This is a genomic window from Actinomadura formosensis (assembly GCF_050948385.1).
GTDB lineage: Bacteria > Actinomycetota > Actinomycetes > Streptosporangiales > Streptosporangiaceae > Spirillospora > Spirillospora formosensis.
Map to the genome: position 1 here is coordinate 2486710 of NZ_CP192011.1, position 56343 is coordinate 2543052.

Genomic DNA, 56343 nt, shown 5'->3' on the forward strand with positions numbered 1-56343 from the left:
TTGCCTCCGCCGGACGCGTCGCCGAGGCGAAGCGCGTCGCGGCCGGTGCCGGTCCCGTCCGGCTCGACTACTTCTTCGACCTCACCATGTCGATCCGGGCGCTGTGCGCGATGGCCCTCGACGACCGCGACCTGGCCGAGCGGGCCTACACGGCCCTCCTGCCCTACGCAGACCATGTGACCGGCGGCGCCACCGCCGCCGCCACCATCGGCCCGGTGGCCCACATCCTCGGCGACCTGGCCGTGTACTTGGAACGTCCCACCCGGACGGCCGCCGCCCACTACCGCAGGGCGGCCGAGGTCGCCGACCGCCTGGGCGCCGCCCAGTGGTCGGAGAAGGCCGGCGCGGCCATCGCCCGCCTCGGCACCCCGGCGGCGTGAGGGGACGTGCCGTCCGCCCGGCCGGGTGGGCGACAATTGGGGGATGACCAGTCTGGGGAACGGGACGGCCGAGGGGCATCGAGCGGGGTTCGCGTGCTTCATCGGGCGGCCCAATGTGGGGAAGTCGACCCTGATGAACGCCCTGGTCGGGACCAAAGTGGCGATCACCAGCAGCCGGCCGCAGACGACGCGGCGGGCCATCCGGGGTATCGTGCACCGGCCGGACGCCCAGCTCGTCGTCGTCGACACGCCGGGCCTGCACAAGCCGCGAACGCTGCTCGGGGAACGGCTCGACAGCCTCGCCCGGTCCACGCTGACCGAGGTCGACGTGATCGGGTTCTGCGTGCCCGCCGACCAGCCCGTCGGACCCGGCGACAAGTACATCGCGCGTGAGCTGGCGGCGGTGAAGAAGACGCCCGTGGTCGCGATCGTGACGAAGACGGACCTGGCCGCGCCCGAGCAGGTCGCCGAGCAACTGCTCGCGGTCGGGCGGCTGGGAGAGTTCGCCGACATCGTGCCGTGCTCGGCCGCGAACGGATTCCAGGTCGGCCTCGTCGGCGACCTGCTGATCTCGCATCTGCCGGAGGGCATGCCGCTCTACCCGGAGGGCGACCTCACCGACGAGCCCGAGCAGGTCCTGATCAGCGAGCTGATCCGCGAGGCGGCGCTGGAGGGCGTCCGCGACGAGCTGCCCCACTCGATCGCCGTGGTGGTGGACGAGATGGCGCCGCGCGAGGGACGCGACGACCTCGTCGACGTCTACGCGCACCTGTACGTCGAGCGGTCCAGCCAGAAGGGCATCATCATCGGGCACAAGGGCTCGCGGCTCCGCGAGGTCGGCGCGGCGGCGCGGCGGCAGATCGAGGCGCTGCTCGGCACCAAGGTCTTCCTCGACCTGCGCGTCAGCGTCCTCAAGGACTGGCAGCGCGACCCCAAGCAGCTCCGCCGGCTCGGCTTCTACGACTGATCTTTCTTCGCCTCGTCTTCCGCGGGGTCCTGCGGGCGGCCCCAGACCTGCTCCTCCCGGGGCCAGGCGGCGTATTCGCCCGGCTGGTCCGGGGAGGCGAACTGCCGCTGGTACACGTCCTGCTGCTGGTAGGCGTCCGGCCGCCCGGTTCTGGACACCCGTTCCCCGATGGGGCGGGCGAGGCTGAAGCCGATCACGAACAGGGACGCGATGACCGCGAGGTACCAGCCGTAGCGGACGGTGATCTGGTAGCCGAGGTCCAGCCCGGTCTCGGGCAGGTCGTCGCGGACGTCGCCGAGGCGCAGCACGAAGATGCCGCAGACCAGCAGGGCGAGCGTGCCGGGGACGGCGGCGAGCCCGCCGATCCGCGCGTCGCGGCCGAGGAGGTCCCAGCAGGCGAGCGCGATCGCGATCACGGCCAGGACGGGGACGGCGAGGATCATGTCGTCGGCGTCGATGCCGGCGACGCTGCCGAGGTCGCGGCTGAGCGTCCGGCCGAACAGGTCGACGGCGACCTGGGCGTGCGCCCACGGCAGGAACGCCGAGACGAGCAGCGCCGACGCGGCGGCGATCAGGGCGAGGATGACGGCGGTGCCGCGCCGCCGCGGGGGCTCGCCGGAGGGGGCGGGGACGGCCTCGGCCGGGGTGCCGGCGGGCGGCGGGTAGCCGTCCACGGGCGGCAGGAAGGACGGGCGCGAATGCGCGCGTCCCGCGTCGGAACCCAGGTCACCGGTCATGAACCCAGCGTAAAGGCAGGAACGGCATTGGCCGGGACGGCCACGTCGGCGCCGCTGGGTCGGTACTTTGGACCAAGTCCGTTATGGGAGGAGAACCCCGGTGTTGCTCGTTTTCGGACTGACGGCGGTGTTCCGTACGGTCAGCGAGGGGACGTTCCACTGCCCGCAGTGCGGGGGTGACCGTGCCTACCGCAGGCGCGCCGGGCGCCGCTGGCTCTCGGTGTTCTTCGTCCCGACCGTGCCGCTGTGGCGGCTCGGGAACGCGGTGGAGTGCCGCACGTGCCGGGGCCGGTTCCCCGGCTCGGCGCTGCGGACGCCGACCGCGCAGCAGATGGCCGAGACGCTGGCCGCCGGGATGCGGGCGGCGGCCGCGCTGGTGCTGCGGGCCGGCGACCCGGCCGACCCGGCGGCGCGCGCCCGCGCGATCGCGACGGTCACCGGGTACGGCGAGCCCGATTACGACGCGGCCGCCGTGAACGCCGACCTCGCGCTGCGCCGCACGTTCCTGGAGCGGGAGGTCGTCCGGGCCGGGGCCCAGCTCGCGGTGGAGGCCAAGGAGTGGTTCCTCGCGCAGGCCGTCCGGATCGGGCTGGCGGACGGGTCGCTCGGCGAGGGCGAGCGGCAGGCCCTGCACGGCATCGCGGACCTGCTCGGCATGTCCCCCGCGTACGCGCTGGGCGTGATCGTGACCACCGAGGGGGCGGCACGCTGACATGACCGCCGCCACGGACACGAACCGGGCCGGGAGGGCGCTGGTCCGGCCCCCCGGGCCGCGGATTGCCGAGGGAATCGTCACCTATGCCGCCCGCCGTCCCGTGGACGCCGCACTCGCGGCGCGCCAGCACGAGGCGTACGTGGCGGCGCTGCGGTCGGCGGGCTGGCGGGTCCGCGCGGTCGCGCCGGCCGACGATCAGCCCGACGCCGTGTTCATCGAGGACGCCCTGGTCGTCGCCGACGATCTCGCGATCCTGTGCCGGCCGGGGGACGCGCGCCGCCGGGGCGAGGCGCAGGGCGCCGAGCGGGCCGCGCGGGAGCTGGGCCTGCGGATCGAGCGGATCGAGGAGCCGGGCACCCTTGACGGCGGCGACGTGCTGAGCGTCGGTGACACCGTCTATGTGGGACGCGGCGCCCGCACTAACGAGGAGGGCGTCTGCCGGCTCGCGCGCCTGCTGGGCGGGCGGAGGGTCGTCCCGGTGGAGACCCGCGGCTGCCTGCACCTGAAGTCGGCGGTCACCGCGCTGCCGGACGGCGGCCTGATCGGCGTGCCCGGCATGGTGGACACGTCGGTGCTGCCGTGCATGCGCGTCGCCCCCGAGCCGTCGGGCGCCCACGTGGTGGTGCTCGGGCCCGACCACGTCCTGATGGCCGCGTCGGCGCCGCGCACGGCGGCCCTGCTGGCGGCGGACGGGCTGCGCGTCACGAGCGTCGACATCAGCGAGTACGAGGCCCTCGACGGCTGCGTGACCTGCCTGTCGGTACTCGTCCGCTGACCGGGCCGGGGGGAATGCCGCGGGCGCCGCGGGGCGTTCGGTGAGACGGAGGAGAGTCCTGTCGTCTCATCATGCGGACGCCGGTTTCCGTAACCCGGATGGCATCTGTTAACTTGGCGGACGTGTTGCGTGAGCTGCTCCTCCTTAGCGGCCGCAGCGGGGGCCTGTAAGACCAGGTCGGCTCCCTCGCTGCGGGACTTTGACGTGGACGTCGGCCGCGAGGTTCGAGCAGAGAGATCCCAACGGATGTATCCGCAACAGCAGTCTTCCGGTATGCCCTTCCAGCGCTACCGCCCGTTCGCCCCGATCAAGCCGGCGGACCGGACCTGGCCCGACAAGGTGATCACCGAGGCGCCGCGCTGGTGCGCGGTCGACCTGCGGGACGGCAACCAGGCACTGATCGACCCGATGGACGCGCACCGCAAGCTCAAGATGTTCGAGCTGCTGGTACGGATGGGCTACAAGGAGATCGAGGTCGGTTTCCCGGCGGCCAGCCAGACCGACTACGACTTCGTCCGGCAGATCATCGAGGAGGACCGGATCCCCGGCGACGTGGTGATCCAGGTCCTGACGCAGGCCCGTCCCGAGCTGATCGAGCGGACGTTCGAGGCGGTGCGCGGCGCCGAGCAGGCGATCGTCCACCTGTACAACTCGACCAGCACGCTGCAGCGCCGTGTCGTGTTCGGCCAGGACAAGGACGGCATCACCGCGATCGCCGTCGAGGGCGCCAAGCTGTGCGCCAAGCTCGCCGAGGACATGGGCGACACCGAGATCTTCTTCGAGTACTCGCCGGAGTCGTTCACCGGCACCGAGCTGGAGTACGCGGTCGAGGTCTGCAACGCCGTCAACGACGTGTGGAAGCCGACCCCGGACAAGAAGGTCATCGTCAACCTGCCGGCGACCGTCGAGATGGCGACGCCGAACGTGTACGCCGACCAGATCGAGTGGATGAACCGGAACCTGGCCTACCGGGACTCGGTCGTCCTGTCGCTGCACCCGCACAACGACCGCGGGACGGCCGTCGCCGCCGCCGAGCTGGGCTACCTGGCGGGCGCCGACCGCATCGAGGGCTGCCTGTTCGGCAACGGTGAGCGCACCGGCAACGTCTGCCTGGTCACCCTGGGCCTGAACCTGTTCACCCAGGGCGTCGACCCGCAGATCGACTTCTCCGACATCGACGAGATCCGCCGGACCGTCGAGTACTGCAACCAGCTGCCCGTCCACGAGCGGCACCCCTACGGCGGCGACCTGGTCTACACCGCGTTCTCCGGCTCCCACCAGGACGCCATCAACAAGGGCTTCGAGCACCTGAAGCGGGACGCCGAGGCCGCCGGCGTGCCGGTGGAGGACTACCGCTGGGAGGTCCCGTACCTGCCGATCGACCCGCACGACGTCGGCCGGACCTACGAGGCCGTGATCCGGGTCAACAGCCAGTCCGGCAAGGGCGGCGTCGCCTACATCATGAAGACCGAGCACGCGCTGGAGCTGCCGCGTCGGCTGCAGATCGAGTTCTCGCGGGTCGTGCAGGCGCACACCGACAGCGAGGGCGGCGAGGTCACGCCCGAGCGCATGTGGGAGATCTTCCAGGCCGAGTTCCTCACGGGCGGGCCGCGTGCCGGTCTGCTGGCGCACCGCACCACCTCCCGGGTGGATGAGAAGGACGCGCTCAGCTGCGACGTCCGCATCGACGGCGAGATCCGCGAGATCGAGGGCGTCGGCAACGGCCCCGTCTCGGCGTTCGAGGACGCGCTCGCCACGGTCGGTGTCGACGTCCGGGTCCTGGACTACGCCGAACACGCGATGAGCGCGGGCGGCGATGCGCGCGCCGCCGCCTACGTGGAGTGCGACGTGGACGGCACGACGGTGTGGGGCGTCGGCATCGACGGCAACATCGTGACCGCGTCCCTCAAGGCGATCCTGTCCGCGGTGAACCGGGTGGCCCGCACGCGCGGGATGTGACCGTGCCCGGCCCTGGTCTCAGGCGGCCCCATGCACCTGAGACCAGGGCACTGCGATTGGCGTCAGTGGACGCGGCTCAGGACGTGGTGGACCAGCTCACGGAGGGGGCCGTGGAGCTGCGCCTCACCGACGGTGGCCCGGTCGCCGTCGATGTCGATCTCGTACAGGAACTGGTCGGGGATGCGGCCCGGCGGCGGGACGTTCTTCAGGTCCACCCGGCCGACGAGCCTGGTCAGCATGGGGTCGCTGGCACTGTCGGACTGGGCGCGCCGCTCGATCCCGGCGAATCCGCCGCTGCGGACGACTGTCACTTTCACTGCGTTATCCGTTCGCCTTTGGGGGGACACCTACCCCCGTCCAGGCGCGATTCACCGCCTTCGTTTCGACGGAGTCGGCGCCGTACAGCCGGGTCGCGGTCTGGACGGTCGCGGCGGCGAATCCGGCGAAGTCGATGTCGGCGGCCAGGGAGCCGCCGGTGAGCGTGTCGTACCAGACGCGACCGGCCTTCTCCCAGGCGTTGCCGCCGATGCCGGTGGCCGCGAGGTAGAAGGCGTGGTTGGGGATGCCCGAGTTGATGTGGACGCCGCCGTTGTCGCGGTAGGTCTCGACGTAGTGGTCCATGTGGGCGGGCTGCGGGTCCTTGCCGAGCCGCGGGTCGTCGTAGGCGGTGCCGGGTTCCTTCATCGAGCGGAGCGCGACGCCGCCGACGCCGGAGGCGAGAAGGCCCTGCCCGATGAGCCAGTCGGCCCGGTCGGCGGTCTGCCCGAGATGCCACTGCTTGATGAGCGAGCCGAACACGTCCGACATGGACTCGTTGAGGGCGCCCGCCTGCCCGTAGTACTCCAGGTTCGCGGTGTGCTGGGTGACGCCGTGGGTGAGTTCGTGGCCGGTGACGTCGAGCGGCCCGGTGAACGCGGTGAACAGGACGCCGTCGCCGTCCCCGTACACCATCTGCTCGCCGTTCCAGAAGGCGTTGTCGTACCGGTCGCCGTAGTGGACGGTCGAGACCATCCGCAGTCCGGCGCCGTCGATCGAGTTGCGCCGGTACGCGGCCTCGAAGAAGTCGAACGTCGCGCCGAGCCAGTCGTAGGCCCGGTCGGCGGTCTCGTCGCCGCAGGCGGGGGCGCCCTCCGCGCGGACGGTGCGGCCGGGCAGCTCCTCGCGGTTTCCGGCGTCGCGGATCGTCCGGTCGGGGACGAAGTCCTCCGACGGGGCGGGCGCGCCGGCCGCGGTCAGCCTGCGGTCGGCGAAGTGCGCGGAGGTGAGCGCCAGCGTACGGCGGGCGCGGTCGCGGAGGGCCGGGTCATCGGCGTGGCGGGCGATCCGCTCCAGCATGTGCGGGGGCACGATGTGGCATCTCATGCCCTAACGCTGCCAGCTCCGAGTGATTCAAGCCACAACTTTCGGTACGCCGCCGCGGCCGATTCCGGTCTCGGTGCGTGTTCGGATCGTAGCGCAGCGGCACCGGCCGGGGTGACTTGTGGTGATCCGGGGAAGATGTACCGGCACCGCACCGAGGCATCGGGCGGCGTGCGCCAGAATGAACAGGTGACCCTCTACCGCGACGAAGGCATCGTCCTGCGCACCCAGAAGCTGGGCGAGGCCGACCGCATCGTGACGGTGCTGACCCGGCGGACCGGCCGGATCCGCGCCGCGGCCAAGGGGGTTCGCAAGACCAGGTCCCGTTTCGGCGCCCGGCTGGAGCCGTTCACGCACGTCGACCTCCAGTTGTACGAGCGGCGCTCCCTCGACCTCATCACGCAGGCCGAGACGATCCGCCCGTACGGGGAGGCCCTCGTCACCGACTACCCCCGCTACACGGCGGGCACGGCGATGCTGGAGACCGCGGAGAAGCTGACGAGCGAGGAGGGCGAGCCCGCGCTGCGGCAGTTCCTGCTGCTGGTCGGCGGGCTGCGCACCCTGGCCGAGCGCTGCCACGACCCGCGGCTCGTCCTGGACGCCTTCCTGCTGCGTTCGCTGTCGGTCGCCGGCTGGGCCCCCGCGCTGGACGAGTGCTGCCGCTGCGGCACCCGCGGCGGGCTGCGCGGGTTCGCCATCGCGGCGGGCGGCGCGGTCTGCGCGAACTGCCGGCAGCCGGGCGCCGCGACCCCCGCGCCGCCGACGTTCGCGCTGATGCTGGCGCTGCTGCGCGGCGACTGGGAGTACGCCGACGGCAGTGAGCAGCGCCACCGGACGGAGACCAGCGGGCTGGTCGCCGCCTACCTCCAGTGGCATCTGGAGCACGGAATCCGTTCCCTCCGCCACGTGGAACGGGACGAACACACCGACGACATCGACAGGGAGCGAGTTTGAGAAGGGCCGTATCGCCGCCGGAGCCGCACCGCGACGGAGCCGCACCGCCCGCGATCCCCGCGGACCTGGTGCCGCGGCACATCGCCATCGTCATGGACGGCAACGGCCGCTGGGCGAAGGAACGCGGGCTGCCGCGCACCGAAGGGCACAAGCGCGGCGAGGACTCGCTCTTCGACGTGATCATGGGGGCGATCGAACTGGGCGTCCCCTACCTGTCGGCGTACGCGTTCTCCACCGAGAACTGGAAGCGCACGCCTGACGAGGTGCGCTTCCTCATGGGCTTCAACCGGGACGTGATCCGCCGCCGCCGCGACCAGCTCCACTCGATGGGGGTGCGGGTCCGCTGGGCGGGCCGGCGGCCCAGGCTGTGGCGCAGCGTCATCAGGGAGCTGGAGACGGCCGAGGAGATGACGCGCGACAACGACGTCCTCACCCTGCAGTTCTGCGTGAACTACGGCGGCCGGGCGGAGATCGCGGACGCGGCGGCGGCGATCGCCCGCGACGTCCGGGACGGCCGGCTCGACCCCGGCAAGATCACCGAAAAGGTCTTCGCGCGTTACCTGGACGAGCCCGGCATTCCGGACGTCGATCTGTTCCTGCGCTCGTCGGGGGAGCAGCGCACGTCCAACTTCCTGCTGTGGCAGTCGGCGTACGCGGAGATGGTGTTCCTCGACACGCTCTGGCCGGACTTCGACCGGCGGCACCTGTGGCACGCGTGCGAGATCTACGCCTCCCGCGACCGCCGGTACGGCGGCGCGGTCCCCAACAAGGTGGAACCGGCCGCCGCCGGCTGACCGCTCACACGAGAGCGGCGTCCAGGGTGATCGTGGTGCCCGCGAGGGCCTTGCTGACCGGGCAGCCCGCCTTGGCGTCCTGCGCGGCCTTCTCGAAGTCGGCCGCGGACAGGCCGGGCACGCTCGCCCGGACGGTCAGGTGGATGCCGGTGATGCCCTCACCCGGCTGGAAGGTGACCTCGGCCTTGGTGTCCACCTTCTCCGGCGGCGTCCCGGCGCCGGCGAGGGCGTGCGAGAGCGCCATCGAGTAGCAGGTGGAGTGCGCGGCGGCGATGAGCTCCTCCGGGCTCGTCCGCCCGCCCGGCTCCTCGGCCCGCGATGCCCAGGTCACGTCGTAGGTGCCGAGCTTGGAGGAGTCCAGCGAGACGGTTCCCCGGCCCTCCAGGAGCGAGCCTTCCCAGTGTGCGTTTGCGGTGCGTGTCGTAGCCATGTCCCTGATTCTTCACCATCGCCCCGCCCCGAGGATCATCAACGCGCGATCCCCCTGGAAGGTGATTCGCGGGAAGGCCCCGCGTCCGCGCGGCACATCGGGCGCGGACGCGGGGCCGGCTCCCCGGCGAAGGGGACTTAGTTGACGTTCACCGCCGACCAGGCGGCGGCCACGGTGTTGTACTGGGTGCTGCCCGAGCCGTAGAGGTCCCTGGCCGCGTTCAGGGTCGCGGTGCGCGCGCCCTTGTAGTCGGTCGAGGACGTCATGTACGTGGTCAGCGCCCGGTACCAGATCTTCGTGGCGGCGTCCCGGCCGATGCCGGTGATCGTGGAGCCGTTGGACGTGGGGCTGTCGTAGGAGACGCCGTTGATCGTCTTCGCGCCGCTGCCCTCGGACAGCAGGTAGTAGAAGTGGTTGGCGACGCCCGAGGAGTAGTGCACGTCGAGGTTCTTGGTGCCGGTCGACCAGGAGTCGGCGGAGTTGCCGTCCCTGCTGGGCCGGTCCATGAAGCGCAGCGCGGGGCGGCCGAAGCCGGGCAGGACGATCTTCTCGCCGACCAGGTAGTCGCCGACGTCGTTGGAGTTGCCGGCGTAGAACTCGACGGCGGCGGCCATGATGTCCGACGTCGCCTCGTTCAGCCCGCCGGACTCCCCGGAGTAGGTGAGGTTCGCGGTGGAACTGGTGACACCGTGGCTCATCTCGTGCGCCGCCACGTCCAGGGACGTCAGCGGGCCGAGCTGGGTGCCGTCACCGTCGCCGTAGGTCATGCAGAAGCACGAGTCGTCCCAGAACGCGTTGGCGTAGCCGTTGTCGTAGTGGACGCGGTTGAACGAGCCCTTGCCGTCGCCGGCGATGCCGGTGCGGCCGAAGACGTTCTTGTAGAAGTCCCACGTCATGCCGGTGCCGAACTGGGCGTCGACGGCGACGGTCGCGCGGTCGGCCGTGGTGCCGCTGCCCCAGTGGTTGTCGGCGTCGGTGAACACCGTGGCGGGGGCGCGCATGAAGCACCAGATGAGGAAGCAGAGGTCGGCCTGGTTCCCGGCGTCGCCGGTGTAGGTGTTCCCGCGCGTCGGGTCCTTCAGCTGGTACGTGCCGCCCGACTTGGTCGTCTCCAGCGGGACCGTTCCGGTGTAGAGCGACTTGCCGTCGCCCGCCTCGGTGCGGATCGTCTCCTCGCGCAGCAGGACCTTGCCGGTCGCGGCGTCCACGGAGGTGAAGATGCGGCTCGGCGTCCCGTCCGCCTGCTTGCCGATGGTCTGGACGCGCCAGGCGAGGCGGGGCCGGTGGTCGGCCGTGCGGGCCTCGACCACGAGCGCGGGGGAGCCGTCGGCCTTGCGGTGCCTGGTGACGGCGCGCTTCTCGGCCGTCCTGGCGGAGACCTCCGGGCGGGAGCCGGCCGGCGCCTTGGCGAGGGTGCCGCTGCTGCCGCGCCACGCGCCGGACGCCGACTGGTGGACGACGATGTCCCCGCCCAGCACCGGCAGGCCGGCGTAGGTGCGGGTCATCCGGGTGTGCGAGGTGCCGTCCCGGTCCATGGCGACCCGGACGACCTGGAACGCCTGCCCGTCCCCGGTGCGTACCTGCGCGGCGTGCGTGCCGAGCGCGTGGAGCGCGCGCTCCGCCGCCTTCTGCGGGGTGGGTGGGGACGGCGCCTGCCGTGCGGACGCGGGCAGCGCGGTGCCGGCCGCCGCGAGCAGGGTCGCCGAGGTCAGGAGCACGATCCTTCGGCTGGTGAACGCCCGTCTTGTCATGAACGCCCTCTCGTGCGGGCGCCACGCACCCCCCGGGGGCCCGCCGCGGGCCTGCGGTGGCGATGGGACATTTATGACATAGGCGTACTCACAAGTAGATGTAGCAATCTGCCAAGGATTGCCTACAGTGCGTGTGAAGTGCGCGCCTTGCTACCGCTTGGTAAACATCGAGCGCGAGGTCAGCGCTGTTTCGCGGCGCACCCGGCGCAGGTGCCGAACACCTCGACGGTGTGGGTGATGCCGGTGAACCCGTGCTCGGCGGCGATCGCGTCCGCCCAGCGCTCCACGGCCGGGCCCTCGACCTCGACCGTCCGGCCGCAGTCGCGGCAGACCAGATGATGGTGGTGCTGCTCGGTGCTGCAGGCCCGGTAGACGGCCTCGCCCTCGTCGGTGCGCAGGACGTCGACCTCACCGGCGTCGCTGAGCGCCTGCAGCGCCCGGTACACCGTGGTGAGGCCGATCTTGGAGCCGCCGGCCCGCAGATCGGCGTAGATGTCCTGCGCGCTGCGGAAGCCCTCGCAGCCGGCCAGCACCTGCCGTACCGCGTCCCGGCGGGCCGTCGTCATCCAAGCACCTCCGCCTCGGCATCAACGCGCGCCTCCACGCCGGGCCCGGCCGCGACCCCGTCGAGCGCGGCGCGGGCGCGCCTGCGGCGCACCACCGAGCCCCCGGTGACCGCGGCCACGAACGCGGCGAGCGCGAGCAGCACGATCGAGGGGCCCGGAGGCAGATCGTACTCGAAGGACCCGGCGAGGCCCGAAACGGCCGACAGCACGCCGATCCCCATCGCGGTCAGCATCGTCCCCCAAAAGCCCCGGGTGAGCTGCTGCGCCGCCGCCACCGGGACCACCATCAGCGCGCTGACCAGCAGCAGCCCGATCGCGCGCATGGAGATCACGACCGTGACGGCCGCGGTCGCGGCGATCAGCACGCTGAGGAACCGGACGGGCAGGCCCGCCGCCCGCGCGACCTCCTCGTCCAGGCAGAGGAGGAACAGCTCGCGGCCGAACAGCGCGATGATCGCCAGGACGGTGGCGGCGAGCCCCGCGACCACGTACAGATCGGACACCGTCACGCTGCTGATCGAGCCGAACAGGTAGGACTGGAGGGTCGCCGAGCCGCCGCCGTTGGCGTTGGTCAGGATCACGCCGCCCGCGAGCCCGCCGTAGAACAGCAGGGCGAGCGCGACGTCCCCGCCGCTGCGGCTGCGGGCCCGCAGGACCTCGATCGCCACCGCGCCGAGCACCGACACCACCAGCGCGCCGAGCACGGGGGAGGTGCCGGTGAGCAGCCCCAGCCCGATGCCGGTCAGCGCGATGTGCCCGATGCCGTCGCCCAGCAGCGACAGCCTGCGCTGGACGATGAACGTGCCGACGGCCGGGGCGGTCAGCCCGATCAGCACCGCCATCACCAGGGCGACGCGCATGAAGTCGTACTGCAGCATCTCGCTCATGCCGGCCTTTCGAGGGTGTCCAGTGCGGTCTCGCGGACGATCCGGCCGTGGTCCAGCTCGATCGTGCGGGTGATGAGCGGTTCCATCGGGCCCAGCCCGTGCGCGACGAGCACCACCGTGCGCCCGGCCGTGGTCAGCTCGTGGAGGGTGGAGGCGAGGGCCGCCTGGCTGCGCGCGTCCACGCCCGCGGTCGGCTCGTCCAGCACGAACACGTCCGGCTCGCCGGCGAGGGCGCGGGCGATCAGCATCCGCTGCTGCTGGCCGCCCGACAGCAGATGCGCCGAGTCGCGGGCCCGGTCGGTGAGCCCGACCGTCCGCAGCGCGCGCTCGACGGCGGCGCGGTCGGCCGCCCGGTCGGTGAACGGCGCGGGACGCCGGCGGGACCGCCGGGCCACCCGGCCGGACGCCACGACCTCCCGGACGGTCGCCGGCACGCCGCCGCCCGCCGGCAGCCGCTGCGGGACGTACCCGATCCGGTTCCAGTCCCGGAACCGGGCGGGCGGCACACCGTAGATCTCGGTCCGGCCGCCGGCCAGCGGGACGAGCCCGAGCAGCGCCTTGACCAGCGTGGACTTGCCCGCGCCGTTCGGGCCGAGGACCGCGAGCACGTCGCCGGCCCCGACCCGCAGGTCGATGCCCGCGAGGACCTCGCGGCCGTCCCGCCGGACGAGCCCGCCCGTCATGGCGAACGGCGGGGCCGGGTCCTTGGCCGGTGGGTTCATGAGCACTCCAGGGCGGGACGCAGGGTCCGCAGGTTCCGTTGCATGATCGTCATGTAGTCGTCGGACGAGCCCGCCTCGACGCCCTCGACCGGGTCCAGCACGGCCGTCCGCACGCCCGCCTCGCGGGCCAGCGCCTCGGCGACCTTCGGGCTGGTCAGCGTCTCGGTGAAGACCGTCGTCGCGCCGGTGGCGGACACCAGCCGGGTCAGCTCGGCGAGCCGCTTCGGGGAGGGCCCGCCGGACGGGTCGACCCCGGCGACCGGGATCTGCCGCAGCCCGTAGCGGTCCGCGAGGTAGCCGAACGCGGCGTGCGCGGTGACGATGTCCCTGCGCGCGCAGGTCTTCAGGCCGTCGTGGAACGCGTGGTCGAGCCCGGTCAGCTCGGCGGCGGTGGCCGCGGCGCGCCGCCGGTGGCCGGCCGCGTGGCCGGGGTCGGCGGCGGCCAGCCGCTCGCCGAGCGCGGTCGCGACGGCCGCCATGCGGCTCGGGTCGAGCCACAGGTGCGGGTCGTAGGACGCCTCCCGGTGGTGGACGCCGTCGTGCGCCTCTTCGTCGTCGGTCTCGCCCGGCGGCGGCAGCGTCCGCACCAGGGCGGCGGCGTCCAGCGACCTGCCCTTCGCGTGCTCGCGGACGGCCTCGTCCACGGCCGGCTGGACGCCCCCGACGTAGACGGCGAGACCGGCGTCCTCGATGTTCGCGACCTGCCGGGCGGTCAGCTCCAGGTCGTGCGGCTCGGTGCCGGGCCTGGTGAGCGTCCGCACGAGGACGTCGTCCCCGCCGACCTTCTCCGCGAGCCACGCCATCGGGTAGAACGACGCGACCACGGCGGTCTTGCCGGCCGGGACATCGGCGTCCGCGTCGGCGCAGGCAGTCAGCCCCGCGGCGAGCCCGGCCAGGGCGAGGGCGGCGCCCGGCAGGAGGCGCAGGGGGTGACGGAGGCGGAGCATGCACCGATTATGGACGAAGATGAAAATGATTGTCAAAACCGTCCGATGCCGCGTCCCAGGGCGAAGCCCACCAGGACCGCCAGCGCGGCGATCCGCAGGACCCTTCCCGAGCCGTCCAGCGCGGGCCAGTTGAGATAGGCGAACCAGCCCAGCGCGGCGGCGAGGACCAGCAGCCCGGCCGCGGCGACCCATCCCGTCCCGGCCATGCCGATCACCAGCAGCACGAACACCGCGGCGAGCAGCACCCACCGCGGCAACCGGTGCAGGAACACCACCGGCGCCGCGCTCCGCCGCTCGACGGCCGCCCGCAGGCCGGCCCCGCGCTCACCCTTCGTCTCCACGTTCCCCAACGTACTGCCAGGATGGAGGGATGATCGCGATAACCCGGTACCGGGTGCCGGGCGAGGACGCCGACGGTTTCGCCGAGCGGATGACCGCGGTGCTGACGGTGCTGTCGGCGAGCCCCGGCTTCCGCTCCGGCCGCCTCGCCCGCACCGTCGACGACCCCGGCCTGTGGGCCCTCGTCACCGAATGGGACGGCGCGGGGCACTACCGCCGCGCCCTCGGCGCGTACGAGGTGCGGGTCCAGTTCATCCCCCTCGCCGCCATGGCGGTGGACGAGCCGGGCGCCTACGAGGTCGTCAGCTCCGCCTGACCCGGGAGCGCCTGGGGCGACGTCCCCGGCATCGTGGCCGGACGCGCGTTTTATCAGTCCTGGTCGGCCGCCCGGGTGCCCTAAGCTGGGGAATGCTCTCCGGCGCCGGCGATGACCGCGCCGGGGCGACCACCGGGGATCACACTCGCCACCGCCCGCCGTTCCGCGGGACCGGGGCGCACACACTGTCCCGCCGACCGCCAGCCGGATGGAGAAAACTCTCATGGCACGCCGTTCCGATGTGCTGGAAACGATCGTCAACCTCGCCAAGCGGCGGGGCCTGGTCTACCCGTCGAGCGAGATCTACGGCGGGCTCCGCGCCTCCTGGGACTACGGGCCGCTCGGCGTCGAACTGAAGAACAACGTCAAACGCCAGTGGTGGAAGTCCATGGTGCAGGGCCGCGACGACATCGTCGGCCTCGACTCGTGCGTCATCCTGGCGCGCGAGGTCTGGGAGGCCAGCGGCCACGTCCAGGCGTTCGTCGACCCGCTCACCGAATGCCAGTCCTGCCACAAGCGCTTCCGGGCCGACCACCTGGAGGAGGCCTACGAGGAGAAGCACGGCCGCCCGCCCGCGAACGGCCTCGCCGACATCGGCTGCCCGAACTGCGGCGTCAAGGGCTCCTTCACCGAGCCGAAGATGTTCAACGGCCTGCTCAAGACCTACCTCGGCGCCGTCGAGGACGAGTCCGGCCTCGCCTACCTGCGCCCCGAGACCGCGCAGGGCATCTTCATCAACTACCTGAACGTCCAGCAGTCCGCGCGCCGCAAGGTGCCGTTCGGCATCGGGCAGATCGGCAAGTCGTTCCGCAACGAGATCACGCCCGGCAACTTCATCTTCCGGACCCGCGAGTTCGAGCAGATGGAGATGGAGTTCTTCGTCAAGCCCGGCACCGACGAGGAATGGCACCAGTACTGGATCGACGAGCGCATGCAGTGGTATGTCGACCTCGGCATCCGCAAGGAGAACCTGCGGCTGTACGAGCACCCGCAGGAGAAGCTGTCGCACTACTCCAAGCGCACCGTGGACGTCGAGTACCGGTTCGACTTCGTCGGCGGCGAGTGGGGCGAGCTCGAAGGCATCGCCAACCGCACCGACTACGACCTGACGACGCACTCCAAGGCGTCCGGCGCCGACCTGTCGTTCTTCGACCAGGAGGCGGGTGACAGGTTCGTCCCGTACGTGATCGAGCCCGCGGCCGGCGTCGACCGCTGCACGCTCACGTTCATGATGGACGCCTATGCCGAGGACGAGGCGCCCAACGCCAAGGGCAAGATGGAGAAGCGCACCGTCATGCGGCTCGACCGCCGGCTCGCCCCGATCAAGGTCGCGGTGCTGCCGCTGTCGCGCAACGCCGACCTGTCCCCGAAGGCACGCGACCTGGCCGCGCGGCTCCGCAAGAACTGGAACGTCGAGTTCGACGACGCCGGCGCCATCGGCCGCCGCTACCGCCGCCAGGACGAGATCGGCACGCCGTTCTGTGTCACCGTCGACTTCGACACGCTGGAGGACGACGCGGTGACCGTCCGGGAACGCGACTCGATGAGCCAGGAGCGCATCGCGATCAGCCAGGTCGAGGCGTTCCTCGCCGCGCAGCTGGTCGGCTGCTGACCGGAGACCGCTGCGGGCCGCCCCCCGTCTTGGGGGGCGGCCCGTTCTCTCGTGGAAGCGCGTCCTGGGAGCGTTTCCTTGCTGGGAGCGATGGTGCGGGGAGCGTCCGATCAGCTCGTGACGTACAGGGTCTGGTCGAAGGTGCCGGATCCGGCGGTGGTCTCGCCGCGCAGCGCGTAGGTGGCGGTGACGGTGGCGGTGCCCGGGCACAGGAAGCTGCCGCCGGTCTTGGTGACCTTGGCGTTCTGGACGCTCACCTGCGCGTCGGTGTTGCTCTTGTCCGGACGTGAGGCGTTGTCGCCGTTGAAGCCGTCGGCGGTCAGGTTGCCGCCGAAGTCGCAGGTGATGCCGCCGAACATGTCCACAACGGCCCGGACGCTGAAGTTCGCGATCGTCACCGTGGCGTCGCGCCCGTTCGTGTGGCCGGCGTCGTAGGTGACGTTGCCGCCCGTCCAGGGCAGGTTCCGCGCGGTGATCGTCGAGGTGCTGCTGCCTGAGCAGGGGCCGCCGCCGTTGCTGCTGAAGGTGGCGCTGGTGACGGTGAGGCTGCTTCCGTCGGAGTTGATGGAGCCGGTCATCGTCGACTCGTTGCAGGATCCGCTGCCGATCGACGTCGAGACCGTGGCGGTGCCGAGCAGCGAGGCCTGGACGTTGCCGGCGTAGGCGCCGGCCGTGGCCGAGCCCTTGCGGATGGTCGTGCCCGTGGCGGCCGTCGCGGGCGTGATGCCCGCGGCGAGGAGGGCCAGCGCGGCGGTTCCGACGAGCATGGTCTGTCTTGTACGTGCCACCGGATGCTCCTTTGTCCGGTTCGGGGTGGGCATACGCGAAAGTAATTCACGTTGAATCTCCGGGCAATGGATGCGGGCCGATCGCGGCTTGGCCGCATTGGGACACCAGACGGTGTCTGCTGGTGAGGCGCACGGGACGGGACGGGTGACGGCAATGTCACGCGAAGTCACCTTGACGGGAATCGGCTTGCGTGTTCAGCCGACGGAGAACGAAGACGTCTCCGGCCCGGAGAACCTGGGCTAGGTTGGCTGGGACGGCCGGACGGGCCGCACGGCGACAGGGAGGCGGAATGCGCGACATGCGACGCGCCGCCCTGCCCTTGACGCGCGTTCCCGCCGCCAGGGCGCTCGTCGTTCTGCTGGGCCTGCTCGGCTTCGTCGTCGGGCCGGTCGGCGCCGCGAACCACGGCGGGACGTCCGCCACCGGGGCGATCTCCGGTGTCCGGACGGTACCGGCGCAGAAGGCCCCCACCCGCACCCGGACGTCCACCAAGCCGCGGGTGGCCCGGCACGGCCAGGCCGTCATCGCGGCCGTCGCACGGCACGCCGCCGGGGCCGCGCCGGCCGCGCAGCCGGGGCACGCCGCGCTCCCGGCCGCCGGCACCGACGTCCCGCCGCCGGCGGGGCGCCCGAGCCCGCCCGCCGCCGCGCCCGCCGCGCCCGACCTCGCGCCGCGCGCCGTCCCGCGCGGGCGCGCCCCGCCCTCCACCGGACGAGTCTGAGTCACCCGTCCGCGGTGCCGCATGCTGAGGTGCGGCGCCGAAGCCCCCGTGTGGAGGTTCCCTCTTGACTCGCGCCACCCTGGTGCGGGCGGTACTGGCGTTCGCCGTGCTCGCCACATCGTTCTACTTCGCCTGGTCCAAACCCGCCCGCCTCGGCCTCGACCTCCGCGGCGGCACCCAGATCGTCCTCGAAACCCAGGACTCACCGACCGTCAAGGCGGACCGCGAGTCCACCGACCGCGCCCGGGAGGTCCTGCACCGGCGCATCGACGCGCTCGGCGTCGCCGAGTCGTCGATCACCCGGTCCGGCGACCGGCGGCTGATCGTCGAGCTGCCCGACGTCCAGGACCCGACCCGCGCGGCCGCGGCCATCGGCAAGACCGCGCAGCTCACCGCGCACCCCGTGCTGCCCAACGACGGCAAGGCCGACAAGGGGCAGCAGCTGATCGCCGACGAGAGCGGGCAGCAGATCATCATCGGCCCGGCCGCGCTCACCGGTGCCGGCATCGGCTCGGCGGGCGCCACCTACGACTCGCAGAACCTCGGCGGGTGGGCCGTCAACGTCGACTTCAAGGGCAGCGGCGGCAAGGCGTGGGAGCAGCTGACCGCCAAGGCCGCGTGCGCGGTCGGTGACGAGCGGCGCGCGGCGATCGTCCTGGACGGCAAGGTCATCTCGTCCCCGCAGGTCACCGAGAGCGTGCCGTGCGGGGTCGGCATCACCGGCGGCTCCACCCAGATCACCGGCGATTTCACCGCCGAGGAGGCCAAGGACCTCGCGGCGCTCATCCAGGGCGGCTCGCTGCCCGTCCCCGTGAAGACCATCGAGCAGCGGGTGGTCGGCCCGACGCTCGGCGACGAGGCGATCGACGCCAGCGCCCGCGCCGCCGTCATCGGCATCATCCTCACCGGCCTGTTCATCGTGGCCGTCTACCGGCTCGTCGGCCTCCTCGCCACGGTCGCCCTCGCCGGCTACGCGCTGATCTCCTACGGTGCGCTCGTCGCGGTCGGTGCCACGCTGACGCTGCCGGGACTCGCCGGATTCGTCCTCGCGATCGGCATGGCGATCGACGCGAACGTGCTGGCGTTCGAACGCGCCAGGGAGGAACGGGCGGCGGCACCGGGCCGCAGCGCGCGGGCGGCGCTGGCGACCGGGTTCACCAAGGCGTGGTCGGCGATCGCGGACTCGGCCGTCACCACGCTGCTGGCCGGTGGCCTGCTGTTCTTCCTCGCCTCCGGGCCGGTCAAGGGGTTCGGTGTCACGCTGACCATCGGTGTGCTCGGCTCCCTGGTCTCGGCGATGCTGCTGAGCCGCGTCCTCACCGACGCCGCCGCCGCGCGGATGCCGAAGATCACCAGGGGCCGGGCCGGCGGGCTCAGCGGCGCCGGGCGGATCCGGCGCTGGCTGGAGACCAGCGGCCCCGACATCATGAAGCGCAGCCGGATGTGGATCGGGATCTCCGCGCTCGCGGTCGTCGTGGCCGTGACCGGGATCTTCGTCCGCGGGCTGAACTTCGGTGTGGAGTTCACCGGCGGGCGCCTCGTCGAGTACTCCACCAGCCGGCACATCGAGATCGACAAGGCCCGCGCGGCCGTCGCCGACGCCGGGTTCCCGCGCGCCGTCGTCCAGACGTCCGGGAAGGACGACATCTCCGTCCGCACGACCGACCTGACCAACGAGGAGGAGAAGCGGATCCAGGACGCCCTGGCGAAGGAGGGCGGCGGCGCCGCCAAGCAGCGCGACGAGCTGATCGGGCCGAGCCTCGGCGACGAACTGCGGAAGAAGGCGCTGATCGCGCTCGGCGTCGCCCTGCTGGTGCAGCTGGCCTACCTGACGATCCGGTTCCGCTGGACGTTCGCGGCCGGCTCGGTGATCGCCATGTTCCACGACATCACGATCGTGACCGGCGTTTTCGCCTGGCTCGGCAAACCGATCGACGGCGTCTACCTCGCCGCGCTGCTCACCATCATCGGGTACTCGGTGAACGACTCCGTCGTCGTGTTCGACCGCGTCCGGGAGATGTGGACGGCGAACCCCAAGGGCCGCTTCGCCGACATCGCGAACCGGGGCACGCTGCAGACCGTCCCGCGGACGATCAACACCGGTATGGGCGCGCTGTTCATCCTGGCGGCACTGGCGTTCCTCGGCGGCGACTCGCTGACCGACTTCGCCATCGCCCTGCTGATCGGCATCGTCGTCGGGACATACTCCAGCGTGTTCACCGCGACACCGCTGGCGGTCGTCCTGGAGCGCTACGCGAAGACCCCGCCGCCGCAGGGCAAGAGCAAGCCCAAGCCCGTCCACCGCACCGCCGACAGCTCCGGCGCCGTCCTCTGACACCCGTGGCCGCCGGTGCCCTCCCGGCACCGGCGGCCACGGCATCGGCGGCCACGGGAACGTCGGCTATGCGAGGGGTGGCTGGGGCTCGTTGTTCTCCGCGCTGATCACCTGCATCACCGCGTTGATCAGGGCCAGGTGGGTGAACGCCTGCGGGAAGTTGCCGAGGTGCCGGCCGGTGTGCGGGTCGATCTCCTCGGCGTACAGCTGCAGCGGGCTCGCGTACGACAGCAGCTTCTCGCACAGTGCCCGTCCCCGGTCCAGTTCACCGATCATCACCAGTGCGCTGACCAGCCAGAACGAGCAGATCGTGAAGGTGCCCTCCTCCGAGTCGAACCCGTCGTCGGTCTCCGCCGCCCGGTAGCGCAGGACGAGGTCGTCCTCCGACAGCTCGTCGGCGATGGCGAGGACGGTCTCGCGCACCCGCTTGTCGTCGGCGGGCAGGAAGCCGAGCAGCGGGATCAGCAGCGCCGAGGCGTCCAGCGCCGTCGCGCCGTAGTGGGCGGTGAAGACGCCGCGCTCGTCCAGCGCGTTCGCCAGCACGTCCGCGTGGATCTCGTCGGCGGCGGCCTGCCAGCGGCGCGCCCGGTCCTGGTCGCCGCGGATCCGGGCGAGCCGGGCGCCGCGCTCCGCCGCCACCCAGCAGAAGAGCTTGGAGGAGGTGAAGTGCTGCGGCTCGCCGCGCACCTCCCACATGCCGCAGTCGGGGGTGCGCCAGGTGGCGAGCGCGTCCTCCACCTGCTTGATGATGATCTTCCAGAGCCGGTCGTCGAGCCGGTCCCGTTTGCGCACGAACAGGTAGATGGAGCCGATGATCGCGCCCCACACGTCGTGCTGCGCCTGCATGTACGCCTCGTTGCCGATCCGCACGGGGCGGGCGTTGTCGTAGCCGGTGAGATGCTCCAGCGTGGACTCGGGCAGTTCCTCCCGCCCGTCCAGCCCGTACATGATCTGCAGCTTGCCCTCGGCCGCCTCGGCGACGTCGGTGATGAAGTAGAAGAAGTCGTTGGCCTCCCAGTCGTAGCCGAGCGTGTAGAACGCCCACAGCGCCATCGTGGAGTCGCGGATCCAGGTGTAGCGGTAGTCCCAGTTCCGGTCGCCGCCCGGCGCCTCCGGCAGCGACGTCGTCGCGGCGGCCGCGACCGCGCCGGACGGCGCGAACGTCAGGCCCTTCAGCGTGAGCGCGCTGCGCTGCAGGTGGCTGCGCCACGGATGGTCGGGGAAGCGGCCGCGGTCCAGCCAGTGCTGCCAGTGGTGGACGGTCCAGACGAGCCGCTCCTGCGCGTCCTCGTAGGACGAGGGCGCCGCGTGCTCGCTCCACGACAGCGCCACGAACCGCGACTCGCCCTGCTTCAGCAGCGTCCGGGACGTGGCGAGCGACCCCTCGAACCCGACGTTCATGTCGGTGCTGAGCCGCAGCCCGATGCCGTTGCCGCGCGCGATGGCCTCGTGGTAGCCGGCGCCGGTGTGCTCCCAGCGCGCGGGCGTCTGGCCGTAGTCGAACACCGGCATGCAGTCGAGCCGGACCTGGACCTGACCGTTCACGCACCGCACCATCCGCAGCAGGACGTGATCGGCGTCGTAGTCGGTCGGGGCCCTGCGGTGCGTGTGGGACCGCTCCGTCTCGTGGTGCCACGGCCCTATGAGCAGCGCGTCCGTCACCACCAGCCAGCCGCCGTGCACCCACCAGGTGGTCTCCATCACCATGGTGCCAGGGATGTAGCGCTGCGCGGCGGGCACCTCCACCCCCGCGGGGCCGACCCGGAAGTAGCCCGCGTCACGGTCCAGGATCGACCCGAACACGCTCGGCGAATCCATTCGCGGCAGGCACATCCACTCGATGTTGCCGCTCGGTGCGACCAGCGCGGTCGTCTCGCAGTCGGACAGGAACCCGAAATCGGCTATAGGGGCGAACGGATCTCCCGCCCGGCCGCCGGCGACCTTCGGCCTCACAACAACCTCACCTCCTTGATCCATCATTCCTTCCCCACCGCGGTGAGTACGTCCGCAGTGGGTACGTCATAGAGACGAGAACCGTTCCCCCCGACGGGCTCACGGGTCTCGGTGTGGCGTTGGTCTCCCCAGTGGAATAGACCATTATCTGGGGTCTGAGCTGGGAGAACTCCCTCCGGCGCACCGGGCGCCGAGCAAGCGCGGAGTTCGCGGGTACAGTCCCCGCAAACAGGACAGCGGACCCGCCGCCGCCTGGGGGAACGCGACGCTGCGCCCTCCCGAGCGGGCGGGCCCGGAACTGTCACTGGGTGGAACCGGAGCGAGAAGGAGCTCCCCGTGCCGAAGTTCGTGTACGACTTCACTGAGGGAAACAAGGACCTCAAAGATCTGCTGGGCGGCAAGGGCGCCAACCTGGCCGAGATGACCAACCTCGGACTGCCCGTGCCCCCCGGGTTCACGATCACCACGGAGGCCTGCCGCCACTACCTCGAGCACGGGAAGCTGCCCGAGGGACTGGCGGACGAGGTAGGCGCCCATCTCGCCGATCTTGAGTCCGCGATGGGCAAGAAGCTCGGCCAGAGCGACGACCCGCTGCTGGTCAGCGTACGGTCCGGGGCCAAGTTCAGCATGCCCGGGATGATGGAGACCGTCCTCAACGTGGGCCTGAACGACGAGTCCGTGCACGGGCTCGCGACACAGGCGGGGGACGAGCGGTTCGCGTGGGACTCCTACCGGCGGCTGATCCAGATGTTCGGCAGGACCGTGCTGGACATCGACGGCGACCTGTTCGAGGACGCCATCGAGGACGTCAAGCGCGACCGCGGCAGCGACCACGACGGCGACCTGACCGCCGAGGACTTCAAGGACCTCGTCGGCCGGTTCAAGGCCATCGTGCGCGAACAGGCGGGGCGGGACTTCCCGACCGATCCGCGCGAGCAGATGGATCTCGCCGTCAAGGCCGTGTTCGACTCCTGGAACGCGCCCCGCGCGATCCTCTACCGGCGGCAGGAGCGCATCCCCGTCGATCTTGGAACCGCGGTCAACATCTGCTCGATGGTCTTCGGCAACATGGGTCTCGACTCCGGCACGGGCGTCGCCTTCACCCGCGACCCCGCGTCCGGGCAGCAGGGCGTCTACGGCGACTACCTGCAGAACGCGCAGGGTGAGGACGTCGTCGCCGGCATCCGCAACACCGTCCCGCTGACGGAGCTGGAGCGCATCGACAAGGCCTCCTACGACCGGCTTCTCGCAATCATGGAGACGCTGGAGAACCACTACCGCGACATGTGCGACATCGAGTTCACGATCGAGCGCGGGAAGCTGTGGATGCTGCAGACCCGGGTCGGCAAGCGGACCGCGGCGGCGGCGTTCCGCATCGCCTGCCAGCTGCTCGACCAGGGGCTCATCGACATCGACGAGGCCGCCCGCCGCGTCACCGGCGACCAGCTCGCGCAGCTCATGTTCCCCCGGTTCGCCAGCAGGGTGGACGGCGTCCAGAAGCTCACCACGGGCATGAACGCCTCGCCGGGCGCGGCCGTCGGCAAGGCCGTGTTCAGCTCCGGCCGGGCGGTGGAGCTCGCCGATCGGGGGGAGGAGGTGATCCTCGTCCGCCGCGAGACCAACCCCGACGACCTCGCCGGGATGGTCGCGGCGAAAGGCGTGCTGACGTCCCGGGGAGGCAAGACCTCCCACGCCGCCGTCGTCGCGCGCGGCATGGGCAAGACCTGCGTCTGCGGCGCCGAGGAGCTGGACGTCGACGTCAAGAGCGGGTTTTTCACCGCCCCCGGCGGCGTGACGGTGACCGAGGGCGACCTCATCTCCATCGACGGGTCGTCCGGCGACGTCTTCCTCGGCGAGGTCCCCGTCGAGGACTCGCCCGTCGTCCGGTACTTCGAGGGGGAGCTCTCCCCGGATGCCGCCGACGACCTCGTCAAGGCCGTCGACCGCCTCATGAGGCACGCCGACACGCGCGCCATGCTGAAGGTCCGCGCGAACGCCGACAACCCCGAGGACTCCGCGCGCGCCCGCCGCTTCGGCGCCGCCGGCATCGGGCTGTGCCGCACCGAGCACATGTTCCTCGGCGACCGGCGGCAGCTCGTGGAGAAGCTCATCCTCGCCGAGGACGGCGCCGAACGGCAGGCCGCGCTGGACGCCCTGGAGCCGCTGCAGAAGAGCGACTTCGAGGGCATCTTCGCGGCCATGGACGGACTGCCCGTCACGATCCGGCTCATCGACCCGCCGCTGCACGAATTCCTCCCCGACATCACCGAGCTGTCGGTCAGGGTCGCGCTCGCGGGCGGCGACGCGGACGCCAAGGACCGGAGACTGCTCGAAGCAGTCAACCGACTGCACGAGCAGAACCCTATGCTCGGACTGCGCGGCGTGCGGCTCGGTTTGGTGATTCCGGGCCTGTTCGCCATGCAGGTGCGCGCGATCGCCGAGGCCGCGGCGGCGCGCAGGAAGGCGGGCGGCGACCCGCGTCCGGAGATCATGATCCCGCTCGTCGGCGCCGTGCAGGAGCTGGAGGCCGTCCGCGACGAGGCCCGCGGCATCCTGGAGGGGGTCAGGCAGGCCACCGGGGTCGACGTCCCGGCGCTGATCGGCACCATGATCGAGCTGCCGCGGGCGGCGCTGACCGCCGGGCAGATCGCCGAGGCCGCCGAGTTCTTCTCCTTCGGCACCAACGACCTCACCCAGACGACGTGGGGCTTCTCCCGCGACGACGTCGAGGCGGCGTTCTTCTCCCGCTACCTGGAGCTCGGCATCTTCGGGGTTTCGCCGTTCGAGACGCTGGACCGGGAGGGCGTCGGGCGGCTCGTCCGCATCGCCGCCGAGGAGGGCCGCAAGGCGCGTCCGGACCTGCACCTCGGCATCTGCGGTGAGCACGGCGGCGACCCGGACTCGGTGCACTTCTGCCACGAGGTCGGCCTCGACTACGTGTCCTGCTCGCCGTTCCGCATCCCCGTCGCCCGGCTGGAGGCCGGTCGCGCGGCGATCGAGGCGGCGGACGCGGCGTCCGGCATGTCCGGCGGCAGCGACAGCCGCTGACGCCGCCGGCCGGCGGCCGGTTCCCGCACGCGGGCGACCGGCCGCCGGAAGGCCGCGGGTTCTTCGCCACACGCCGTCCTCGCGAACTTCGGGCACGTGCCGCACGATCTCAATAGTGTGTCCGATGCGATGACGTTGGAAGTTGAAATGCCGGAGCCCCAGCCCGAAGAGCCCGCCGCCGAGGAGCCGGAGGCCCGCCCGCGCCGCCGCCGGTCGCCCTGGTTCACGATTTCGCTGAGCATCGTCCTCGGGCTGCTCGCGACCGTCGTGCTGACACCGCTGACCGTCGGCGCGCGGGTCTGGTACCAGGGCCGGCAGGACGAGCGGCCCCGTTCCGACGCGATCATCGTGCTGGGCGCCGCGCAGTACAACGGGGTGCCGTCCCCGACGCTGAAGTGGCGCCTGCAGCACGCTCTCGACCTCTACCGCCACGGTGTCGCGCCCGCCATCGTCACGGTCGGCGGCAAGGCGCCCGGCGACAACTACACCGAGGCCGGCTCCGGCCGCACCTGGCTGATCGAGAAGGGCGGGGTGCCGGCGGCCAAGGTCTTCGCGGTGCCCGTCGGACGGGACACGCTGGAGAGCCTCCAGGCCGTCGGCCGGGAGTTCGACCGGCACCACTGGAAGTCCGCGGTGATCGTCACCGACCCGTGGCACGGGCTGCGGTCGAAGAAGATGGCCGCGGACCAGGGCATCGAGGCCGCCGCGTCGCCGACCCGCAGCGGACCCAGCGTGCAGACGCGCGACACCCAGTTCAACTACATCGTCCGCGAGACCGGCGGGTACCTGTCGTACGTGCTGCTGGGCAAGAGCGTCCAGGTGCCGGACGAGACCGCCAAGCGCATCCGCACCGACCCGTCCGGTACGCCCGCGGCCCCGTCGTCGTCCGTGTCGCCGAGCCGCTGAACCTGATCGTGCCCCGTACCCTGGAGGGACATGACGAGCGACATCACCGAAGGCTATGCCGCCCGCGACCGGCGGCGGTGGGCGCCCGAGCCCGCCAAGCGCCGCGACCGGACGGCGTTCGAACGCGACCGCGCCCGTGTCCTGCACAGTGCGGCGCTGCGCCGGCTGGCGGCCAAGACCCAGGTCGCCTCGCCCGGCGCGGACGCGGCGGCCGACACCGTGCAGAGCCTGCGCACCCGGCTGACCCATTCCCTCGAATGCGCCCAGGTCGGCCGCGAGCTGGGCAAGTCGCTCGGCTGCGATCCCGATCTGGTGGAGACGGCGTGCCTGTCCCACGACATCGGGCATCCGCCGTTCGGCCACAACGGCGAGCACGCGCTCGACATCGTCGCGCGCGACTGCGGCGGCTTCGAGGGCAACGCGCAGAGCCTGCGCGTCCTGACCCGGCTGGAGCCGAAGTCGTTCGCCGCGGACGGCCCGCCCCTGCACGGGCGCAGCGTCGGCCTCAACCTGACCCGCGCCGCGCTGGACGCCGCCATGAAGTACCCGTGGCCGCAGGCCGACGCGGTCAACGGGAAGTTCGGCGTGTACGACGACGACATGGACGTCGCGCGCTGGGTCCGGGAGGGGGCGCCCGCGGGCCGGACGTGCTTCGAGGCCCAGGTCATGGACTGGAGCGACGACGTCGCCTACTCCGTCCACGACCTGGAGGACGCGCTGGTCGCCGGGCACGTCGACTTCGCCCGCCTCGCCGACCCCACCGAGCGCCGTCTCGTCGCCGCCACCGCGGTCAAGCTGTACTGCCCGGACGCCGCCCTCGCCGAACTGGAGACGCGCTTCACCGCGCTGCTCGCCGAGCCGTACTGGCCGGACCGCTACGACGGCACGCCGCGCAGCCTCGCCGCGCTGAAGAACCTGACCAGCACGCTCATCGGGCGGTTCTGCCTGGCCGCCGAGACCGCGACCCGCGCGGCCTACGGTGACCGGCCGCTGACCCGGTACGCGGCGGAGCTGATCGTCCCCCGGGCGCAGCGGCTGGAGAACGCGCTGCTCAAGGGCATCACGGCGCACTACGTGTGGATCAGCCACGAGGAGGTCAGGGCCCGGCAGCGGACGCTGATCACCGAGCTGGCCGAGATGATGCTCGCCGGCGCGCCCGGCACGCTCGATCCCGGGTTCCGCGCCGCGTTCGTGGACGCCGCCGACGACGCGGCCCGGCTGCGCGCCGTCATCGACCAGATCGCCTCGCTCACCGACCTCTCCGCGATCGCCCGGCATCGGCTGCTGGGCGGCCGGCCCGGCTGATCAGCGCGTTTCCGGCGGGCGTGGTGCGGAATATGCCTCTGGACGCGCCCGGCGCCCCTTGTTTCGGCAGAGGGGCCGCTGTAGGGATGGCTAAAGGTCAACTACAGGAGGTCGCCATGCCCGAGGAGACGTTCGTCATCGCCGGAGCGAGCCTGGCCGGAGCCAAGGCGGCGGAGACGCTCCGCGAGGAGGGCTTCGCGGGCAGAGTCCTGCTGATCGGGGACGAGATCGAACGGCCCTACGAACGGCCGCCGCTGTCCAAGGGCTTCCTGCTGGACAAGGAGCCTCGCGAGAAGGCCCACGTCCACGAGGCGGACTGGTACGACGAGCACGGCGTGGAACTGCGGCTCGGCACGTCCGTGGCGTCGATCGACCGGGGCGCGCACCAGGTGCGGCTGTCCACCGGGGAGCCGGTCTCCTACGACAGGCTGCTGCTGGCGACGGGCGCGTCGGTGCGGCGCCTGGAGGTGCCCGGTTCCAAGCTGCAGGGCATCCACTACCTGCGCACGATGGCCGACTCGGCGGCGCTGAAGCAGGCGCTCGCGCACGGCGGCCGGCGCGTCGTGGTGGCGGGCGCGGGCTGGATCGGGCTGGAGACGGCCGCCGCCGCCCGTTCCTACGGCAACGACGTGACGATCATCGACCCGGAGCCGACGCCGCTGCACGCCGTCATGGGGCCCGAGCTCGGCGGGATGTTCGGCGACCTGCACCGGGAGCACGGTGCCGACCTGCGGCTCGACCAGGGGGTCGCCGGGTTCTGGGGCGCCGGGCAGGTGTCGGCCGTCGTCACCTCCGGCGGCGCCGAGGTGCCCGCGGACGTCGTGATCGTCGGCATCGGGGTGCGGCCCAACACCGGGCTGGCGGAGGAGGCCGGCCTGGAGGTCTCGGACGGCGTTCTCGTCGACCAGTCGCTGCGCACGTCCGACCCCGACATCTTCGCGGCCGGCGACGTCGCCAACGCCTACAACCCGCTGCTCGGCCGGCGCATCCGCGTGGAGCACTGGGCGAACGCGCTGAACGGCGGGCCCGCCGCCGCCCGCGCCATGCTCGGCCAGGACGTCGTCTACGACCGGATCCCGTACTTCTTCAGCGACCAGTACGACCTCGGCATGGAGATGTCGGGCGTCGCGGCGCCGGGGGAGTACGACGAGGTCGTGTACCGCGGCGAGGTGCCCTCCCGGGAGTTCATCGCGTTCTGGCTGTCGGGCGGCCGGGTCGTCGCCGGGATGAACGTCAACGTGTGGGACGTCACCGGGGACGTCCAGGCGCTGATCCGCTCCGGGCGCCCGGTGGACACCACCCGCCTCGCCGACCCGGCGGTGCCGCTGGCCGGCCTCGCCTGAGCCGCGCCGCCGGGCACACCGCGGGAAAACCGCACTGGGAGGTCCGGCAGGCCACGTACAGTCTTCCGGATGGCCTCGGAGCAGTTCGCGGCGCTCGGCCGGGCACGTGTCGCGGTGACGCTGGCGTTCACCGCGCATGGGCTGCTCGCCGCCGCCTGGGTCGCCCGCATCCCGCAGATCAAGGGGCATCTCGGGCTGGGCGAGGGCGCGATGGGCGTCGCGCTGCTCGGCGCGCCGGTCGGCGTCGTGGCCGCCGTCCGGTTCGCGAGCCGGATCGTCGCCCGGTGGGGAAGCCGGGGGACGACCGTCGCCGGCGGGGTCGCCGCCGCGCTGTCGCTGGTCCCGCTCGGCCTCGCCTGGAACCTGGGCGCGCTGGTCTTCTCGCTGCTGCTGCTGGGCGCCTCGCTCGGGCTGATGGACGTGGCGATGAACGCGCAGGGCGTCGCCGTCGAACGCGGCTACGGGCGCCCGCTGATGTCCGGCCTGCACGGCGCGTACAGCATCGGGACGCTGATGTCCGCGCTGGCCGGGGCGGGCGCCGCACACGCGGGCGTCCCCGTCGCGCCGCATCTTTCCGCCGCGGCCGTGCTGCTGGGCGCCCTCGTGGTGATCGGCTGCCGCGGGCTCCTGGGCCGTTCGGCCGACGTCCGCCCCGGGCCGGCGGACGGCCGGGCGGGTCCCGCGCGGTCGTCGTCGCGGTGGCCGCTGACCATGCTCGGGATCATCGGGCTGTGCTCGTTCGTCGGCGAGGGGGCCATGGCCGACTGGAGCGCCGTCCACCTGCGGGAGGACCTCGGCGCCGGCCCCGGTACCGCGGGCCTCGGCTACGCCGGATGCGCGGTGGCGATGACCGCCGGGCGGCTCGGCGGGGACCGGATCGTCGCGCGGTTCGGTCCCGTCCCGGTGCTGCGCGCCGGGTCGCTGGTCGCCGCGCTCGGCCTCGCGGGCGGGCTCGCCGCCGGTGACCCGGTCGCGGCCGTGGCCGGATTCACGCTGTTCGGCCTCGGTGTCGCGGTCGTGGCGCCGGTCACCTTCAGCGCGGCCGGGAACCTCCCCGGGGTGCCCGCCGCGGCCGGGATCTCCCGGGTCACCGCGGTCGGCTACGCCGGGCTGCTCGGCGGCCCTCCCGTCATCGGGTTCGTCGCGCAGGGCGTGGGGCTGGCATGGGCGCTGGCCATTCCCGTGGTGCTGGCCGGGCTGATCGTCCTGCTGGCGCCGGCGGCCGCCACGGCGGAAGGCTGACGGCGGCGCTCGTTGATCTTTTCTCCGGGTGGACACATTCGCATAAGTCCCCCTCGGGTAAGGTCTGGACGAGTGAGTACCACGCAGCGGTCAAGACCGATGGAAACGGTCTCGTCCGCCCCGGCGTACCGGACATTTCTCCGCGAACTGCTGAGCTTCGGCTTCGTGGGGTGCGTCGGCACGCTGATCATGATCTTCGGCGCCAACCTGATGCGCGCGTGGCTCGGCGGCAGCCCGGTCACCAGCGTCGTCGTGCCGACCGTCGTCTCGACGCTGACGTCCTACCTGCTCAACCGGCACTGGACGTTCCGGCACCGGGACAGCGACGGCTCCGGCCGGGAGGTCGCGATCTTCTTCGCGCTGAACGGCGTCGGGCTGCTCATCCAGGTGCTGTGCACCGGCTTCACCTACTACACCCTCGGCCTGCACGGCGGTATCGCCTACAATCTCGGGCTGCTCGCCGGCCTCGGCCTCGGCTCGGTGTTCCGCTACTGGTCGTACAAGAAATGGGTGTTCACCCCGGCCACCGTATGAACCGGGGGCGTGGGGGACGAGGCCCGCGACCTGCACGCCTGGCCGGTCACGGTGGCGGCGCGCCTGCGCCGTGCTCGGCTCCCCGGTGTCAGCGGCCCGCCGGGACGATCTTCTCGGTCCGGGTCTGCGCCTCGCCGAGGACGCCCGCGAGGTCCTGACCGGTGCCCTGGGAGAAGATCACCTGGTCGATGCCGTGTTCGGCGAGCCGCCCGACGGCGTCCACGACCTGGTCCACCGACGGATCGCCGGTGAAGCGGCCCAGCGACGTCTTCTCGATCTCGGCGTAGTCGCGTCCCTCACGCTCGCAGTGCTCCCGCAGGACGTCCAGCTTCCGCGGCAGTTCGTCGCCGTCGAAGAGGTTGCACGCGTCGGCGTACCTGGCGACCAGCCGGAGCGTCTTCTTCTCGCCGCCGCCGCCGATCAGGATCGGCGGGTGCGGGGTGCGCAGTGCGGGCGGCGAGTTCAGCGGCCGCTCCAGCGTGAAGTGCCCGCCCTCGAACGCCGACTCGTCGCCCTTCCACATCCGGTGGGCGATCTGCAGCGTCTCCTCCAGCCGTTCGAACCGCTCGGCGGTCGGCGGGAACGGGACGCCGAGGCCGCGCGCCTCCTGATCGTTCCACGCCGCGCCGATGCCCAGCCACGCGCGCCCGCCCGACAGGACGTCCAGCGTCGTCACCGTCTTCACCAGGATGCCGGGATGGCGGTAGACGGCGCCGGTGACCATGGTGCCGAGCGTGATCCGCTCGGTCAGCGCCGCCGCGTACGCGAGCGCGGAGTAGCCCTCCAGCATGGGCTCCTCCGGCGGGCCCACCATGTCGATCTGGAAGAGGTGGTCCATCACCCAGAACGAGTGCAGCCCCGCCTGGTCGGCCGCGCGGGCCATCCGGCCGAACGCCGGGCCGATCTGCTCCGGCCCGCCGGGAAAGGTGAAGCTGGGGATCTGGATTCCGATGCGCATTGCGGTCCTCGGCATTCCTCGTGGTCGGCTGTCCCTCACGCTCCATCCTGGAGGACGCGAGCTCCGGCCTCCAGCGGAGAACGCCGGCCGGTTCGGGTGCGGGCGCACCGGATGTCGGGCCTCCACCGTAGACTCCTTCGTCGTGGCAGGCCGGATTCGCAACGAGGACATCGCGCTCGTCCGCGAGCGCGCCTCCATCGCCGACGTCATCGGTGAGTATCTGCAGCTTCGCAGCGCGGGCGGCGGCAACCTCAAGGGCCTCTGCCCGTTCCACGACGAGAAGTCGCCGTCGTTCAACGTGACGCCCTCGCGCGGCCTGTACTTCTGCTTCGGCTGCGAGGCGGGCGGCGACGTCATCAAGTTCGTCCAGGAGATCGAGCACCTGTCGTTCTCCGAGGCGGTGGAGCGGCTCGCCGCCCAGGCCGGGATCCAGCTTCGCTACGAGGACACCGGCGGGCACGGCCCCCGGCGGGACGGCGGGCAGCGCGCGCGCCTGATCGAGGCGCACCGGGCCGCCGCCGAGTACTACACCGGGCAGTTGAACTCCCCCGAGGGGGCGATCGGCCGCAAGTTCCTGTCCGAGCGCGGCTTCGAGGCCGCCGACGCCGCCCGCTTCGGCGTGGGGTTCGCGCCCCGCGAGTGGGAGGGGCTCGTCCGGCACCTGCGCGGACGCGGGTTCGCCGACCGCGACATCGTCGCCGGAGGGCTGGCCAAGGAGGGGCGGCGCGGCCCGATGGACCGGTTCCGCGGCCGGCTGATGTGGCCGATCCGCGACCTGTCCGGCGATGTCATCGGGTTCGGCGCGCGCCGGCTCTACGAGGACGACGACGGCCCGAAATACCTGAACACCCCCGAGTCGCCGCTCTTCCACAAGGGCTCGGTGCTGTACGGGGCGGACCTGGCGAAGAAGGAGATCGCGCGGCGCAGGCAGGCGGTGGTCGTCGAGGGCTACACCGACGTGATGGCCTGCCACCTCGCGGGCGTCCCGACGGCGATCGCCACGTGCGGGACGGCGTTCGGCGACGACCACATCAAGGTGCTGCGCCGGCTGCTGATGGACCAGGACGAGTTCCGCGGCGAGGTGATCTTCACCTTCGACGGCGACTCGGCCGGCCGCAAGGCGGCGCTGCGCGCGTTCGACGACGAGCAGAAGTTCGTCTCGCAGACGTTCGTGGCCGTCCAGCCGGACGGTCTCGACCCGTGCGACCTGCGCATCCGGCACGGCGACGCGGCGGTGCGCGACCTGGTCGCCTCCCGGCTGCCGCTGTTCGAGTTCGCGGTGCGCAGCGCGATCGAGCAGCACGACCTCGACACCGTGGAGGGGCGGCTGGCCGCGCTGGACGCGGCGGCCCCGGTCGTCGCCGCCATCAAGGACCGGTCGCGCCGGCACATGTACACCGTCAACCTGGACCGCTGGCTCGGCATCATGGACGAGCAGTTCGTGCTGCGCCGCGTCCGCGAGCTGGCGAACCGCCGGCACGGGCGCGCTCAGGCCGCAAACGGCCACCCCGGCCGGCGCGCGGAGCACGGGCGGGGCGAGCACGGGCGGGGCGGTGAGCCGCAGGCGCCGAAGCGGCCCGCGTTCGACCTCGCCGACCCCGAGGTGCAGCGGGAGCGGGAGCTGCTGAAGCTGGCCGTGCAGCGTCCGGCGCTGCTCGGGCCGGGGTTCGACGAGGTTCCGGCGGAGGCGTTCATCGCGCCGCCGCACGCCGCGGTCCGCGCGGTGATCGTCGCGGCGGGCGGCGTGACGGCGGCCCGGAACGTCGCGGAATGGGTGTCGCTGCTGCTGGAGAGCGCGCCGGACGACCAGGTCAGAGACCTGATCACCAAGCTCGGAGTGGAACCGGTACGGTCCGCGCAGGAATCGGATGACCGTTATGCCGCGGACCTGCTCGCCCGTATAAAGGAACGCCAGCTCACCCGCATGATCGCGGATGTGAAATCTAAACTCGGACGGCTGAATCCGGTCGAGGCGCAGGAGGAGTACCACCGGCTCTTCGGCGATCTTGTCGCGCTTGAGCAGCAGAGACGGGTGTTGCGGGAGCGAGGGCTTGGATCACAGTAAGTCAAGGGACCGCAAAAATGGGTCCTGTGATCTAGGGCTTCTTTGACGCAGACTGTCTGCGTGGGCCCTTCGGTGCTGCCAAGCGAGGCGCCATCGGTTGATCAGGTGGCGGACCTCGTCGCACGTGGTAGAGAACGCGGCGGTGTGACCGTCGAGGACGTCGCTGCCGCGCTCGATCGCTCGGACTTGCCGGACGACTCCCTGGAGCGGGTCGTCCGGATGCTCGCAGAGCAGGGGGTGGAGGTCCTCGAATCTCAGCATGAGACCGAGGACGTCGCGCGAGCGGATGAGGGAGACCTCGGCAAGCGGGCGCCGACGAGCGACCTGGTTCGGATCTACCTGAGAGAGATCGGTCGCGTACCGCTTCTCACGGCAGAAGATGAAGTAGAACTCGCGAAATCGATCGAGGCGGGGCTGTTCGCCGAGGAGAAGATGGCGCGTACCGCCGTCCTCGCCCGCGGCGAACTGCTGGACCTCGAACTGCTCTCCCGCGAGGGTATGCGGGCGAAGCAACGCCTGATCGAGGCGAACCTGCGGCTGGTGGTCTCGATCGCGAAACGCTACGTCGGCCGGGGAATGCTGTTCCTCGACCTGATCCAGGAGGGAAATCTCGGACTCATCCGCGCGGTCGAGAAATTCGACTACACCAAGGGGTTCAAGTTCTCGACCTACGCCACCTGGTGGATCCGGCAGGCGATCACCCGGGCGATCGCCGACCAGGCCCGGACGATCCGGATCCCGGTCCACATGGTGGAGACGATCAACAAGCTGGTCCGGGTGCAGCGGCAGATGCACCAGGACCTCGGCCGGGAGCCGAGCCCGGAGGAGATCGGCCTGGAGATGGGGCTCCCGCCCGCCCGGGTGGTGGAGATCCAGCGGATCGCCCAGGAACCGGTCTCGCTGCAGTCGCCGATCGGTGAGGAGGACTCCGACCTCGGCGACTTCATCGAGGACGCGGACGCCGTCGTGCCGATCGAGGCCGCGGCGTTCATTCTTCTCCAGGACCAGCTGGAGGACATCCTCGGCACCCTGTCGGAACGGGAGCAGCGCATCATCCAGTTGCGCTTCGGCCTGGCCGACGGCCATCCGCGCACCCTGGAGGAGGTCGGCCGCGAGTTCGGCGTGACGCGGGAGCGCATCCGGCAGATCGAGTCCAAGACGCTGGCGAAGCTGCGCCACCCGTCCCGCGCGCAGATGCTCCGCGAATACCTGGAGTGACGGCCGGCCCGCGAGGGCGCCCCCGGCTCCACCGCCGTCCTCCCGGCCACGCCGCCGGGAGGACGGCCGTTCGGCCACGACTCTGGCGATTCGTCGCATTTCGTCCTGACGGTCCTTTACCGTGGTGCCATGCTGATCGTGACGACCGATGGCGTGGCAGGGTATGAGATCAGGAGCGTCCTCGGGGAGGTTCTCGGGACGTCCCTCCAGGTCGATCAGGGGGCGGGGCCCCAGCCCGGGCAGGGCGGCAGCAGCGCGACGTTCCGGGTGACCGGGGAGCGGCCGGCGGTGAGCCTGGCCGCGGCGCGCCGCGAGGCGGTGGAACGGCTCGGTGAGGAGGCGCGCCGCAAGGGCGCGAACACGGTTGTCGGTATGCGCTTCGACACCGCCGCGGTGGGCGGCGGCTTCGAGGTCTGCGCCTACGGAACGGCCGTCTGGGCGGAGCCGGCGGGGCAGCAGCGCGACCAGGGGCCCCAGTACCGGCAGGCACCGCCCCAGCAGCAGGGGCATCTTCCGCCCTACGGGGACCCGCAGCCGGGCGGTCCGCCGATGGCCGCGCGCAACCTCACGATGGGGCTGCACGACCGCCCCCGCTGAACGGCGCCGCCGCGCCGCGCGACGTGGGATGACTCACTGTCGCGGGGGTCACTTGACGAGCTGAGGTTAGCTTTCGCTAATTTAGGTAAGCCTAACCATTTGCTCGCTCCTGGAGACCCTGATGCGTCCTGTGTCCGTCCTCGCCCTCACCGGTGCCGCCGCCGTGTCGCTGTCCCTGCTCTCGGCGTGCGGCGGTGACGGCGGCAAGGCGGACGCCGCGGGCGCCGTCCCGGTGACGGCGACCGACGACACGTGCGAGGTCGCCAAGACCGACCTCAGCGCGGGCAAGACCACCTTCAAGGTCGCCAACAAGGGCTCGAAGGTCAACGAGTTCGAGGTCCTCAAGTCGGACGGCAAGATCCTCGCCGAGCGGGAGAACATCGGCCCCGGCACCACCGTCGACTTCGTCGTGAACCTGCCCGCCGGCCAGTACAGGCTGCTGTGCAGCGCCGGGCAGACCGGCAAGGGCCCGTCCCAGAACATCACGGTCAGCGGCGGCTCCGCGAGCGGCGACGCGCGGCTGGGCAAGGCCGCCGCCGACTACAGGGCGTTCGTCATCGTCCAGCTCGACGACACGATCGCCAAGACGCGCACGTTCGTCGACGCGGTGAAGGCGAACGACGTCGAGAAGGCCAAGGAGCTGTACGCGCCCTCCCGCGTCGGCTGGGAGACGATCGAGCCGGTCGCGGAGAAGTTCGGCGACATCGACCCCAAGGTCGACGCCCGCGAGGCCGACCTCAAGCCGGAGGAGAAGAAGGACTGGTCCGGCTGGCACCTGCTGGAGAAGGCCCTCTGGAAGGACGGTTCGGTCAAGGGCAAGGAGAAGTACGGCGACCAGCTGCTGAAGGACCTGGACGTCCTGAAGTCGCGGCTGCCCGGCCTCACCCTCGACCCGGTCAACGACATGGCCGGCGGCGCCAAGGAACTGCTGGACGAGGTCGCCACCGGCAAGGTCACCGGCGAGGAGGAGGCGTTCAGCCACACCGACCTGGTCGACTTCAAGGCCAACGTGGACGGTGCCAAGAAGATCTACGAGCTGCTCAAGCCGGTCGTCCAGGAGCGGGACGCCCAGCTCGCCGGGGACCTCGACGACAACTTCGCCAAGGTCGAGGCGCTGCTGAAGAAGCACGAGAAGGGCGACGGCTACGTCTCCTACGACAAGGTCGGCGAGGGCGACCGCAAGGAGCTGGCGGACGCGGTGAACGCGCTGGGCGAGCCGCTGTCGAAGCTCGCCGGGGCCGTGGCGAAGTGATCGGCGAGGACGAGAGGGCGGTGGCACGATGACGCGGACGCGGTCCGGGATGTCCCGGCGCAGGATGCTCGGCTTCTCCGGCGCGAGCCTGCTGGCCGGCGCCGCCGCCGGCGCGGGCCTGGACCGGGTGGCGCTGGCCGAGGGGGACGAGGGCGCCGGCGCCGCCGTCGCGTTCCACGGCGCGCACCAGGCGGGCATCGCCACCCCCGTCCAGGACCGGCTGCACTTCGCCGCGTTCGACGTGACGACCGGCGACCGCGGCCGGCTCGTCCGGATGCTCAGGGAATGGACGGCCGCGGCGGCCGCCATGACCGCCGGCAGGCCCGTCGGGGACGGCGCGGTCGGCGGGCCGCCGGTGGCGCCGCCGGACGACACCGGCGAGGCCCTCGGCCTGCCGCCGTCCCGCCTCACGCTGACGATCGGGTTCGGCCCGACCCTGTTCGAGAAGGACGGCGAGGACCGGTTCGGTCTCAGGGCGCGCCGCCCGGCGGCGCTGGTCGACCTGCCGCACTTCCCCGGCGACAACCTCGACCCCGCCCGCAGCGGCGGCGACATCGCCGTGCAGGCGTGCGCGGACGATCCGCAGGTCGCGGTGCACGCCGTCCGGAACCTGGCGCGCATCGGGTTCGGGACGGTGGCGGTCCGCTGGTCGCAGCTCGGGTTCGGCAAGACGTCCTCGACGACGCCGGACGCGCAGACCCCGCGCAACCTGTTCGGGTTCAAGGACGGCACCCACAACATCGGCTTCGACGACACGGCGTCGCTCGACCAGCACGTGTGGGCGGGCAAGGGCGACGGCGCCGGCTGGATGGCGGGCGGCTCCTACCTCGTCGCCCGCCGCATCCGGATGCACATCGAGACGTGGGACCGGACGTCGCTGCGCGAGCAGGAGGACATCTTCGGCCGCAGCAAGGGCGAGGGCGCGCCGGTGGGGGAGAGGAAGGAGCGCGACAGGCCCGTCCTGGCGCGGATGAAGCCGGACTCGCACGTCCGCCTCGCTCACCCCGACTCCAACCACGGGATGCGCATCCTGCGGCGCGGCTACTCGTTCACCGACGGGACGGACGGCCTGGGCCGGCTGGACGCGGGCCTGTTCTTCGTCGCGTTCCAGCGCGACCCGCGCACCGGGTTCATCCCGATCCAGAAGTCGCTGGCCACCGACGCGCTGAACGAGTACATCCAGCACGTCGGATCGGGCGTCTACGCGTGCCCGCCGGGCGTCCGCGAGGGCGGCTACTGGGGCGACACCCTGTTCGCCTAATGGTTCGCCTAGTGGTTCGCCTAAGGGGTCGTCTAGCGGGTCGCCCGGGGGGTTCGCCTGGGGCCCTAGCCCCGCGCGGCCCGTTCCGCGCGGATGCGGGTCACGACGTCGCCCGCGGCGGTCGTGATGGCCTCCAGTTCCTGGAGGTAGGCCCAGTAGTCGGGGTTGACGCCGGTGAGCCGCTTCGACGCGTTCTCCAGCCGCTCGACGAGCCCGTCGAGCACCCGGACGTGCTGCGGCGCGGGCCCGCCCGGCTGAGCCATGGCGAGGCGCTGCGCGTCCCGCACCGCGAACCGGGCGCCCTCCGCCGGCCCCGCCGGGTCGGCGGCGACCTCCCTGAGCCGGTCGACCCGGCCGGTGACCTGGCCGGCGCGGCGGTCGGCGGCGTTCAGCTCGGTGCGGGCCGCGGTGAGCGCCTGCTGCGCCTGCCTCCACTCGGCCCGGGCGAGGTGCGCGGACGCCTCGTTCAGCCGTTCCCGGGCCCGGGAGACGGCCGCCTCGATGGCATCCGGTGCGCCCCTGAGGTCCTGCCAGCAGGTCTGCGAGTAGCCGCGCACCAGTACCCTCATCGCGTCCTGGACGGGCCCGACGCGATGGGCGACGGCGTCCGCCCGCGTCCTGGCGGACGCGAGCGAGTTGCGCACCTTCTGCGCCATCTGCGGCAGCTCCGCGGCGGCCTCGCGGGCCCGCCCGGCGATCTCGCGGACCTCCTCGGCCTTGCGGATGGCGCCGTCCAGGCCGAGCCCGCCGAGGCCCTGCGAACCGAGCTGCGCGAGGGCCTGCCTGGCGCGGTCCAGCTCCGCCTCCGGGCCGGAGGCGTCCATGCCCGCGTTCTTCGCGGCGGTGACGGCGTCGGCGGCGGCGGCCACCGCGTCGCGGGCGGCGGTCAGCCGGGGCGGGAGCTGGTCGAGCGCCGCCTCCAGCCGGGCCATGCGCGGGGCGAGCCGCTCGGCGAACCCGTTCAGGTTCCGGGTGATCTGCTGCAGCCGCTCGGTGGACGCGGTGAACGCCCGGCGGGCGGCGTCGTACTCGGCCGGGGAGCGGTCCCGGTCATCGAGGTCGTGCGCGTCCAGGACGGAGATGTAGGCGACGGCCGCCGCGTCCGCGGCCTCCGACAGCCCGGCGAACTCCCGCCGGGCGGGTTCGGCCGCCGCCGCGTCCAGATCCTCGAACACCGTCACACGGCCGTCGATGTACTTCTGCGCCTGGTCCATGTCGTAGAAGGCGGTCGCGGCCGCCTCCCTGGCCTCGATGGCCGCGGCAGCCGCCTGCGTCCCCCTGCCACCCCGGCGGCGCTGGTCGCCCGGTCCCCGCAACGCTGCCTCCCTTCGTCCCTGCCCAGTCTGGCGCAGCCGGCCGGTATTCGCCCCCTTCGGGCGGCAGACCAGGACCCAGGAGGTATCGGACAGCATCACAGGTGCACAACGGATGGAACGGATAGCATCGCTGCAGCGTCGATAAGGCTGAGGCGCCAGGTCGGCGCCCGGTCCGGCATGCGATCTTGGAGGCCAATCGTGCCCGTCAGCCTGAGCAAAGGCGGCAATGTCTCGCTCACCAAACAGGCGCCCGGACTGACCGCGGTGACCGTCGGTCTCGGCTGGGACCTGCGCACCACCACCGGCACGGATTTCGACCTCGACGCCTCCGCCCTGGTGCTGGACGCCTCCGGCAAGATCATTACCGACCAGCACTTCGTGTTCTTCAACAACCTGCGCACCCCGGACGGCGCGGTCGAGCACACCGGCGACAACACCACCGGCGCCGGCGAGGGCGACGACGAGCAGCTCAAGATCAACTTCGGTGCGATGCCGGCCACCGCCGAGCGGGTGGCGTTCGCCGTGTCGATCTACGACGCCGACAGCCGCGGGCAGAACTTCGGGCAGGTCCGCAACGCCTACATCCGGGTGATGAACCAGGCCGACGGGTCCGAGATGGCGCGCTACGACCTGTCCGAGGACGCCTCGATGGAAACCGCGATGGTCTTCGGTGAGCTGTACCGCAACGGGACGGAGTGGAAGTTCCGCGCGGTCGGCCAGGGCTACGCGTCCGGGCTGGCCGGCATCGCGATGGACTTCGGCGTCACCCTCTGACCGGACTCCCCGGCCTGAACCGCCTCGTCAGGCCGCACCGCCTCATCAGCCTCATCAGGAAGGGAGTGGCCCGAACATGGGAGTATCACTCGCCAAGGGCGGCAACGTCTCACTGACCAAGGCCGCGCCCAACCTCACCGCGGTCACCGTCGGCCTCGGCTGGGACGTGCGCGCCACCACGGGCGCCGACTTCGACCTGGACGCGTCCGCGCTGATGCTGGGCGCCACCGGCAAGGTCATGTCCGACCACCACTTCGTGTTCTTCAACAACCTGAGGAGCCCGGAGGGCTCGGTCGAGCACACCGGCGACAACCTGACCGGTGAGGGCGAGGGCGACGACGAGTCGATCAACGTCGACCTCACCTCGGTGCCGGCCGAGTGCGAGCGCATCGTGTTCCCGGTGTCGATCTACGACGCAGACAACCGGCTGCAGAGCTTCGGCCAGGTCCGCAACGCCTTCATCCGGATCGTCAACCGGACGGACGGCACCGAGCTCGCCCGCTTCGACCTCACCGAGGACGCCTCCACCGAGACGGCCATGGTGTTCGGCGAGCTGTACCGCTACAACGGCGAGTGGAAGTTCCGGGCCGTCGGGCAGGGGTATGCCTCCGGTCTGGCGGGTATCGCGACGGACTTCGGCGTCAACGTCGGCTGAGGGCCGGCCACCCCGCATCCCGGCCGTCCCGCCCGGCCGCCTCTCTCACGGAAATACGCCCATGATTCTTCGCACCTTCGGTTGGTCCCTCGGCGTCACGGCCCTCGGGCTGCTGGCCGCCCTCCTCTACGATGGGCCGACCGGACTGGCCCTCGTCGCCGTGCTCGCCGTCCTTGAGGTCTCGCTCTCGTTCGACAACGCCGTGGTCAACGCCAAGGTGCTCGACCGGATGAGCCCCTTCTGGCAGAAGATCTTCCTGACCGTCGGCATCGCGATCGCGGTGTTCGGCATGCGGCTGGTCTTCCCCCTGCTGATCGTGGGCATCACGGCCAAGCTGAGCCCCGTCCAGGCGGTCGACCTCGCGCTCAACGACTCCCACCGCTACCACCAGCTCATGAACGACGCGTATCCGATGATCGCGGCGTTCGGCGGCATGTTCCTGATGATGCTGTTCCTGGACTTCGTGTTCGAGGAACGCGCCGACAAGTGGCTGCCGTGGCTGGAGCGCCCGCTCGCCCGCATCGGCAAGCTCGACCAGCTGTCGGTGGTCGTCGCGGGCGGCTCGCTGGCGTTCGTGGCGTGGCTGTCGGCCGCCGACCCGGGCAACGTCATGATCGCGGGCGTGCTCGGCATGGTGACCTACATCCTGGTCAACGGGCTCGGCGAGCTGTTCTCCGAGGCGAGCGAGGAGGACGAGGACGGCGAGGAGGAGGGCGAGGACGAGGCCCGCGAGGTCGCGGCCGGGCGGTCCGGGCCGAGCCGGCTGGCGCTGGCCACCGGCAAGGCCGGGTTCTTCCTGTTCCTCTACCTGGAGGTCCTGGACGCCTCGTTCAGCTTCGACGGCGTCATCGGCGCGTTCGCGATCAGCACCGACCCGATCGTCATCGCGCTGGGGCTCGGCATCGGCGCCATGTACATCCGGTCCCTGACCGTCTTCCTGGTCCGCAAGGGGACATTGCACGAGTACGTCTACCTGGAGCACGGTGCGCACTGGGCGATCGGGGCGCTCGCGGTCTGCATGCTGGTCAGCATCGGCCACCACGTCCCCGAGTGGGTCACCGGCGGGCTCGGCGCCGGCCTGATCATCGCGGCGTTCGTCAGCTCCGTCGTCCGCAACCGGGGCACGCGGGACGAGTCCTCCGGTCCGGCGGCCGGCGAGGAGAAGCGGCTGGACTCCAGCAATGTCTGACCCGCGAACCCCGCCCCGCGACCCGTACTGATCACCGAAGGAGCCGAACGATGTCGATCTCGCTGCAGAAGGGCCAGAAGGTCTCGCTCGCCAAACCCGGCGGCGGGACCCTCACCCGGGTCAGGATGGGGCTCGGCTGGGACGCCGTCGCCAAGAAGGGCCTGTTCGGCAGGGGCAAGGCGCAGTCGATCGACCTGGACGCCTCCTGCCTGCTGTTCGACGCCGCCGGGAACCTCGCCGACCAGGTGTGGTTCCGGCAACTGCGCAGCAAGGACGGGTCCGTCCAGCACACCGGCGACAACCTGACCGGCGAGGGCGAGGGCGACGACGAGGTCATCAACGTCGACCTGCAGAGCGTCCCGGCGAACATCACCCAGCTGGTGTTCACGGTGAACTCCTTCACCGGGCAGGACTTCTCGCAGATCGCGAACGCGTTCTGCCGGCTGGTGGACGAGAGCACCGGCCAGGAGATCGCCCGCTACGACCTGAGCGGCGCCGGCCGGCACAACGCGCAGATCATGGCCAAGGTGTCGCGGGACGGGCAGGGCTGGTCGATGACGGCGATCGGCGCGAGCGCGACCGGGCGCACGTTCCAGCACCTGCTGCCGACCGTGGCGACGCACCTGTGACACGGTGCCCGCGGTGCTGATCCGCCGCGTCTGACGAGGGGTCCATGCGGCATTTCGACCACATCGACGCGGCGCGTCGCAAGCATCTGTTCTACCGGCATCCGCGGTCGTTCGACCGGCACGACGATCCCGCGGTGCTGGCGGTCGCGCTCGGCGCGACCCTGTACACCCCCGCCACCCGGCCGGGTCTCGCCGACGACGTCGAGCGGGCCGCGCGGCGCGGCGTGATGAGCATGGTCGTGTGCCTGGAGGACGCGATCGCCGACGACGAGGTCGAGGCCGGCGAGGCGAACCTCGTGGCGCAGTTGCGGGCCCTGGACGGGCGCGGCACGGACGTGCCGCTGCTGTTCGTCCGGGTCCGCGACCCCCGGCAGATCGGTGACCTGCTCGGCCTGCTCGGCGACGCCGCCGCGCTGATCAGCGGGTTCGTGCTGCCGAAGTTCAGCGCGGTGGCCGGTGGAGCGTTCCTGGACGCGCTGGAGGACGCCGCCGTCCGCACGGGGCTGCCGCTGCTGGCGATGCCGGTGATCGAGAGCCCGGAGGCGGTGTACGCCGAGACGCGGGCGGAGATGCTGCACGACGTGGCGCGTCTGCTGGCCAAGCACCGCTCCCGGATTCTCGCCGTCCGGCTGGGGGCGACGGACATGTCCGCCGCCTACGGGCTGCGCCGGCCGCCGGATCTGACGATCTACGACATCCGGCCGGTGGCGAGCGTGATCTGCGACGTGGTGAACATCCTCGGCCGTGCCGACGGGACCGGGTACGTGGTGACCGGGCCGGTGTGGGAGTACTTCTCGGCGGGGGAGCGGATGTTCAAGCCGCAGCTCCGCCAGTCGCCGTTCGAGGCGCAGCAGGCGGTTCCGCTGCGGCAGCGGCTGATCACCTCGGACCTGGACGGGCTGATCCGCGAGGTGCACCTGGACAAGGCGAACGGCCTCACCGGCAAGACCGTGATCCATCCGAGCCATGTGGCGGCCGTCCACGCCCTGTCGGTGGTGACGCACGAGGAGTACTGCGACGCCGCCGACATCCTGGGCGTCGCCGGGGGCGGGGCGATGGCCAGCTCCTACGCCAACAAGATGAACGAGGCCAAGCCGCACCGCGCCTGGGCGCAGCGGCTGATGCTGCGAGCTCAGGTGTTCGGGGTCGCGGCGGAGGGCGTCACGTTCGTCGAGTTGCTGGAAGCGGCGGGTGGCCAGTGACTTCTTTCTGGGTGGCCTCGCGGCTGGGGGTGCGGCTGGCGGACGGTTCACGCCCGGCCGGGGCGGGGCTGTCGTCGCTGGTGGGGTTGGCGGTGCGGCGTAATCCGCGCCGGGCGCATCTGCTGGTGTCGGCTGTGCTGGGCAAGCACATCCCGACAGACCCGCGGCTCGTGTACGGGTCGGGGTTGCTGCTGGGGGAGCTTGTGCGCGCGCGCCTGCGGGGCGAGGAGGCGGTACATCCCGGTTCGCTTCTCTCCGATGCCCTGGATGGTGTCCCTGGCGCTGCCGCCGGTTTGCGTGACCTCATGCGTGCGCCTCGGGTTCCTGCGGACGCGATCGTCCTGGGCTATGCCGAGACGGCCACGGCCTTGGGGCATTCGGTGGCGGACGCCCTGGACGGGGCCTGCTACCTGCACTCGACACGGCGTCCCGTGCCCGGGTTCGCCGCTTACGGCGGGTTCGAGGAGGAGCACAGCCATGCCACGAGCCATCTGCTGCTGCCCGCCGATGCGGGGATGCTCGATCGGGACGTCCCGGTCGTCCTGGTGGACGACGAGCTCTCGACCGGGCGGACGGTGGTGAACACCATCCAGGCGTTGCATGCCGTCCGGCCCAGGGGGCATTACGTCCTGGCGGCCCTGGTCGACTTGCGCGGCGAGGCCGACCGGGCCCGGATGGACGATCTCGCCGGCCGGCTGGGGACCCGTATCGACGCGGTGGCGCTGGCCGGGGGGCATGTCGAGCTTCCCGAGGGCGTTCTGGAAGCGGGGCGGGCGCTCGTCGCCGGGCTCTCCGGAGGGTCTTCCGGCCCGGGCGAAGGGGCGTCCCTGGGCGAAGGGACGTTCGGCGTGTCGCGGGTCGCGCTGGACTGGCCCGCCGGGGTACCGGACGGAGGACGGCACGGCTTTCTCCCCGCGCATCGGGACCTGCTGGAAAAGGACCTGGCCCGCATGGCGGGCCGTGTCGCCGCGGGGCTCGGAGACGCCTCGCGCGTTCTCGTGCTGGGATTCGAGGAACTGATGTACGCGCCGCTGCGGCTCGCGGAGGCACTCGCCGATGCGCTGCCCGGCGTGGACGTCCGATACTCGACGACCACACGTTCGCCTGTGCTCGCTGTGGACGACCCCGGGTACGCGATAAGGACGCGCCTGGTCTTCCCCTCCCATGACGATCCCGCCGATGGGCAGGGGGAGCGGTACGCCTACAACGTCGCTCCCGGCTTGGGTCAACGCGGGTTCGATCGGATCGTGTTCGTGGTGGACGACGTTGGAGACACTGAGGCACTCGCCGGCGGGCTCTTGGAGCGGCTGCGCGCGCTTGCCCCCGTGCTGGTCGCCACCGTGCCATCCCATAGGAGGGGTTTGTGAAGCCGCTGTACGGGCCGTCTTTCGGCAGCTACCCGGCGGAGGACGTCGCGTGGCTGCTCAAAGACCTCTCGCATGTGCGGCTGGAGGCGCCCACAGAGGATCGTGAGGCGGCGATCCAGGCGGGCCAGGCCCACTACGCCGAGTCGCTGCCCGTCGAATACCAGCCGGGCCCGGAGTACCTGAGGCTGTTCCACCGGGCGCTGGAGGCGTCGGCTGAGCGGCTCGCATACGCGACCGGACTGGTCACCGAGCTGGTCCTCGCCGAACGCGGCCCGGACGCGGTCCTGGTGTCGCTGGCCCGCGCGGGGACGCCCGTGGGAATCCTGATGCGGCGCTGGGCCCGATACGCGCACGGCCTGGACGTCCCGCACTACGCGGTGAGCATCGTCCGGGGCCGGGGCATCGACACGGTGGCGCTGCGGTACCTCGCCGGGCACCACGACCCGGCGTCCGTGATGTTCGTGGACGGCTGGACGGGCAAGGGCGCGATCACGCGGGAGCTGACCGCGGCGCTGGCGTCGCATCCGTTCCCGTCCGATCTCGCCGTCCTCGCCGACCCGGGGCGGTGCACCCCGCTGCACGGCACGCGCGACGACTTCCTGATCCCGTCCGCCTGCCTCAATTCGACGGTGTCGGGCCTGGTCAGCCGGACCGTGCTGAACGCGTCCCTGATCGGCCCGGACGACTTCCACGGTGCGAAGTCCTACCGGGAGCTGGCCGGCGACGACGTGTCCGCCGTGTTCCTCGACGCGGTGTGCGCGCGGTTCCCGGACGTGGCCGAACGCGTCGCCAAGGACCTGCCGGAGGCGCGGGCCGCCGACCGCGCGCCCGACTGGTCCGGGTGGGAGGCCGTCCGGCGTTGCGCCGAGACCGAAGGGATCGACGACCTGAACCTCGTCAAGCCCGGGATCGGGGAGACCACCCGGGTGCTGTTGCGGCGCGTCCCATGGAAGGTGCTCGTGCGGGCCGACGCCGGTCCCGAAGTGACGCACATCCGGTTGCTCGCCGACGAACGGGGGGTGCCCGTCCACGAGGTCGAGCCGGAGCGGTTCCCCTACGCGTGCATGGGCTTCATCCATCCTCGCTTTGGCAAGGGGGCCGTCCAGTGACCGTCCTGGTGTGCTCCGACCTCGACCGTACGCTCATCTACTCCGCCGCCGCGTTCGCTTTGGACGGGCCAGACGAGACCATGCCGCGTCTCCTGTGCGTGGAGTTCTACCAAGGCGCGCCGCTGTCCTACATGACGGAGGCTTCTGCGCGGACGCTCGAAACGCTCGTGACGGCCGCGACATTCGTCCCGACGACCACGCGCACACCGGAGCAGTACCGGCGCGTCCAACTGCTGGAGAAGCCGCCCGCGTACGCCATCTGCGCGAACGGCGGCCATCTCCTTGTGGACGGCGAGGACGACCCGGAGTGGGCGGAGACCGTCCGGAACCGGGTCGCGGAGGGATGCGCGCCGCTCGCGGACGTCCAGCACCACCTCGTCCAGGTGAGCGGTGACTTCGTCTTGAAGCGGCGTAGCGCGTCCGGCCTGTTCGCCTACATGGTCGTGGACCGGGCCTCGCTGCCCTCCGGATGGGTCGAGGACCTGACCGGCTGGTGTGCCGAACGCGGATGGCGGACGTCCCTGCAAGGCCGCAAGGTCTACTGCCTGCCCGCCCGCCTGACCAAGGCCGCCGCCGCCGCGGAGGTCGCCCGCCGCGCCGGCGCGTCCACGACGTTGTCCGCCGGTGACTCGCTCCTCGACGTCGAACTTCTCGAAGCCGCCGACCTGTCGATCCGTCCCGCCCACGGCGAACTGCACGACACCGGCTGGACGGCCCCCACGACCGCCGTCACCGCCGCGCGTGGCGTCGCCGCGGGGCAGGAAATCGCGGACTGGCTCCTGGAACGCGCGGCGGAACCGTAAATAATCACGTTCCGGCCCCTGTCCGCGTTGAGAAAAGACTCTCCCCAAGGGGTCGCCGTGGCCGCCATCTGAGGCGACAATCACGGTGAACCCCTCTCGCTCCGGAGGAGGGCACCTGGACCACATGAGCTCCCGTCTGACCGGCGACGAGACCGCGCTGTGGAAGGCCGCGGCCCGGGTCCTCGACGCGAACTGGACCGGCACGGCCACCGCCGCGTCGCCCGGCCTTTACCCGCACCAGTGGAGCTGGGACTCCGCGTTCATCAGCATGGGGCTTGCCCGCCACCGCCGCGACCGCGCCGAGGCCGAACTGCTGTCCCTGTTCCGCGGCCAGTGGGCCGACGGGATGCTCCCGCACATCGTGTTCAACACGCGGCTCGCCCGGCACGCGTTCTTCCCCGGCCCCGAACTGTGGCGCAGCGAACGGCAGCCGGACGCGCCGCACGGCGTCCACACCTCCGGGCTCACCCAGCCGCCGCTGCACGCCCTCACCGCCCTCCGCCTGCACGAATGCGCCTCCGACGGGGAACGCAGCCGGGCGTTCCTGGCCCGCCTCTACCCCAAGCTGGCCGCCCAGCACCGCTATCTCGCCCGCGCCCGCGACCTCGGCTCCGGCGGGCTCGTCGCGATCTGCCACCCGTGGGAGTCCGGGCTCGACAACAGCCCCGCCTGGGACCGTCCGCTCGGCGAACTCCGGCTCCCGCCGTCCTCCTACGCGCCCGCGCAGCGCCCCTGCCCGCTGCCGAACGGCGAGGACTACGACCGCTACGTCCGGCTCGCCGCCCTCATGCGGGACGCGGACTACCGTCCCGGCTACCTCCGCGACACGCACCCGTTCGCCGTCGAAGACCCCCTCGTCAACGCCGTCTACCTGGCCTCCACCCACGCCCTCGCCGACATCGCCGAGATCATCGGCGCCGATCCCGTCCCGCACCGGGAGGACGCCGACCGCATCCACCGCGCCGTCCTCGACCGGCTCTGGGACGCCGAGGCCGGCTGCTTCCGCGCCCGTGACCTGCGCGACGACCGGCTGCTGCCCGTCATCACCGTCGGCTCGTTCGGGCCCCTCCTCGACCCCGAACTGCCCGCCCCCCTCGTCCGCAACCTCGTCGACCTGCTGCTGTCCGCCCGCTTCGCCGGCGCCGCCGGATACCCCGTCCCCACCTGCGACATCCAGGCTCCCGCGTTCGACCGCGCCGGCTACTGGCGCGGCCCCACCTGGATCAGCACGAACTGGCTCGTCTGGTACGGCGCCCTCGGCCACGGCCTGCCCGTCGTCGCCGACCTGCTCTACGGCTCCACGATGCGGCTCGTCCGGCAGTCCGGCTTCCGCGAGTTCTTCGACCCGTTCGACGGCACCGGGCGCGGCAGCCACGACTACGCCTGGTCCGCCGCGCTCGTCCTCGATCTTCTCGGGGCCCGTCGTGCGTCCCAGGCGGCCTGATCGCTTACCGTTGAGGCATGCGCCCACTCCGGGGTTCCCTGCCCGCCACGGTGCGTGACGCGCTCCCGCTGGAGCGCGGTGAACGCGTCCTCGCCGCCGCCCCCACCCGGGGCGGCTCCCACGTCGCCGCCACCACGACGGCCCTGCACCTGCCCACGCCGTCCGGCGGCTTCACCCGCATCCCCTGGGAACGCGTCGACCACGCCACCTGGAAGGACGGGTGGCTCCACGTCCAGGAGACGGCCGCGGGCCCCGACCACCACGTCCGGCTCACCGCCCCGGGATCGGTGCCCGAAACCGTCCGGGAACGCGTCACCGCCACCATCGCCGTCAGCCACCAGGCGCAACTCCCCGCCGGCAAGGTCCGCATCGTCGGCCGGCGTCCCGCCGCCGGCGGCGAGGTGCGCTGGACGTTCGTCTTCGACAGCGGGCTGGACCCGTCCGACCCGGGCCTGCGGGCCCAGGCCGAACAGGTCCTGGAGGATCTGCGCCGCCAGACCGGGCTCTAGCCGGGATGCACCTGCGGCCGGTCCTCCTCCGCCGTCTTCTGCCGGCCCTGCAACTGCTCGGGCACCCGGCCCTTCGCCGACGAGGCCAGACCACCGGCCTTGTCGCGCGCCGCACCCGCGAACTCCTCGCCCTTCGCCCGCAGCCGGCCCGCCGCCTCCTGCACGTTCGGGTTCTCCGACACCTGCTGCGACAACCGCTTGATCTGCTCGTACCGCTCGCGCCCGGCCTTCGTCCCGAGGACGTAGCCGACCGCGGCGCCCGCCATGAACATCATGCGCGTCTTCATTCGAACTCCCACTACGGCGGAATCGTGCCACCCCCATACCCGCCGGCGCCGCCCCCATCCATAACGCGTGCGCGAACAGCCCCGGACATGCGCTAACCTAGACGCGCCGACAGGGGCCGAGGGCCCCTCCGGCCGAACGATCCCGCGTAGCTCAATCGGCAGAGCAGCCGGCTGTTAACCGGCAGGTTATTGGTTCGAGTCCAATCGCGGGAGCCGAGGCGGGCAGTCCTGCTCGCCGAGCTTTGCTCGGCTTCGCCGGAGGCCCGCAGTGTTGACCCGGGGGGCGACCCCCCGGACCCCCGATGGGGAGCTTCGCTCCCCCTGCCGGTTGCGGCTCGGGGTTGCGTTCAGGTGTTCTCGGGAGAGCCGAGACGGTTCACTCCGTTCACCGAATTTCGCTCGGCTTCGCCATGGCTCCGCACTCCCCGAAGCGGGGAACTGCGCTCTCAGGCTTTATGGGGGCTCGGTGTCCTCTCAGAAACTGCGGGGCGTCCTTTCTGTTCATCGAGCTTCGCTCGGTTTCGCCGAGGGGCTGCCGGCCGGGGTTGTCCTAGGTTTCTCCGGGTGTCCGTTGGGCTTCGCTCGCCTCGCTGCGGCTCGCCGTGCCTGCTCTGGGCGGGATGCCGCGCTTTCTCTGCCGCCCGGCGTCGTGGACGAATTCCTGGTGAAGTCTTCCCTGTTTCGCCGAGCTTTGCTCTCCGGCCGTGCCTGCGCCGTGGCGTTTCGAAGTCCTCGGGTGTCTCCCGATGTTTTTCCCGAGGAGCCATGTGCCGGACCCGGAGCCGGGGATTTCCAGTGGCGCGGGGTTCGCGGCGCCTATTCGGATGAGCGATCGGGGGCTGCGGGGGCCGGAACGGGCATCGGGCGGTGGCCGGTGGGGCGACGGGTCTCTTCTCGTGCAGTTTTGGGGGCGCTCCTCGGGTAGATCGCTTGCGATGGCGGGGAGGGGGCTGCGGCGGCATGGGGATGTTGGTCGTCGGCTATGCCGTCGTGGCGGTTGTCGTGCCGTGGGTGCTGGGGCGGTATCGGCGGGGGATGGCGTGTGCCGCGGCTCTGCTGCCCGCGGCGACGGCCGTGTGGGCGGCCAGCCGGGTGGGACGGGGGGAACTGTCCGCGCGGCTTGCCTGGGCGTCCGATCTTGGGCTGGTGTTCGACTTTCGGCTGGACGCGCTGTCCAGCGTGATGCTTTTGCTGGTCGGCGGGGTGGGGGCCGTCGTCCTGTGTTACGCGGGCTGGTATTTCGAGCGCCCCGAGCCCCTGATGATCGGGACGCTGGTGGCGTTCGCGGGGGCGATGACGGGGCTGGTGCTCGCCGACAACCTGCTCACCCTCTATGTGTTCTGGGAGCTCACGACGCTGAGCTCGTTCATCCTCATCGGGCACCCGCGGCCGGATCGGGCGGCGGACCGGCGGGCGGCCACGCAGGCGCTTTTGACGACCACGGCGTTCGGCCTGGTCATGCTCGCCGGGTTCGTCGTGCTCGGCCAGGCCGGGGGGACGTACCGCATCTCGGCGCTGGTCGCGGACCCGCCGGGCGGTGCCTCGGCGCGGGCCGGTGTCGTCCTGGTGCTGCTGGGGGCGTTCGCGAAGTCGGCGCAGGTGCCGCTGCACGCCTGGCTGCCGGCCGCGATGGTGGCGCCGACGCCGGTCAGCGCCTACCTGCACGCGGCGGCGATGGTGAAGGCGGGCGTCTATCTCGTGGCGCGGCTGGCGCCCGCGTTCGCCGAGGTGGATCCCTGGCGGCCGATGGTGCTGTCCGTGGGGTTGCTGAGCATGCTCGTGGGCGGCGCCGTCGCCCTGCGGCAGGACGATCTGAAGAGGCTCCTCGCCTACGGGACGGTGAGCCAGCTCGGCCTCCTCATGGTGCTGCTGGGGAACGGGACGCGGGTGGCGGCGCTGGCGGGGGTCGCGCTGCTGCTCGCGCATGGCCTGTTCAAGGCGCCGCTGTTCCTGGCCGCCGGCGTCATCGAGCACCGGATGGGGACGCGTCGCGCGGACCGGCTGTCGGGGGTGGGGCGGCGGCTGCCCGTGCTGGCGATCGCCGCCACCGCGGCGGTCGCCTCCATGATCGGCCTTCCGCCGTTCCTCGGGTTCGTGGCGAAAGAGGCCGCCCTTGAGGCGTTCGCCCACGGCGGCCTGGACATCGCTGTTCTCGCCGGGGTGGTGGCGGGATCGGCGCTGACCGTGGCCTACGGGGTGCGGTTCCTGCACGGCGCCTTCGCGGGCGGGACGGGCGAGGAGCGGCCGGCGGACCCGTGGGGGCTGGTCGTGCCGGTCGTGGTGCTGGCCGCCGCGGGCCTGGCGGGCGGGCTCGTTCCGGGGGCGGTGCAAAGAGCGATCGGGCCCTATGCCGGGACTCTGCCCGGAGCGGCCGGCTACGAACTCGCGGCGTGGCACGGGCTCGGGCTGCCGCTCGGGCTGTCCGCGGCCGCCCTCGCCGCGGGCGCCGGGCTGTACGCCGCGTTCGGGCGGTCGTTCCCCGGCAGGTCCACGCGGTGGCGGCTCCCGGATGCGCAGCGCGCCTACGACGCCGTGATCGAGGGGACGCTGGCCGGCGCGCACGCGGTGACACGGCGGCTGCAGATCGGCTCCCTGCCGGTGTACCTCGGCGTGATCGCGCTGATGGTCACGGCGGTGCCGGGCACGGCGCTGGTGGCGGGCCTGATCCGCGGCACCGGGCCGGATCCGCCGGCGGGCGGGCCGCGGGCCTGGGACGATCCGGCGCAGCTCGTCCTGGCGGCGGTCGTGGTCGCCTGCGCGCTGGCGGCGCTGCGGACCGGCGGCCGGCTGTCGGCGGCCGTCCTGCTGTCCGGGGCGGGGTACGGGGTGGCCGGCCTGTTCGTCGTGCAGGGCGGGCCCGATCTCGCGCTGACCCTCGTGGTCGTGGAGACGCTGTCGCTGATCATGCTCGTGCTGGTGCTCCGGCGGCTGCCGGAGCGGTTCCCGCCGCGGCGCCGGACGGTCTCCGCGCGGGCCGCCGCCGCGGTGATCAGCGTCTGCCTCGGCGGGTTCGTCGCGACCTTCCTGGTGGTGGCGGTGCTGAGCCGCAGCGCCGACCCGGTCGGCCCCGGCTACACCCGGCTCGCCGCGCACGAGCGCACGAAGAACGTGGTGAACGCGATCCTGGTCGATCTGCGCGCGCTCGACACGCTCGGTGAGATCGTGGTGCTGGCCGCGGCCGCGATGGGCGTCGTGAGCCTGGTGCTGACCGGGCCGGGGGCGCGCCGACGGTCCCGGGAGGCCCGGGGCGGGACGGGCGGGCGGGCGCAGAGCCGCTGGCTCGCCACGCCGGGCCGTCCGCCGCTCGGCGGTTCGTCGGTCGTGCTGGAGGCGGCGGCGCGCATGCTGACCCCGACGATCCTGGTGTTCTCGGCGTACCTGTTCTTCGCCGGGCACGGCCGTCCGGGCGGCGGTTTCGTCGGCGGGCTCGTGGCGGGCATGGCGTTCGTCCTGCGGTACCTGCCGGGCGGGCGGCGGGAACTCGCCACCGCGCTGCCCGTCCGTCCCGGCGTGCTGCTCGGCGGCGGGCTGGGGCTCGCGGTCGCGGCGGGCGCGTCCGGCTGGGCGTCCGGCGGGGAGTTCCTGGACTTCACGACGCTGACGGCCACGGTGCCGCTCGCCGGGCACGTCAAGGTGCCGACCAACCTGTTCTTCGACGCGGGCGTGTATCTCCTGGTGCTCGGGCTGGTGCTGACGATCCTCACCACGCTGGGCGCGAGCCTGGAGGAACCGGACGTCCCGGACGAGGGGCCGCCATGACCGGGCCCGGCATCGTCCTCGTGGTGGTGGTCGCCGTGCTGTTCGCGGCCGGCTTCTACCTGCTGATGGAACGGTCCCTCATCCGGATCGTCGTCGGGTTCACCCTGCTCGGGCACGGGGCGAACCTCGTCCTGCTGCTCGCCGGCGGGGCCGCGGGGGCGCCGCCGCTGCTCGATGCCACCGGCCCGCGCCCGATGGCCGACCCGTTCCCGCAGGCCATGGTGCTGACCGCCATCGTGATCACCTTCGGGGTCACGGCGTTCCTGCTGGCCATGGCCTACCGGAGCCGGCAGTTGCGCGGTGGGGACGAGGTCCAGGACGACGTTGAGGACCGCCGGATCTGCGCCGAGCGGCACCACCGCGAGCCCCCGGACGCCACGCCGCTGGAAGCGGAGAACCCCGGGCCGGAGGACGGGGCATGAACGTGCTCGTCCCGCTGCCGTTCGCGCTGCCGCTGTTCGGCGCGGCCCTGGCGACGCTCGCCCGCCGCCGGGGAACCTGGCTGCGGGTCCTCGGCCCGCTGGTCGGCGCGGGCGTGGTCGCGGCCTGCGCCGGGCTGGTGGCGGCCGTGGCCCGGGACGGGGTGATCGCCGTCCAGATGGGCGGCTGGGCCGCGCCGCTCGGCATCACGCTCGTCGCCGACAGGCTGTCGGCGCTGCTGCTGGTGGTGTCCGCCACCGTGCTGCTCGCGATCATGCTGCACGCCGTGGGGGAGGGCGCGGGCGGGCTCAGCGAGCACGAGCCGGGCGTGTTCTACCCCGCCTACCTCACGCTGACCGGCGGGGTCTGCCTGGTGTTCCTCGCCGGCGACCTGTTCAACCTCTTCGTCGCGTTCGAGGTGATGCTCGCGTCGAGCTACGTGCTGATGACGCTGACGCCGACCGGGGAACGGGTGCGGGCCGGGATGACCTACACCGTGGTCAGCCTCACGTCCTCGATCCTCTTTCTCACCGCGCTCGGGCTGACCTACGCGGCGACGGGCACGGTGAACCTCGCGGACCTGTCGGAGCGGACCGCGGGCCTGCCGGGGACCACCCGGACCGCGCTCGCGCTGCTGTTCCTCGTGGTGTTCGGCATCAAGGGCGCGATCGTCCCCATGCACCTGTGGCTGCCCGACAGCTACCCGGCCGCCCTCACCAAGATCACCGCGGTGTTCGCCGCGCTGCTGACCAAGGCCGCCGTCTACGCGCTCATCCGCGTCGAGACGCTGGCGTTCCCGCGCGAGCACGGATCATGGCCGATGCTCGTCCTGGCCGCCGGGACGATCATCATCGGCACCCTGGGCGCGCTGACGCACGACGACATCCACCGGGTGTTCTCCTTCATCCTCGTCGGCCACATCGGCTACATGCTGTTCGGGCTGGCGCTGTTCGACGTCGCGGGCCTGACGGGGGCGATCTTGTACCTCGTCCACCACATCGTCGTGCAGGCGACGCTCTTCCTGGTCAGCGACCTCATGCAGGGGCTCACCGGGGAGACGTCGCTGCACCGGCTCGGCGGGCTGGCGGGCCTTTCGGCGTTCATCGCAGTGCTCTTCTTCATTCCCGCGATGAGCGTGAGCGGCGTACCGCCGACGTCCGGGTTCGTGGCCAAGCTCGCCCTGTTCCAGGCGGGTCTCGGTTCCGGGAGCACCCTGGCCTACGCCGTCACCGGGGTGGCCGTGCTGGGCAGCGTCCTCACCCTGATGGCGATGACCCGGATATGGACGCTGGGGTTCTGGCGCCCGCGCCCGCGGGAGGCCGACGAGGCCGCTCACGCGAGGTCGGCGGAGCGCAGGGCCCGCATGGCCGAGCCCTACACGCGCGGCGGTGTGCGGCTCATGCAGTCGGTGACCGCCGTGATGGTCGCCGCGGGGCTCCTCGTCGCCGTGTTCGCGGGGCCGCTCGCGTCCTGGAGCCGGAGCGCCGCGAGCGACCTGGTCGACCGGACCGGCTACCGGCACGCCGTCCTGGACGGAGGGAGCCCGTGACCCCCGCCGTCCGCGCCGCCGTCTCCCGGCTCGGCATGGCCGCGTGGCTGCTCGCCGTCTGGCTGCTGCTGTGGGGACGAGCCGGTGCCCAGATCCTGATCGGCGGCGTCGTCATCGTCGTCATCGTCTACCTGGTGACCCGCCTGCCGGCCGTCCCGACGCTCAAACGGGTACGGCCGCCGGCGCTCGCCTTGGCGGGCTTGGAGTTCGCGTGGGACCTGCTCGTGTCCAGCGTGGTCATCGGCCGGCACGCGCTGCACCGGCCGCGTCAGGTGCGCGGCGCGATCATCGAGGTGAGCGCCCGGACCCGCTCCGAGCTCATCGTGCTCGCCGTCACGGCGAGCATCAGCCTGCGTCCCGGCACGCTGCTGGTCGATCTCGACTGGGAGCGGCACCTGCTGCGCATTCACGCCATGCCGGTGCGTTCTCAGGACGAGGCGGACTCCACGCGCGACGGCGTGCTCGGCACCGAGCGCAGGCTGATGCGCGCCCTCGTGACCTCCGAGGACGCGTTGGAAGAAGACGAATCGACCGGGGAGGATCGATGACCATCGTCTACGCGGTGGCCCTGGCGCTGCTGGGCGCCGCGTTCCTGATGACGGCGGCGCGGCTGGTCCGCGGCCCGTCCACCTTCGACCGGATCATGGCGCTGGACGTCCTGGCCGTCCTGCTGGTGAGCGGCATCGCGGTGCACGCGGCCGCGCGGGGGGAGCCCGCGCACGCCACGATCCTCGTGGTGGTGGCGCTGATGGGCTTCGTCGGCTCGGTCAGCGCGGCCCGTCTGGCGGCGGCGCGGGCGGAGCGCCGCCCGTGAGGGCCGCCGACGCCGTCACCGCCGTGCTGCTGCTCGCGGGGTCCGGCTTCTGCGCGGTCGGCGCGCTCGGCATGCTGCGCTTCCCGGACCTGCTCACCCGGCTGCACGCCGCGACGAAGCCGCAGACGATCGGGCTCCTGCTCGTCCTCGCCGGGGTGGCCCCGCAGGCCGGTCCGGTCACCGCCGTCACCCCGCTGGCGCTGGTCGCGGTCTTCCAGCTGATCACCGCCCCCGTCACCGCCCAGGCCATCGCCGGCGCCGCCTACCGCGCCGGCGTCATCGACCCCGCCACCCTCACGCTGGACGAGTCCGGGCGCGGATCCGGAGCGGGGCCCTGACTCACTCCCGGGTGGCCGGGCCGGCGGTGACGGCCTCGGCGAGCAGGTCCTCCTCGGTGGCGCCGCGCCGCCAGTAGCCGGTGAACGTGACGGCGCGGCGGTCCAGGCCGCGCTCGGTCACCAGGTGCCGGCGCAGCGCCTTCACCATGGCGGACTCTCCCGCGATCCACGCGTACGCACCGTCCGGGATCGTCGCCGGGCGGACGGCGTCCGGCAGGCCGCCGGGGGAGACCCAGGTGATCTCCGTGCCGGCGGCGGTCGGCAGGTCCCGGCGATCCCCGGGGTGCGGGATCTCGACCCACACCTGGGCGGACGTTCCGGCGGGCAGCCAGGCGAGGTTCCCGGCGATGGCGGGCAGCGCGGTCAGGTCGCCCGCGATCACCACCGGGGCGCCGGGCGGCGGCCGGAAGTCGCAGCCGCCGTTGTCGGGACCGGTCGGGCC

General features: G+C 72.0%; 54 protein-coding genes and 1 tRNA gene (2 of these 55 cut by a window edge). 39 read left to right on the forward strand and 16 right to left on the reverse strand.

What is annotated here, in order from left to right:
- Window positions 1–380, forward strand: the end of a protein-coding gene (locus tag ACQP1N_RS11760; protein WP_067791889.1) for an ATP-binding protein. Its footprint begins 2962 nt before the window's first position; the window shows 380 of its 3342 coding nt (coding positions 2963–3342); the start codon falls outside the window, past its left edge; the stop codon is at window positions 378–380.
- Between the two features lie 43 nt (window positions 381–423).
- Window positions 424–1347, forward strand: coding sequence for a GTPase Era (gene era / locus ACQP1N_RS11765; RefSeq protein WP_067791886.1), 924 nt, complete (start codon window positions 424–426; stop codon window positions 1345–1347).
- Here era and ACQP1N_RS11770 read toward each other — a convergent pair.
- Entirely contained in the window at window positions 1338–2084 is a 747-nt protein-coding gene (locus tag ACQP1N_RS11770) for a hypothetical protein (protein ID WP_433231117.1), read from the reverse strand. The two genes, era and ACQP1N_RS11770, sit on opposite strands and share 10 nt — an antisense overlap.
- Before the next feature lie 100 nt (window positions 2085–2184).
- Between ACQP1N_RS11770 and ACQP1N_RS11775 the strand changes: the two genes are divergently transcribed.
- The 3 genes from ACQP1N_RS11775 (at window position 2185) to leuA (ending at window position 5533) form a co-directional block, all read left to right on the forward strand.
- A complete protein-coding gene (locus tag ACQP1N_RS11775; protein ID WP_067791880.1) occupies window positions 2185–2796 on the forward strand; it encodes a TerB family tellurite resistance protein in 612 nt (203 codons plus the stop codon).
- 1 nt (window position 2797) lies between these two features.
- Window positions 2798–3574: a dimethylargininase gene (gene ddaH / locus ACQP1N_RS11780; RefSeq protein ID WP_067791877.1), complete on the forward strand. Its 777-nt coding sequence runs from the start codon at window positions 2798–2800 to the stop codon at window positions 3572–3574.
- A 246-nt stretch (window positions 3575–3820) separates the two neighbouring features.
- Window positions 3821–5533, forward strand: coding sequence for a 2-isopropylmalate synthase (gene leuA, locus ACQP1N_RS11785; RefSeq protein WP_433231121.1), 1713 nt, complete (start codon window positions 3821–3823; stop codon window positions 5531–5533).
- A 62-nt stretch (window positions 5534–5595) separates the two neighbouring features.
- Here the strand turns inward: leuA and ACQP1N_RS11790 are convergent, their stop codons facing one another.
- A complete protein-coding gene (locus tag ACQP1N_RS11790) occupies window positions 5596–5850 on the reverse strand; it encodes a protealysin inhibitor emfourin (RefSeq protein ID WP_242609032.1) in 255 nt (84 codons plus the stop codon).
- A gap of 4 nt (window positions 5851–5854) precedes the next feature.
- Window positions 5855–6895, reverse strand: coding sequence for a M4 family metallopeptidase (locus ACQP1N_RS11795; protein WP_433231124.1), 1041 nt, complete (start codon window positions 6893–6895; stop codon window positions 5855–5857).
- Window positions 6896–7081: 186 nt separating this feature from the next.
- Here ACQP1N_RS11795 and recO point away from each other — a divergent pair, with 186 nt between their 5' ends.
- Complete coding sequence (gene recO / locus ACQP1N_RS11800) at window positions 7082–7846, forward strand: DNA repair protein RecO (protein ID WP_067792121.1); 765 nt, start codon at window positions 7082–7084, stop codon at window positions 7844–7846.
- Window positions 7843–8640, forward strand: coding sequence for an isoprenyl transferase (locus ACQP1N_RS11805; protein ID WP_067791865.1), 798 nt, complete (start codon window positions 7843–7845; stop codon window positions 8638–8640). Before recO ends, ACQP1N_RS11805 begins: the two co-directional genes overlap by 4 nt.
- A 4-nt stretch (window positions 8641–8644) precedes the next feature.
- Here ACQP1N_RS11805 and ACQP1N_RS11810 read toward each other — a convergent pair whose 3' ends face one another.
- The 7 genes from ACQP1N_RS11810 to ACQP1N_RS11840 all read right to left on the reverse strand — a co-directional run bounded on the left by ACQP1N_RS11810 (window position 8645) and on the right by ACQP1N_RS11840 (window position 14284).
- Complete coding sequence (locus ACQP1N_RS11810) at window positions 8645–9070, reverse strand: OsmC family protein (protein WP_067791863.1); 426 nt, start codon at window positions 9068–9070, stop codon at window positions 8645–8647.
- Window positions 9071–9207: 137 nt separating this feature from the next.
- Window positions 9208–10821 (reverse strand): M4 family metallopeptidase, encoded by a 1614-nt coding sequence (locus tag ACQP1N_RS11815; RefSeq protein ID WP_433231128.1) that lies wholly within the window; start codon window positions 10819–10821, stop codon window positions 9208–9210.
- Between the two features lie 179 nt (window positions 10822–11000).
- The gene (locus ACQP1N_RS11820; protein WP_067791858.1) at window positions 11001–11387 is read right to left on the reverse strand and encodes a Fur family transcriptional regulator; all 387 of its coding nucleotides are present in this window, start codon (window positions 11385–11387) and stop codon (window positions 11001–11003) included.
- On the reverse strand, window positions 11384–12274 hold the full coding sequence (locus tag ACQP1N_RS11825; protein WP_433231131.1) for a metal ABC transporter permease: 891 nt from the start codon (window positions 12272–12274) through the stop codon (window positions 11384–11386). Before ACQP1N_RS11825 ends, ACQP1N_RS11820 begins: the two co-directional genes overlap by 4 nt.
- Window positions 12271–12996, reverse strand: coding sequence for a metal ABC transporter ATP-binding protein (locus ACQP1N_RS11830; protein WP_067791852.1), 726 nt, complete (start codon window positions 12994–12996; stop codon window positions 12271–12273). Before ACQP1N_RS11830 ends, ACQP1N_RS11825 begins: the two co-directional genes overlap by 4 nt.
- Window positions 12993–13943 (reverse strand): metal ABC transporter substrate-binding protein, encoded by a 951-nt coding sequence (locus tag ACQP1N_RS11835; RefSeq protein WP_433231134.1) that lies wholly within the window; start codon window positions 13941–13943, stop codon window positions 12993–12995. Before ACQP1N_RS11835 ends, ACQP1N_RS11830 begins: the two co-directional genes overlap by 4 nt.
- 32 nt (window positions 13944–13975) lie before the next feature.
- Complete coding sequence (locus ACQP1N_RS11840; protein WP_067791846.1) at window positions 13976–14284, reverse strand: DUF6703 family protein; 309 nt, start codon at window positions 14282–14284, stop codon at window positions 13976–13978.
- A gap of 29 nt (window positions 14285–14313) precedes the next feature.
- Between ACQP1N_RS11840 and ACQP1N_RS11845 the strand changes: the two genes are divergently transcribed.
- Window positions 14314–14598 (forward strand): antibiotic biosynthesis monooxygenase family protein, encoded by a 285-nt coding sequence (locus tag ACQP1N_RS11845; RefSeq protein WP_067791843.1) that lies wholly within the window; start codon window positions 14314–14316, stop codon window positions 14596–14598.
- 223 nt (window positions 14599–14821) lie between these two features.
- Window positions 14822–16210, forward strand: a complete 1389-nt coding sequence (locus ACQP1N_RS11850) for a glycine--tRNA ligase (RefSeq protein WP_067791840.1) — start codon at window positions 14822–14824, stop codon at window positions 16208–16210.
- 110 nt (window positions 16211–16320) lie between these two features.
- On the opposite strand, the gene ACQP1N_RS11855 is transcribed toward ACQP1N_RS11850, so the two are convergent.
- A complete protein-coding gene (locus ACQP1N_RS11855) occupies window positions 16321–16998 on the reverse strand; it encodes a hypothetical protein (protein WP_433231138.1) in 678 nt (225 codons plus the stop codon).
- Between the two features lie 290 nt (window positions 16999–17288).
- Between ACQP1N_RS11855 and ACQP1N_RS11860 the strand changes: the two genes are divergently transcribed.
- Window positions 17289–17720 carry a hypothetical protein gene (locus ACQP1N_RS11860; RefSeq protein ID WP_433231141.1) on the forward strand — a complete coding sequence of 144 codons (432 nt, stop codon included), beginning with the start codon at window positions 17289–17291 and terminating at the stop codon, window positions 17718–17720.
- Window positions 17721–17784: 64 nt separating this feature from the next.
- Entirely contained in the window at window positions 17785–20055 is a 2271-nt protein-coding gene (locus tag ACQP1N_RS11865) for a protein translocase subunit SecDF (RefSeq protein ID WP_067802291.1), read from the forward strand.
- A gap of 66 nt (window positions 20056–20121) precedes the next feature.
- On the opposite strand, the gene ACQP1N_RS11870 is transcribed toward ACQP1N_RS11865, so the two are convergent.
- Window positions 20122–22008, reverse strand: coding sequence for a glycoside hydrolase family 15 protein (locus tag ACQP1N_RS11870; RefSeq protein ID WP_242608906.1), 1887 nt, complete (start codon window positions 22006–22008; stop codon window positions 20122–20124).
- A gap of 336 nt (window positions 22009–22344) precedes the next feature.
- On the opposite strand from ACQP1N_RS11870, the gene ppdK reads away from it, so the two are divergent.
- From ppdK to ACQP1N_RS11900, 6 genes are all read left to right on the forward strand, one after another.
- A complete protein-coding gene (ppdK, locus tag ACQP1N_RS11875; RefSeq protein WP_433231144.1) occupies window positions 22345–25056 on the forward strand; it encodes a pyruvate, phosphate dikinase in 2712 nt (903 codons plus the stop codon).
- A 147-nt stretch (window positions 25057–25203) separates the two neighbouring features.
- Window positions 25204–25962: a YdcF family protein gene (locus ACQP1N_RS11880; protein WP_433231147.1), complete on the forward strand. Its 759-nt coding sequence runs from the start codon at window positions 25204–25206 to the stop codon at window positions 25960–25962.
- A gap of 30 nt (window positions 25963–25992) precedes the next feature.
- Window positions 25993–27267 carry a deoxyguanosinetriphosphate triphosphohydrolase gene (locus ACQP1N_RS11885; protein ID WP_067802298.1) on the forward strand — a complete coding sequence of 425 codons (1275 nt, stop codon included), beginning with the start codon at window positions 25993–25995 and terminating at the stop codon, window positions 27265–27267.
- Between the two features lie 116 nt (window positions 27268–27383).
- A complete protein-coding gene (locus tag ACQP1N_RS11890; protein WP_433231150.1) occupies window positions 27384–28610 on the forward strand; it encodes an NAD(P)/FAD-dependent oxidoreductase in 1227 nt (408 codons plus the stop codon).
- A gap of 69 nt (window positions 28611–28679) precedes the next feature.
- The gene (locus ACQP1N_RS11895) at window positions 28680–29852 is read left to right on the forward strand and encodes an MFS transporter (protein WP_067802304.1); all 1173 of its coding nucleotides are present in this window, start codon (window positions 28680–28682) and stop codon (window positions 29850–29852) included.
- Between the two features lie 72 nt (window positions 29853–29924).
- Window positions 29925–30386, forward strand: coding sequence for a GtrA family protein (locus ACQP1N_RS11900; RefSeq protein ID WP_067802308.1), 462 nt, complete (start codon window positions 29925–29927; stop codon window positions 30384–30386).
- Between the two features lie 88 nt (window positions 30387–30474).
- Here ACQP1N_RS11900 and ACQP1N_RS11905 read toward each other — a convergent pair whose 3' ends face one another.
- Window positions 30475–31344 carry an LLM class F420-dependent oxidoreductase gene (locus ACQP1N_RS11905; protein WP_067802310.1) on the reverse strand — a complete coding sequence of 290 codons (870 nt, stop codon included), beginning with the start codon at window positions 31342–31344 and terminating at the stop codon, window positions 30475–30477.
- A 142-nt stretch (window positions 31345–31486) separates the two neighbouring features.
- Here ACQP1N_RS11905 and dnaG point away from each other — a divergent pair, with 142 nt between their 5' ends.
- The 5 genes from dnaG to efeB all read left to right on the forward strand — a co-directional run bounded on the left by dnaG (window position 31487) and on the right by efeB (window position 37737).
- Window positions 31487–33409: a DNA primase gene (gene dnaG / locus ACQP1N_RS11910; RefSeq protein WP_067802313.1), complete on the forward strand. Its 1923-nt coding sequence runs from the start codon at window positions 31487–31489 to the stop codon at window positions 33407–33409.
- Between the two features lie 72 nt (window positions 33410–33481).
- Entirely contained in the window at window positions 33482–34627 is a 1146-nt protein-coding gene (rpoD, locus tag ACQP1N_RS11915; RefSeq protein ID WP_433232673.1) for an RNA polymerase sigma factor RpoD, read from the forward strand.
- Between the two features lie 129 nt (window positions 34628–34756).
- Complete coding sequence (locus tag ACQP1N_RS11920) at window positions 34757–35224, forward strand: YbjQ family protein (protein ID WP_067802319.1); 468 nt, start codon at window positions 34757–34759, stop codon at window positions 35222–35224.
- A gap of 121 nt (window positions 35225–35345) precedes the next feature.
- The gene (gene efeO, locus ACQP1N_RS11925) at window positions 35346–36476 is read left to right on the forward strand and encodes an iron uptake system protein EfeO (RefSeq protein ID WP_433231156.1); all 1131 of its coding nucleotides are present in this window, start codon (window positions 35346–35348) and stop codon (window positions 36474–36476) included.
- Between the two features lie 28 nt (window positions 36477–36504).
- The gene (gene efeB / locus ACQP1N_RS11930) at window positions 36505–37737 is read left to right on the forward strand and encodes an iron uptake transporter deferrochelatase/peroxidase subunit (protein WP_433231158.1); all 1233 of its coding nucleotides are present in this window, start codon (window positions 36505–36507) and stop codon (window positions 37735–37737) included.
- Window positions 37738–37802: 65 nt separating this feature from the next.
- On the opposite strand, the gene ACQP1N_RS11935 is transcribed toward efeB, so the two are convergent.
- A complete protein-coding gene (locus tag ACQP1N_RS11935) occupies window positions 37803–39053 on the reverse strand; it encodes a molecular chaperone DnaJ (RefSeq protein ID WP_067802329.1) in 1251 nt (416 codons plus the stop codon).
- 198 nt (window positions 39054–39251) lie between these two features.
- Between ACQP1N_RS11935 and ACQP1N_RS11940 the strand changes: the two genes are divergently transcribed.
- The 10 genes from ACQP1N_RS11940 to ACQP1N_RS11985 all read left to right on the forward strand — a co-directional run bounded on the left by ACQP1N_RS11940 (window position 39252) and on the right by ACQP1N_RS11985 (window position 48734).
- Window positions 39252–39827 (forward strand): TerD family protein, encoded by a 576-nt coding sequence (locus tag ACQP1N_RS11940; protein WP_067802334.1) that lies wholly within the window; start codon window positions 39252–39254, stop codon window positions 39825–39827.
- A 76-nt stretch (window positions 39828–39903) separates the two neighbouring features.
- Window positions 39904–40482, forward strand: coding sequence for a TerD family protein (locus tag ACQP1N_RS11945; RefSeq protein ID WP_067802337.1), 579 nt, complete (start codon window positions 39904–39906; stop codon window positions 40480–40482).
- 61 nt (window positions 40483–40543) lie between these two features.
- Window positions 40544–41671, forward strand: a complete 1128-nt coding sequence (locus tag ACQP1N_RS11950) for a DUF475 domain-containing protein (protein WP_067802340.1) — start codon at window positions 40544–40546, stop codon at window positions 41669–41671.
- Window positions 41672–41721: 50 nt separating this feature from the next.
- Complete coding sequence (locus ACQP1N_RS11955) at window positions 41722–42300, forward strand: TerD family protein (protein ID WP_067802343.1); 579 nt, start codon at window positions 41722–41724, stop codon at window positions 42298–42300.
- Window positions 42301–42344: 44 nt separating this feature from the next.
- On the forward strand, window positions 42345–43502 hold the full coding sequence (locus ACQP1N_RS11960) for an HpcH/HpaI aldolase/citrate lyase family protein (protein WP_067802346.1): 1158 nt from the start codon (window positions 42345–42347) through the stop codon (window positions 43500–43502).
- Window positions 43499–44869 (forward strand): phosphoribosyltransferase family protein, encoded by a 1371-nt coding sequence (locus tag ACQP1N_RS11965; protein WP_433231165.1) that lies wholly within the window; start codon window positions 43499–43501, stop codon window positions 44867–44869. The genes ACQP1N_RS11960 and ACQP1N_RS11965 overlap by 4 nt, the downstream gene beginning before the upstream one ends.
- Window positions 44866–45978 carry a cysteine protease StiP family protein gene (locus tag ACQP1N_RS11970; protein WP_067802352.1) on the forward strand — a complete coding sequence of 371 codons (1113 nt, stop codon included), beginning with the start codon at window positions 44866–44868 and terminating at the stop codon, window positions 45976–45978. The genes ACQP1N_RS11965 and ACQP1N_RS11970 overlap by 4 nt, the downstream gene beginning before the upstream one ends.
- On the forward strand, window positions 45975–46781 hold the full coding sequence (locus ACQP1N_RS11975) for an HAD family hydrolase (protein ID WP_067802355.1): 807 nt from the start codon (window positions 45975–45977) through the stop codon (window positions 46779–46781). The genes ACQP1N_RS11970 and ACQP1N_RS11975 overlap by 4 nt, the downstream gene beginning before the upstream one ends.
- A 124-nt stretch (window positions 46782–46905) precedes the next feature.
- Window positions 46906–48225 (forward strand): MGH1-like glycoside hydrolase domain-containing protein, encoded by a 1320-nt coding sequence (locus tag ACQP1N_RS11980; RefSeq protein ID WP_067802358.1) that lies wholly within the window; start codon window positions 46906–46908, stop codon window positions 48223–48225.
- Window positions 48226–48242: 17 nt separating this feature from the next.
- Complete coding sequence (locus tag ACQP1N_RS11985; RefSeq protein WP_067802361.1) at window positions 48243–48734, forward strand: hypothetical protein; 492 nt, start codon at window positions 48243–48245, stop codon at window positions 48732–48734.
- On the opposite strand, the gene ACQP1N_RS11990 is transcribed toward ACQP1N_RS11985, so the two are convergent.
- Complete coding sequence (locus tag ACQP1N_RS11990) at window positions 48731–49021, reverse strand: YtxH domain-containing protein (protein WP_084263198.1); 291 nt, start codon at window positions 49019–49021, stop codon at window positions 48731–48733. The genes ACQP1N_RS11985 and ACQP1N_RS11990 overlap by 4 nt on opposite strands.
- Window positions 49022–49161: 140 nt before the next feature.
- On the opposite strand from ACQP1N_RS11990, the gene ACQP1N_RS11995 reads away from it, so the two are divergent.
- The 7 genes from ACQP1N_RS11995 to mnhG all read left to right on the forward strand — a co-directional run bounded on the left by ACQP1N_RS11995 (window position 49162) and on the right by mnhG (window position 55901).
- Window positions 49162–49234 (forward strand) — tRNA-Asn (locus tag ACQP1N_RS11995).
- Between the two features lie 747 nt (window positions 49235–49981).
- Window positions 49982–52780 carry a Na+/H+ antiporter subunit A gene (locus tag ACQP1N_RS12000; protein ID WP_433231169.1) on the forward strand — a complete coding sequence of 933 codons (2799 nt, stop codon included), beginning with the start codon at window positions 49982–49984 and terminating at the stop codon, window positions 52778–52780.
- A complete protein-coding gene (locus ACQP1N_RS12005) occupies window positions 52777–53202 on the forward strand; it encodes a Na(+)/H(+) antiporter subunit C (RefSeq protein WP_433231172.1) in 426 nt (141 codons plus the stop codon). The genes ACQP1N_RS12000 and ACQP1N_RS12005 overlap by 4 nt, the downstream gene beginning before the upstream one ends.
- Window positions 53199–54749, forward strand: a complete 1551-nt coding sequence (locus ACQP1N_RS12010; RefSeq protein WP_067805183.1) for a Na+/H+ antiporter subunit D — start codon at window positions 53199–53201, stop codon at window positions 54747–54749. Before ACQP1N_RS12005 ends, ACQP1N_RS12010 begins: the two co-directional genes overlap by 4 nt.
- Window positions 54746–55297, forward strand: coding sequence for a Na+/H+ antiporter subunit E (locus ACQP1N_RS12015; RefSeq protein WP_433231175.1), 552 nt, complete (start codon window positions 54746–54748; stop codon window positions 55295–55297). The genes ACQP1N_RS12010 and ACQP1N_RS12015 overlap by 4 nt, the downstream gene beginning before the upstream one ends.
- The gene (locus tag ACQP1N_RS12020; protein ID WP_067805189.1) at window positions 55294–55563 is read left to right on the forward strand and encodes a monovalent cation/H+ antiporter complex subunit F; all 270 of its coding nucleotides are present in this window, start codon (window positions 55294–55296) and stop codon (window positions 55561–55563) included. The genes ACQP1N_RS12015 and ACQP1N_RS12020 overlap by 4 nt, the downstream gene beginning before the upstream one ends.
- Window positions 55560–55901 (forward strand): monovalent cation/H(+) antiporter subunit G, encoded by a 342-nt coding sequence (mnhG, locus tag ACQP1N_RS12025; RefSeq protein WP_067805191.1) that lies wholly within the window; start codon window positions 55560–55562, stop codon window positions 55899–55901. The genes ACQP1N_RS12020 and mnhG overlap by 4 nt, the downstream gene beginning before the upstream one ends.
- Window position 55902: 1 nt before the next feature.
- Here mnhG and ACQP1N_RS12030 read toward each other — a convergent pair whose 3' ends face one another.
- Window positions 55903–56343, reverse strand: partial view of a siderophore-interacting protein gene (locus ACQP1N_RS12030; protein WP_433231180.1) — the 3' portion only. It continues 420 nt past the right edge of the window; the window shows 441 of its 861 coding nt (coding positions 421–861); the start codon falls outside the window, past its right edge; it ends in the stop codon at window positions 55903–55905.

Excerpts from the sequence above, each read along its gene's own strand:
- era (WP_067791886.1), top strand. The coding sequence starts at position 424 with ATGACCAGTCTGGGGAACGGGACGGCCGAGGGGCATCGAGCGGGGTTC.
- ACQP1N_RS11770 (WP_433231117.1), bottom strand. The coding sequence starts at position 2,084 with ATGACCGGTGACCTGGGTTCCGACGCGGGACGCGCGCATTCGCGCCCG.
- ddaH (WP_067791877.1), top strand. The coding sequence starts at position 2,798 with ATGACCGCCGCCACGGACACGAACCGGGCCGGGAGGGCGCTGGTCCGG.
- leuA (WP_433231121.1), top strand. The coding sequence starts at position 3,821 with ATGTATCCGCAACAGCAGTCTTCCGGTATGCCCTTCCAGCGCTACCGC.
- ACQP1N_RS11795 (WP_433231124.1), bottom strand. The coding sequence starts at position 6,895 with ATGAGATGCCACATCGTGCCCCCGCACATGCTGGAGCGGATCGCCCGC.
- ACQP1N_RS11810 (WP_067791863.1), bottom strand. The coding sequence starts at position 9,070 with ATGGCTACGACACGCACCGCAAACGCACACTGGGAAGGCTCGCTCCTG.
- ACQP1N_RS11815 (WP_433231128.1), bottom strand. The coding sequence starts at position 10,821 with ATGACAAGACGGGCGTTCACCAGCCGAAGGATCGTGCTCCTGACCTCG.
- ACQP1N_RS11820 (WP_067791858.1), bottom strand. The coding sequence starts at position 11,387 with ATGACGACGGCCCGCCGGGACGCGGTACGGCAGGTGCTGGCCGGCTGC.
- ACQP1N_RS11825 (WP_433231131.1), bottom strand. The coding sequence starts at position 12,274 with ATGAGCGAGATGCTGCAGTACGACTTCATGCGCGTCGCCCTGGTGATG.
- ACQP1N_RS11830 (WP_067791852.1), bottom strand. The coding sequence starts at position 12,996 with ATGAACCCACCGGCCAAGGACCCGGCCCCGCCGTTCGCCATGACGGGC.
- ACQP1N_RS11835 (WP_433231134.1), bottom strand. The coding sequence starts at position 13,943 with ATGCTCCGCCTCCGTCACCCCCTGCGCCTCCTGCCGGGCGCCGCCCTC.
- ACQP1N_RS11845 (WP_067791843.1), top strand. The coding sequence starts at position 14,314 with ATGATCGCGATAACCCGGTACCGGGTGCCGGGCGAGGACGCCGACGGT.
- ACQP1N_RS11850 (WP_067791840.1), top strand. The coding sequence starts at position 14,822 with ATGGCACGCCGTTCCGATGTGCTGGAAACGATCGTCAACCTCGCCAAG.
- ACQP1N_RS11860 (WP_433231141.1), top strand. The coding sequence starts at position 17,289 with ATGCGCGACATGCGACGCGCCGCCCTGCCCTTGACGCGCGTTCCCGCC.
- ACQP1N_RS11880 (WP_433231147.1), top strand. The coding sequence starts at position 25,204 with ATGCCGGAGCCCCAGCCCGAAGAGCCCGCCGCCGAGGAGCCGGAGGCC.
- ACQP1N_RS11885 (WP_067802298.1), top strand. The coding sequence starts at position 25,993 with ATGACGAGCGACATCACCGAAGGCTATGCCGCCCGCGACCGGCGGCGG.
- ACQP1N_RS11890 (WP_433231150.1), top strand. The coding sequence starts at position 27,384 with ATGCCCGAGGAGACGTTCGTCATCGCCGGAGCGAGCCTGGCCGGAGCC.
- ACQP1N_RS11895 (WP_067802304.1), top strand. The coding sequence starts at position 28,680 with ATGGCCTCGGAGCAGTTCGCGGCGCTCGGCCGGGCACGTGTCGCGGTG.
- ACQP1N_RS11905 (WP_067802310.1), bottom strand. The coding sequence starts at position 31,344 with ATGCGCATCGGAATCCAGATCCCCAGCTTCACCTTTCCCGGCGGGCCG.
- ACQP1N_RS11920 (WP_067802319.1), top strand. The coding sequence starts at position 34,757 with ATGCTGATCGTGACGACCGATGGCGTGGCAGGGTATGAGATCAGGAGC.
- efeO (WP_433231156.1), top strand. The coding sequence starts at position 35,346 with ATGCGTCCTGTGTCCGTCCTCGCCCTCACCGGTGCCGCCGCCGTGTCG.
- efeB (WP_433231158.1), top strand. The coding sequence starts at position 36,505 with ATGACGCGGACGCGGTCCGGGATGTCCCGGCGCAGGATGCTCGGCTTC.
- ACQP1N_RS11945 (WP_067802337.1), top strand. The coding sequence starts at position 39,904 with ATGGGAGTATCACTCGCCAAGGGCGGCAACGTCTCACTGACCAAGGCC.
- ACQP1N_RS11950 (WP_067802340.1), top strand. The coding sequence starts at position 40,544 with ATGATTCTTCGCACCTTCGGTTGGTCCCTCGGCGTCACGGCCCTCGGG.
- ACQP1N_RS11955 (WP_067802343.1), top strand. The coding sequence starts at position 41,722 with ATGTCGATCTCGCTGCAGAAGGGCCAGAAGGTCTCGCTCGCCAAACCC.
- ACQP1N_RS11960 (WP_067802346.1), top strand. The coding sequence starts at position 42,345 with ATGCGGCATTTCGACCACATCGACGCGGCGCGTCGCAAGCATCTGTTC.
- ACQP1N_RS11980 (WP_067802358.1), top strand. The coding sequence starts at position 46,906 with ATGAGCTCCCGTCTGACCGGCGACGAGACCGCGCTGTGGAAGGCCGCG.
- ACQP1N_RS11985 (WP_067802361.1), top strand. The coding sequence starts at position 48,243 with ATGCGCCCACTCCGGGGTTCCCTGCCCGCCACGGTGCGTGACGCGCTC.
- ACQP1N_RS11990 (WP_084263198.1), bottom strand. The coding sequence starts at position 49,021 with ATGAAGACGCGCATGATGTTCATGGCGGGCGCCGCGGTCGGCTACGTC.
- ACQP1N_RS12000 (WP_433231169.1), top strand. The coding sequence starts at position 49,982 with ATGGGGATGTTGGTCGTCGGCTATGCCGTCGTGGCGGTTGTCGTGCCG.
- ACQP1N_RS12005 (WP_433231172.1), top strand. The coding sequence starts at position 52,777 with ATGACCGGGCCCGGCATCGTCCTCGTGGTGGTGGTCGCCGTGCTGTTC.
- ACQP1N_RS12010 (WP_067805183.1), top strand. The coding sequence starts at position 53,199 with ATGAACGTGCTCGTCCCGCTGCCGTTCGCGCTGCCGCTGTTCGGCGCG.
- ACQP1N_RS12020 (WP_067805189.1), top strand. The coding sequence starts at position 55,294 with ATGACCATCGTCTACGCGGTGGCCCTGGCGCTGCTGGGCGCCGCGTTC.